We start from the raw sequence: 57,671 nt of genomic DNA, 5'->3' as shown, positions 1-57,671 counted from the left end.
ACTTTATTTATGATCCTTGCGCCGCGTAAGCTTGTAGTCTCGTTCCAAAAACTGTCCGGAGTATTGATTAGAATAAACCGGGTTGATGAGGGTGAGTCTTAGAAAGAGTAAACTCGCCCTTTTTCATCAATATAAACTGAGCGGTCTTGCGTAGTGCGAGGATCTGATCTGGTGATGCGAATCGTCACAATGTTTGTCTGCGAGTCAACGTTATAGTCGTATTTCAAAGTTGCGGTTCCTCCTGTGGTATTAATCGGAATATTGGCAATGTCGCCGGTGCGATTGCTGATACGAACAATGATGTTTTTGCTGGTTCCCACGGGTAAGGATGACAAGCTGGCACCTGATTGACCGTATTCTAGGTTTAATCCAGTTTCATTTAACAGTCTGAGGGTAATGTTGCGAGTATTGTCAACCTGCGCTTGAGGTTGCCAGAATCCTGGTTTTGTCCCGCCGTCAGTTGCAGGTTGAGATAATGCTGGGTGAGGATGCAGACAGCCGAGGGCGGCAAGTATTGCTGCGGTTGCAATAATTTTAGATTTCACGGTTTGTACCTCCGGGTCAAGAATTGGTGATATTTCTATCCTAGCTTTAAAATCGAATGTTAGTGGAAGGAAGTTCGGCAACGGATTATGTAACGGATGTAACGGATGTCAGGAAGAAGCAAGTTCCGCAACGGATTATGTAACGGATGTAACGGATGTCAGGAAGAAGCAAGTTCCGCAACGGATTTGCTCCACGGATGTAACGGATGTCAGGAAGAAGGAAGAAGAAAGAAGGAAGAAGGAAGAATCAATAAAAGGAATAAAAGCAAGGGTTTGAGAAATTAAGAATTTCCTAACCGTCAGGGCGGTTGCTATATCTACTCAGAAACTGGCCTTCTGTAGTTGTTAATATTCCTGGACGCACGGGTTGTCTAGAAATCCGATTTCTGAGCGGGTGGCTGCTTGCCAAAGCTATGATTTAGAGTAGAAACCGGATTTCTGGGGTCAAGTGCGTCCGGGAGTGGTTAATTGTTAATTATCGATCGAGCGAGTTCTAGGAGTAGGCGCTGTTCGGCGCGGACGATCGCCCTGGAAGTCTGTTCTGCAGCATCGACATTGACCGAAATAGACGAAATTCCCCACCGCACGAAGGATTCCACTGTATCGGGATACAATGCGGGAGCGTCGCCGCAGATTGAGCACGGAATGCCGGCGGCCCGGGCCTGTTTGATTAATTGTTCGATCGCCCTCATCACTGCTCGATCGCGCCCGTTGAAAGCACCTGCTACCAGGTCGGAGTTGCGGTTAATTCCTAACAGCAATTGGGTTAAATCGTTAGTGCCGATAGAAATTCCTTGAACTCCAGCTTTTACGTAATCTGGCAATAAAAATAACACTGAAGGAACTTCCGCCATAATCCACAATTGAAATTCGGATGAGCGGTTTTTCCAAATTGTTTCTAAGCGCTGGCGGCAGTAGATAAACTCCTCAACCGAGCGCACGAAAGGCAAAATTAAATTAACATTGGTATGGCCTGACTCGCAGACTTTTTGAAGTACGCAGAGTTCCCAATCAAATAATTCTGGTTCAAAGGTATAACTGAAACTGCCATGGGCGCCTGACTCGCGTAAATCGAGAGAGCGATAAAATATTGGTCGCGGCGAAACGGCCGCAGCAAATAAGCTGAGGCAATCCGCCATGCGATCGACAAATTCCGATTGGCGACCGTCTTGTAGCCAAACTTTGGGGTTTTGACAGTCCAAAGCTTCTAATGCCATTAATTCCGATCGCAGCAATCCGATGCCGTCTATTGGCAGATTTTTGAGGCGGTCGATCGAACTTGTTTGGCTGACATTAACTAGCAGTTGAGTCGCCGTTGGTGGGCCCCAAACATATTGAGTAGACTCAGATTGTCGAGATTTAGACCCGGAATTGGACGATCGATCTGAGGTTGAAGATTGGTGCTTGGCTATTGACATTTTGGCTGCTGTACTGTATAATCCTTCCTTTTTTGCGGTGTCCCGAAGTCGGCTGCTGTCTCCTATCTCGATCGCATCGTGTTGGGCGAGGGCAAAAACTTCTCCGCTATCGCCGTCTACCAACACCGAATCGCCCGAGGCGATCACCCGCGTGGCCCCGGTCACTCCCACAACGGCGGGAATTCCCAATTCTCTCGCTAAAATGGCGCCGTGGCCTGTCATACCTCCTTGTTCCGCAACCACCCCAGCAGCAACCTTCAGCCAAGGTAGCCAATTCGGATCGATTGTCCGGGCTACTAAAATGCCTCCGGCTAAGAATTCCGCGTTTTCTGGGTGGGAATTACTCATAACTTGGGCAATTGCTTCGGCTTTTCCTGATGCTGCTGCCACACCTCTGAGTATGGCAGGAGTTCGGGCTGGGGCGATCGAGTTTGGCTGCGGGAGGGCGATCAAATTTTCCTCTAGTGGCGCGACTTTTTCCCCTTTCACAAGACGAACTTGAGTGAAATAAAACTGCGGTTCGCCACTGTTTGCTGTCTGGTTTAGCGTCCACTCCAAAATTAAATCTGAGTCAAATTCTGCGATCGCTTTTTTACTCAATTCAATGATTTCTTGCAGTTGCCATTCCTCTAAAACGTATTCTGTTTGTGCTTCCTCTCCCAGCGCTAAAACTTGCACGCAACAGTCAGCAAAATCAGGAATTATAAATGGAGAATCGGGAATTTGGAAAGCAGAAAACTTGCCCAGCAGCAGTTTGTTTTTCGGTTCACCATCGCCGACTTTGAGATTGTAGGCTAATGTTTTGTAACCGATACGCTGGAATTTAACCGCCGTTGTTTCTGGCTGCACTTGATAGTAATCAGGGATGGTTTCTCCCCTAGCGAGGGACAATCCCAAACCGCTGGTGGCTTGGATTTCCCACTGTTCACCCGCCTTTGTTTTCACCTCGCCCGCGGCGATCGCTTCTTGAAGTGGCTGCACCAAAACTGCGGGATTGATTTGCTGTACCCCCAGGCCGCACCGCTGCCAGTAAAATAGACTTCGGGCTCTGAACATTTCTGCCCAAGCTCGTTTGAGTCCGGCCCCAATGGCTTCGGGTTCTGCCCGTACTGCCTGAGATTCCAGAATGCCGACTGTTTTCGGGTTCCAGGAAGTCAGGGAAGGGCGAAAAATTAAGGCTGTGGAGTTGAAGTTTGACTGTGAGTTGAGTTGAAAAACAGCAGACTCTAGGGTGGAGAGCAGTGAATCTGGCAGTTTGCCTGCGAGGATTTGGTGGCGGATGCTGCGGGCGATCGATTGCAGTTGTCTGGGTTCATCGACATTCAAGTGCAGGGAAGAGTGTGGCCAGTCAGCAAACAGCGGTTCTAGGCAGTCGATCGACTCTAAAAACTGCCAAAATATTGTAGCCGGTACGACAAAACCCGGTACAACGGGATGATTTTTCTGGAGCAAATAGCTCAAGTAAAATGCTTTTTCTCCTACTGCATCTCGGTCTGAAGGTTGAATTTTGTCTAGCCAGTAGAGGTTTTTCACGCTGCGAGCCTGTCCGTGGAAACAGATTGAATTTGATAGTTTTTCCCATTAATCACTTACCACAATTCTAGGATGAACAAGCGAAAATGGACGGGATTAGTCAAATCTTTTCTCAATCTATTTCTTAAGTCTAACTGTCCTCTTTGTCAGCGACCTGCCGCCACAGAGTTTTGTCCGTACTGTCACAAGCAACTTCAGCGATGTCAGTTAACCGATCCTGGTCGATTTTGGCATTCAGAGCAGCGTGTTTTTGTGTGGGGTGAGTACGGCGGGGCTCTCAAACGGGCGATCGCAGCTTTGAAATATGACGGCAATCCGCAATTAGCCAAACCTCTCGGTGGCTGGCTGGCCGAAGCTTGGTTGAGTTTTCCCGAATTAGCTATAGACAATTTAACAGTTGTACCGATTCCCCTGCACCAAGAAAAGCTCAAGGAGCGCGGTTTTAACCAGGCGGAACTTTTGGCTGAAAGTTTTTGCGAGTTGACTGGTTTGCCTTTGCAGCGGCACGGTTTGCAGCGGGTGAAAAATACTCAGGCTTTATTCGCTCTGACGCCACAGCAGCGACAAGCGGAAATGAAAAATGCTTTAAGTTTGGGGAAAGATTTTCGTCGTCGGCGCCCGCGCGATCGAGTGCTGTTAGTTGATGATATTTACACTAGCGGTACTACGGTTAAGTCGGCCATTAAAATATTGGAAGACTCGGGAATTTCGGTTTATGGAACTGTGGCACTTGCAACTCCTAATAAGATTAATCGGTAAGCTGTGAATGCCTTTAAATTTAAACAGGTTTTTAGTGAGCAATTAAATCCTCGCTAGAAACCTGTAAGAGTTGTTTTACCGGCTCAGATATTTATCAGGATTTGCTAACAAGATTTTTTTGGGAAAACGAACCGCGAAGACGCGAAGGACATGAAGAAAGAGAAGAAAGAGAAGGGAGAGTGTTCAGGATGGATTTAGGATTGTTGGAGGCTCGGCTGCAAGTGGGAATTGGTTGCTGATGTTCCAACGGCTGCCGTCGTGAAGCAGTAAAGTTAACGCGGAAGCGGTAAACTCAAAGTTGAGCGATCGCCCTGCAAATTCCAACCAAGCCGTTTGAAAATTCTCCTTAGTTAAATCGCGAAAGGCTACTGTCATGTGCGGTACAAATGGGCGAGTCTGAGAAACTAGATCGACTATTCCCAAAGTTGCCTCGATATAACTCATCAAATTTTTGTGAATCTCCAGCAATTCGGGCGATTTGACAACATCAGCGTAAATGACGCGGGGCGCGAAAGCAGCAAAACCAGATAGAGTAACGGGAATGGGCAGCCGATTTGCAGAAAACTTCTTCAAACTTTCCTCTAATGTTGGAACATCCTCCGCTAACGAGTGAAAAGGAGGTTGCAGCGTGATGTGCGGCGGCGAATTCAAAGCACCGCGGCTGTTGTAGTGTTCCGCAAAATACAGTTGAATCTCAGTAATGTGCTGTTCAATATCGAGAGGTGGCACTAAGGCAATAAAAAATCGCTGTTTTGACTGGTTCATGGGATAACATCGCAGTTAAGAAAGGATGGTGCAAAATGGAATATAGAGCATTTGCCCTAGATCCCATTGCTGATCACCCATTCCCAATCTAAAATATAAAATCTAAAATCCCAAATAAAAATGCCTTGGTTTGTCAAAATTGAGCAAGGAATTGTCGAAAAGCCTGTCTTTGACCAATACGTGCCAGCTCACAGAGCTTATGTCCGAGAGTTGATTTCTAAAGGACACCGAGCGAAAACTGGCTACTGGGGGCGGCGGGGCGGCGGTATGTTGCTGTTTGAGGCGGGTTCGATGGATGAGGCGAAGGCGATCGTCGCTGAAGACCCGCTGGTGAAGAACGGTTGCGTTATTTATGAAATTTATCACTGGTGTGTGGTTGAAGAATAAATAACTGTGTTATACTCATAAATGAACTGGATCCACGCGATTCCAACGCCCAAATCTTGTCAGGACCGGAAGGTAGCAGCAACACGGGATGCTTGTAATAGGCGTGGTCTCCGGTTCACCCAGTTTTTTGAGGTGTAGCTCCTATGCCTGGTTTCGGAGATATTTTACAGAAAGCAGTTTACCTTGGTGTCGGGCTAGCTTCCTACGCTGGTGAAAAAGCTGGCAGCAAGTTAACTGAATTACGCACTGAAGCCCAAAAGCTGGCAGACGAATTAGTCAAGCGTGGCGAGATGTCAACGGAAGAAGCTCGCCGCTTTGTTGATGACATGGTGCAACAGGCTCAGCAGCAGCCCCCTGTAGAATCGGCTGGCGACAAAAAACCGGCTGAACCTCGACGGATTGAAATTATTTCTGAGGAAGAAGATGTCTCGGCAAAAGATGCTAAAGAGACAGGCGGCGTAGACAAGCTCCGCGAACAGGTGCAGAATTTACAAGAGGAATTGCGGCGGCTGAAGCGAGATTAAACTCAAAAAAGCTCGCTCAGCAAAGCATAAAGGGAACTCAGGATAATACTCTTGAGTTCCCTTTTTGAATATCTTCCCTGTCCGATGTGGACGGATATCAGGCAATAGGTAATAGAATTGAAAGTAGGTGCAAGCACTTCACTTGAGGCTGGCTGCACTTGTCTGTAAAATATTTTGTAATAGCAAGCTGTCAAATTCATGGAAGATTGGTCTAAAGATTTTTTTGGAGTAATGGAAAATGCTGTTTCTGAAGTAGAGCATTTTTTCAGCGACATGGGCGAAGAGTTTGTCGAAATGCTGGACGTTTTGGCAAAAATGTCGGAAGAGTTTACAGAACAAGTACAAAATAATCTGATTAACGACATTGACGGTTATTTTAATGAATTTGATGGTTTATTTAATGAATTTATCGAACCGATAATTGAAATTTGCCGCGACTTCGACCCGGAATTTGATGAGATAGATTTGTCGATGGTGACTTATGTAGACCCTTCGCCGACGCAGCAGCCGGCTTGTCGCGGTTGTCGCAACTATCACGGTCAAGTTTACGGGGGAAATTTGTTGGTTTGTGCGATGCACCCTACGGGTGTGGAATCGGAGAGTTGTGCGGATTGGGAAACAGACGGCGATGCAGATTTTTAATGGCGGAGTTGAGTTGTCGAACAGCTTAATGGCTTATGGTAACGTCAATTCAGTCTCTGTCAAAGATTTCTCTGGAAGAGTTTCTGCTATTGCCAGAGACTAAGCCTGCTAGCGAGTATGTTGACGGTCAAATTTCTCAAAAAGCTATGCCGCAAGGAAAACACAGCAGGCTACAAATCCAATTTTCATCAGCTATTAATCAAGTTGGTCAACCGCAAAAGTTAGCTTTTGCTTTTCCCCAATTGCGCTGTACTTTTGGGGGATGTGCTGTTGTTCCAGATTTAGCAGTATTTGAGTGGTCGCGCATTCCTCTGAATTCTCAGGGAGAAATTGAAAATACGTTTGAAATTGCTCCGGATTGGATAATTGAGGTTTTATCGCCGGATCAAAGTTCAACTCGCGTGATTAAGAAGATTCTGTTTTGCATCAAAAATAAAACTAAACTGGGTTGGTTGATTGACCCGGAAGAAAAATTAGTTCTTGTTTTTAAGCCGCAGCAGCAACCAGAGGCGAAGGAGAATCAGGATATTTTACCTGTGCTCGATGTGCTGTCGGGTTTGCAAATGTCGGCGGCGGATTTGTTTGGGCTGTTAAGTTTCGATCGCCCGTGAGTTACAGTTGAGTATAGGGAATTTTGCATCTAACGGCATTTAAAGGTGAATCGCTCAACGGCTAATAATTCGCAATTTGGGTTTCCGAAAATGCCGCCATCGCTGCAATTGCGACAGTATCAGCGAGTGGCGGTTGCTAATTGGTTTGCGAATCAGGGACGCGGTACGCTGAAGATGGCGACGGGTAGCGGCAAGACGATTACTGCACTGGCGATCGCCACTGAATTATACAATAAAATTAACCTGCAAGTCCTGCTCGTAATTTGCCCTTACTGCCACCTGGTGAATCAGTGGGCGCGGGAATCCGAGAAATTTGGTTTAAAACCTATTTTGGCTTTTGATAGCGCCCGCAGTTGGCAAAATAAGCTGGCTGCTGGTTTGTATGAAGTGCGATCTGGCGAGCGAGCATTCCTCACAATTATCACTACTAATGCTACCTTAATGGGAGATAGCTTGCGATCGCAACTGCGCTATTTCCCAGAAAAAACCCTGATTATTGGAGACGAAGTTCACAACTTAGGCGCGCCCCGTTTAGGAGAAAGTTTGCCGCGCAATATTGGACTGCGACTCGCCCTTTCCGCCACCCCAGAAAGACATTTCGACGAACAGGGAACCGAAGCTATTTTAGATTATTTCGGCCCTGTTTTGCAGCCGGAACTCACCCTGGCTGATGCTATCCGCCAAAAAGCATTAGTACATTATTTATACTATCCGATTTTAGTAGAATTGACCGAAGCCGAAACCCGCAAATATTCCTACTTAACTAAAAAAATTGGCTGGGCGCTTTGGGGCGATGAAAAAGTAGAAGAAAACGATGCTTTAACGACTTTATTAATGCAGCGGGCTCGGTTAATTGGGGCAGCGGCTAATAAATTAGTAGCTTTGCGAGAATTAATGATTCACCGTCTCGACACAAGCCATACTTTATTTTACTGCGGCGACGGTGCGATTGAAGGAGGTGCGCGCCGCAATAACAATCGCCAACTAACAGAAACCGCGAAGTTATTGGGTTCAGAATTAGGCTACCGAGTTAACACTTATACGGCGGCAACTCCTTTAGGAGAAAGAGAACGCTTGCGCCAGCAATTTGAGAGTGGAGAATTGCAAGGTTTAGTCGCGATTCGCTGTTTGGATGAAGGCGTGGATATTCCAGCAATTCGCAATGCTGTAATTTTGGCAAGCAGCAGCAATCCGCGCCAGTTTATTCAGCGCCGGGGACGGATTTTGCGGCCACATCCGGGGAAGGAAAGGGCAACTTTATTTGACATGATAGTTTTGCCTCCAGATTTAGGTCGGGAAACCTTAGAAGTGGAGCGCAATTTGCTGCGAAAAGAGTTGAAGCGGTTCTTGGAATTTGCCGATTTAGCTGACAATGCTGGGGAAGCTAGAGTGAAATTGTTGCAAATTCAAAGACGTTACGGGCTGTTAGACATTTGACATTTACCCGGTTTCGGTTTATGTTTGAGAATATAGAATTATTTTATCCAGGACTTACGCAGAACTTAATTATGTAGGGTGCTTATGGGCGCGCCTTACCGCTATAAGTAGCGCGTCAAACTACTTTTTGCCTAAGTCCTGTTATTGGAGTTTGAGTTGCTAGTTTTTAAGATTGGCCAAAAAAATATGACAGAAAATCTGAATGAAAATTTGATTATGGCTTTTAGATATGAAGATAGCGCGATCGCAGCCGTACAGACAAGCATTTTAGCAGAAAAGCGTTCTTCTTATCAAACTCATCAGGAATTGAGCGACGTACAGGAACCAATTACTAGCGCGCCGACGGAAGTTCGGCAAATTATCGAGCGGGTATTAGAAATTGAAAAAGATAAACTGTACATGAGGGCTCCCCGCTATATTAGCGATGACATTTTGAAAGTTATTAAGGAAGCAATTGTATGAAGCTGATTTCAATTAGTCTGTGCAATTTCCGGCAGTTTTTCGGCCAAACACCCGAAATTAAGCTAGCATGGGGCGCGCAAAATATTACAGTGATTCACGGCAATAACGGTGCTGGAAAAACAGCTTTGATGAATGCATTTACTTGGGGACTTTACGGAAATTTGAGCGCGGGTTTTACGGAAGAACAATCAGTAAATAAACGCGCTATTGCGGAAGCAAAACCGGGCAAACGAGTACCTTGTTGGGTGGAAATCGTGTTTGAACACGACAGCAAGCGCTACCAAGTAAGGCGCAGTTGTCACGCTTACAAAAGTCAAAATAGTGTCGAACACAGCAAAAGCGAATTGTTCATGCAGGTAGCAAAAGATGACGGTCGTTGGATGCTGCCGCCCCAGCATCCTGATGATATTATCGGACGAATTTTGCCGGAAAGTTTGCATCAATATTTCTTTTTTGACGGGGAGCGAATCGAGCAAATTGTCCGCCACGATAAGAAAGCAGAAATTGCTGAAGCTACTAAGGAATTGCTGGGAGTAGAGGTACTGAATCGCTCGATCCGACATTTGGGAGATGCCAGAAAGTCTATAGAAACAGATTTAAGAATGATTGGAAATTCCGAAATTAAGAAACTTTTGAAAGAGAAGCAAAATTTTCAGAAAGAGGTAGAACAATTTTTGCAAAAAAAAGTAGAAATTGAGCAAGAATTGATTCATCAAGGCGAGTTAAGAAAAGCAGTTAACGGTGATTTGCTGCAACTGGGCGGTGCTGCCGAGTTGCAAAATTTGCGAGACGAGTTGGAAAAGCAGCGGAGTTTATTTAAGCAACAAATTGTGCTGGGTTCAGAAGCTATCAAACGAGCAATTTCTGTGCGCGGTTACGCGGTATTTCTGTCGGATGCTGCGGCTGAATTCGACGTAATTGTCGGGGGTTTGCGGGAGAAAGGCGAGTTGCTTTCGGGGATTCAACGGCCGTTTTTGGAAAAGTTATTAGCGCAGCAGCACTGCATCTGCGGTACAGAATTAGTGGAGGGTTCTGAAGCTCGCGAAAATGTTAGCGGTTGGATGGATAAAGCGGGTGTTGGCGATGTGGAAGAAACTACGATTCGGATTAGCGATCGGGTAAATGAAATTGATAGAAAAGTGGCTGATTTCTGGGAGGAAATTGACCGCCAGCAAGGCAATGTCAGCCGATCCAGAGCCGAACTTTCTCGCGTGGAAACACAGTTAGACGATATTCAAAACAAGCTGCGAAACTTTCCAGACGGCGATGTGAGTGGCTTGCAAAAGCGCTTGGATGAAATTGAGGCAAAAATTGGCGATTTGCACCGGGAAACAGGCTCTAACCAGCAGCAGATTGAGAGTTTGAATGCCCAGGTTGTGGCTTTGGACAAGCAAATAGACAAGCAGCAATTGAACGAGCAAAGGCAAGTATTAGCCCAGCGCCGGATTGCTGCAACTCAGGATGCGATCAATCGCCTAACTGAAGTGCGAGCGCGCTTAGAAAAACAGTTTTGTTCTCAGTTAGAAAAACGGGTGCAAGATATTTTTAGTCAAATTTCGTTTACTCCTTACATCCCCAAATTGAGCGACAAATACGAACTGACGCTAGTAGAAAATACGTCGGGAAAAGAATCTTTAGTTGCCGCTTCTACGGGAGAAAATCAAATTCTCAGTTTATCGTTTATTGGCGGGATTATTGAGGGCGTGCGGGAGTGGAGTCAAAAGAATACTTTGATGGGCCCGGATAGTAGTACCTTTCCGATTGTGATGGATTCTCCCTTTGGCAGTTTGGATGAGATTTATCGCAAGCAAATCGCGAATAAGCTGCCCAAATTGGCGAATCAATTGGTAGTTTTGGTGACAAAAACTCAGTGGCGCGGAGAAGTTGCTCAAGAGATGGAAAGCTGCACCGGCAGGGAATACGTGCTGGTGTACAATTCTCCGAAAGCTGATTGTGAAGAAGATGCGATCGAATTGGCTGGGATGCGCTATCCTTTAGTTAAGCGCAGTCCGAATGAATTTGAATATACAGAAATAGTAGAGGTGGATGATGTCTTCTAGTTCGGTAATCACGCAGGTTTTGGAAACGGATATTTGGGTGAAAGCGACGTGGGAAGAGTTTCTAAATTTTGCTGAGGATGTAACTTGGGAAAAGGGCAAATTTTATTATTATCAAGAACAAATAAGGGTAGAAATGTCACCAGTAGGGCCATTGCACGGGCATCAACATTCAATCCTTTCATCTGTAGTCAGTCTGTTTGCTACATTGAAAAATATCCGAGTAGTGCAGTTGATTAATGCCAGTTTTCGGAAAACAGGTATTCATGAGTTTCAACCCGATCTAGCTTACTACATTGGTTCAGATTTAAGACTGCCTCCTAATGACAGCAATTCACCTGTTGATTTAAATGAATATGATTCGCCGAATTTAGTAATTGAAATTGGTGCATCTTCTTTTGATGATGATTTAGGCAGCAAGCGGTTGCTTTATGAAGACGCAGGAATTAGCGAATATTGGGTGGATCGTGCGAATAGGCAGGAGGTTTTTGCCTTTGCGATTAATGGCGGTGGTAGCGGGAGAATTCAAGAGTCCCGGGTTTTACCTGGGCTGGAAATCGCCTTAGTTGAGGAAGCTTTGAATCGCAGTGAAACTCAAGATGATGGGGAAATTACTCGCTGGTTGATTCAAACTTTTAGTCAAGGTTGAAGGGAGTTTGACATGGAAAAAAAGTATCATAAGTTGGTGCGCGATCGCATTCCTGAAATTATTCGCCAAAGCGGGAGTGAATGCGAGTTTGTCATTTTGTCCGATCGCGAATACCGTCAAGCTTTGCGCCAGAAATTGATTGAGGAAGCGGGGGAAGCAGCGGTGGCTGATGAGGATGATTTGGTGGCGGAATTGGCTGATTTGTCTGAGGTGATGGATGCGGTGATGCTGAGTTTTGGCATTTCGGGCGATCGGCTTTTGGCCGAAAAAATCAAGCGCCGGGAAGCTAGAGGAAGTTTTGCCCAAAAAATTATGTTATTACGGACATTCTAAAAACTATCTGCGTTAATCTGTGTTTATCTGCTTGACATCTGCGGTTACTCTATCAATTTAAAAATTACATATTAATCCCAATGGTTGCCAACAGAATTAGAATTGCTAAAGATAAAGCCGAGTTAGTCAAATCCTTAACTTTATCGGATAACAACTCCGCGCCCTTTCAGACTTACGCCGATGTCATCGCCTTCGCCGCCGCCTTGGGAAATCAGCGGAAAAAACGATCGCCCTTGGGTGAAATTTCCAAACGAGAACCGGGTGCGATCGACGTTGATATTTTTGTATCGAGGGGTTACGATATGGCGATTAAGTTAATTGCGATCGCCGAAACCAAAAATCCTCAAATTCTCTCCCATCTCGACGAAAAATTGGAAGCAGAACGCTTGCAAATTTTTGAAGAATATGCTAATGGTGGACTGGAAATATTGCGCGAAGAGTTGCGGGGTGCGGCGGATTATACCGATCGCCTGTTGTTGGTTTTGATTTCAGAAAGAGACAACCAACATCGGTCAAATGAAGAATTCGATTTAAGCAAGTTTTTATTCTAATAGGTTCCCAATGAAGCACATATCAGAAGATATAATAAAGAAAGGGCTGAAGGAATTTGCAAAAATTTTCGCTTACAGTTACTCAGGATTTATTATCTGCTATTTCATTCTCAAACTAATCTTTTGGGATCGAATGTGGATTATTGCCTTAATTAGCACTTTTCTGCCCTTAATTTTATTCCCAACTTTCCTGCTTCCCATTATCGGATTGTCAATTATCAAAAAAAGATGGTTCTCGATAATTTCGGCGATATCCTGCATTCTTTTCATAAGTTGGCTGCACATAAAATACTTTTCCCCCTCACCAATCAACATCACAGATTCCCAACCCCACCTCAAAATCTTATCCCATAACCTCGGCTGGTATACAACACAATCACCAACTTTATTTAAACTAATTGAACGCGAAAAACCCGATATTATCTTTTTACAAGAAATCGTTAAAAAACATACCGAAAGAGCTTTCACATGGTTAAAAATAGACTACCCATATCAAATTGGGATTCCTCCGGTAGGAATTCTCAGTAAATATCCCATTGTCTCCAGCGAAATACTGCACTTAGCCGGTCATGCAGAAACGCAGCAGCGAGCAATTATTAAATTTAACGAACAAGAAGTAGTGATTTATAATATGCAAGCTACCGGGCCGTGGTTTAAGAGATATAACATCTTGCCTTTTCTCAAAATTCCAGTTTACAAATATGGACAACGATCGCCGGAAATTCTAGATTTAGTCCAGCGAGTTGAGCAAGAAACTCTACCGGTAATTGTCGCGGGCGACTTTAACATGACAGACGAAACTCAAGACTACTATAATGTGCAGAAAGTTATGCAAGATTCTTTCCGAAAATCGGGGTTTGGGTTTGGTTTTACTTGGCCTCACGGTTGGGAACTTAAGTTCTTGTTGAAAAGCTCGAATTTGAGATTAAATTATCCCGTTTGTCGGATTGATTATATTTGGTATTCAAAGCATTGGGGTGCTAAATCGAGTTCGGTTTTGGAGGCCACAGAGTCCGATCATTTGCCCGTGGGAGCAGAACTTATTTTGTTAAAATAAAGGAGAGTTTGCGGATGAGCCAAGTTAACTCTAACGCAATGTTGAATGCTGAATTGAAAATGTATTTTCTTAGACATCGAGGAGATAGAGCCGCATTTCAAGCGTACTTAGACAGAATCAATCAGCATCCGCTGAGGATTATTGCAAGTCCCGGCGATCCTGATTTTGATCAGAAAGTTCAAGCCGCAATTCGGCAAAAGTTAGAAGCTGCAAGAAATGGTAGCAGTTAGCTATCTAACAATAGCCTTGAATTGCAAGCAGTTGCATACTATCTTGACATTATCTAGGTAAGAACTGGCGGCAATCCCACCTCTTTCGGATGCACAAACCTGCTATTAAAACTAACAGCTTTATCCTCAAAAGTCCTCGCTTGGGCCACCGCTTGCCGCAAATGAGCCCGATCCATATCATCGTTAATTCCCGCGACCAAATATACAATTAACTTCGCGGCTAAATCCCTTCCAGAAACTAGCATTCGCTTTTTGTTCGGATCGTACAAAATCCCGTACCACGCAGACTCAGGATTGTCCATGTGGCTAAATCCTTCATCCACATCGTACCTGCGGAGTTTGTCGAAAATAGATTTCAGCGAAAATTTCTTTCTAAATACTAGAATTCCCAAAGCATTAGCTAAAGCAATTTGACCGACTGGACGAAACAAAATATTTCCCTCGCCCCCCGGCTTTTCAAAACTAAATCGGCGCAATTCGGCTGTTTCTTCGCCGCTTTCAATTCTTTGATAGCTGGGCAAAGTTGCTAAATGATCGAACAATTTCTGAAACTCTTCAATTCCCTCTTTCAGTTCCTCATCTTCGGGCCGCATGGGAATTAAACCTTTTTTTTCTGGCTTCCAATGGGGGAATTTGTATTCTAAATACCGTTCCGACATATCTTGCAGCGCTTGCAATGTGGTTAACACCGTTGATTTGGCTGCGACTGTCGCACTGTCCCAATTGACGCGGGGATTTCTATCTTCTTGTTCTTTTAATAGGGGATGGGTGACGGCAAGTTTGCGGGCGCAAATCGCAAATCCGTTATCTTCGTTCAATAATGCTAGTTGTCCCTGACTTAGCGTTACCGCCATCAGGTTAACGTGCACAAAGATCGATCGCACGCGCCGTTGTGCTTGCTGTCGCGTTTCCCCCGCTACCGCCGCCGGGATAAACTCAATCCCGATTTTTTCGTGAGCTAATTTATACACTGTTTCGGGGTCGATTTGATACTCCTCTGCTAAATCTTCCAGAGTAATTGCAGCGCCGACAGGTTTTTTATTTTTGTTGTATCTTTGCAGGATTCCGGTTTTAATTAAACTCATTAAACCTTGAACTCCCATCAGCCGATGCTGGCCGTCTAAGGCAAAGATTGAGACTTTTTGAGAGACATTCAAAAGCCCTAAGTTCTCGTTTTTATCAAAGGATGTAAATTCAGCAGCAGATTTAGTTGCTACGCCATTTTTATCCCATTCGTCGGCGTGAGGATTGTCTACCCACGGGGGACTGACGACGACTAAAACTGCGGGGAATTTGTGCGATTTTCGGGCTGCTAAATATTGAGTGAGGGCGGCTTGGCGCGACCAATCTAAGGGACGCTGGATAATTTCGTCAATGGTTTCGTCGTCGCGGACGATGTTGTTGGTTTGGAGGTCGAATTTTTGGCGGAAAAGCGGCATTTGCGAGGCGAAACGGACGCGAGAATCTAACCATTCTAGGGTGACTGAACCGATGTATGCTTCAGTGTTTCCCATCTGGGTTTTTTGTACGAAAATGCGATCGTCCTTTCCTAAATAATTATCTAATAAAAGTGCGATTTCCTGTCTGTCGCTATTTTCTTTTTCTAAAATTTTGCTAGCGAGGTCATCCGCTGGGTTGGTAGTCATTGGCATTTTTTATATAATTAGGCTATCTTTTCAAAAATATCATGAGTTAAACTTTATGTCAACTCTTGTTTTTTAAAAAGTTTTGTGAAATACTTGAGTGATGGAGAACAGTCCCCAGACTGCATACCATATTTATTGCACGATGTCAATGATTTATTTATTTATTTAAACCGCAGATGAACGCAGATAGACGCAGATAAGAGTTATTCCTTTGCGTTTGTCGGCGTGTATTTGCGGTTTCACAAAAAAAATATGTCTACTCCTTCCTTTGAATACATTTTGCCGGTCATCCGGGGAATTCAAGCGGGCCGCGAATATTACGTGTCGATGTGTCCGGTGCGTTTTTTGCCGAAATTGTTTCCCTTTGAATCTGAAGAGTTGCCGCCGTCTATGCGGGCGAAACGCGCGCTTAACAAAGCTAGGATTCCCGAAATTGCTGATTATTTTGTCAAGAATCCTACAAATTATACTTGTGGGGCAATTGCGGCTTCGATTGATGCGGATATTAGTTTTGAAGCTGTGGGAAATGAGGCGGAGGAAAGGAAAATCGGTCGCTTGCGGGTGCCGATGGATGCTAAGTTTACTATTAATGACGGACAGCATCGGCGCGCGGCTTTTGAGATGGCTTTGCAGGAAAATCCGCAGTTGGGATATGAGACGGTGGCGCTGATTTTGTTTCTCGATATTGGGTTGGAAAAATCGCAGCAGATGTTTGCTGATTTGAATAATTTTCAAGTTCCTTTGGAGTCGTCGCTAAGTCTACTTTACAACCACCGGGGCGATCGCGCTTTGGTTGTAAAATCGGTTGTTAAGCAGGTTGAGGTTTTCCGGTGTTTGACTGAGATGGAGAAAGGGAGTTTGAATGGGCGATCGCCCAAATTGTTTACGCTGAGTGCGATCGATCGTGCGATCGTGGCTTTGCTGTCTAATATTCACGGCAGCGAACAGGCAAAACCCTCTCGTTACCGCGCCACAAAACAGGAAAAAGAGGAAGAACTTACTCAGCAAATACAACTAGCGATTAGTTATTGGAATGCGGTTAGCAGTTTTATTCCTGATTGGCAACTAGTTCTGCACAAGCAAGTTGCGGCGGGGGAAATACGCCGGGATTCCGTACACTGTCAAGCTGTTGTACTGGAAAGTTTGGGGAAAGTGGGCGCCGCTTTGCTGTCCGTTTTTCCTGAGAGTTGGGAGGAACATTTGAGCCTTTTGCAGCAGGTTGATTGGTCGATTTCTAATCCTGATTGGGAGGGAGGAATTTGGTTGAAAGGGGGGATTTCGCGATCGAGGGCGAGTGTCAGTTGGATGACTGATTATTTGAACAAGCGGTTGGGCTTGGAAACCGCAGGCGCACCACAGGCGCGACGCCTGTGACACGCTAAAATCTGTGACTTTAATTAAAATAGCGTCGAAACGGTTCTGCAAGAATGCCCAAAATTTGGTCTAGCTGAGTAATGAAATATTCAGTCAAATCAATTTTTAACAACTGATTTTCTAGGATTAGGAATTTCCAGTTTGTACCAGTTGAAACTGCTCCATAAATCGCAGATTGTTCTTGCCCTTTGCGAGCATTAAATATCTGAGCAGCAGCCATCTGAGCCGCACACTGTCCCAATCCTATTCTAATATCGTTGTCTTTTGCTTCAACCAATGTCAAAACTGGAGCAGTCACCAAGGATTGATTGCTCGATGCGCTGAGGAGAAAGTCACAAGCACCTGTTAATCCTTTGCTCTCTTCTACGTTAAATGTGTTGCCGGAAAAGTAGCCAATTTTGTTGTTAAAAGTGCGCCGTATTTCTAGTAAAATGGGGGTAATGATTAATTCCGATCGAGCTTTTTCGGTGCTGATGCTTGAGGCTAAGTCTAAGGTTTCGTCTAGGGTTTGCTTGAGGCGTTCTGAAGGTGCGATCGGGGTGATTTGGCTGAATAAGTGGGGAATGTCTTCAACGGTTAGCTCCAGGGTTGAGACGGCTTGGTCGATCGTTTTGAAGTCGCTGTAGGACATATTTGATTTGGGGGGTGGGAGAGATAATTTTTTAACAGCAGATGCACGCGGACAGTGATATAATTATCTCCTGTCTAGGCTATAAAATTACTTTTTAGTCTGATGACACTGCTTAAATTGTCTAGTTTCTGCATTATGGTTTGGCCTTGTGGCGCTTAACCCTCTGTTGACAATAGTGTAAAATTTCAGGTCTGATTTTATTTAATCCTAGCGGGAGGAGAAAATGACTACAGGAGAAGAGTCCGAAAATAAAAATTTAGCATACTATTGCAATTGTTTTTCTCAGATTAAGGTAGGCAAGAATAAACAAGGAGGCGATGCTCTAAATCAGCCAATACTGCTACTGTCTGTAATTGATTTAATTACACAAGGCTTACTTAATGAGAACAATATTACTGTTTCCGATCAATTAATTAATACCTTCAAAAGATACTGGTCTGTATTGAGTTCTGACCGTTTTGATGAGATTGATTTTGCTATTCCGTTTTTTCATTTAAAAAACAAGAAACCTAAATTTTGGCACGTTGAATTTAGCGAACAATACACGGGAGGACGCCCTCAAACCATCAACTCTTTAAAAAGAGATGTTGAAAGAGCCAAAATAGATGATGAATTATTTGATTTATTGCGAGACTCTAATGCAAAAAAAGAATTAATAGATATACTGATATCTGCCTGGTTTTCCTCAAGCCAAAAACAGATAGAAGATGTTTTAACAATAAATCAGTCTCTCCAAGATTCTACCTGGAATGAATTAGAGAGTATTGAATCTAGTGATACAGATGCACAACCAAAGGTGTATTTACGAAAATCTTTGTTTAGAGAGGCTATTTTCCGTAAATCCGTCGTGCATTTGTATGATTACCGATGTGCTTTTTGTCGATTGAAAGTTACACGTTCGCTTAGTCAAAGTATTGTAGATGGCGCACATATCAAGCCATTCTCTGAGTTTTATGATAATAGACCAGATAATGGGCTCTCACTCTGTAAAAATCATCATTGGGCATTCGATCGCGGATGGTTTGCTGTTGACGATCGTTATCAAATTATAGTTGCTAGCGATCTACAAGAGGACTCACCATACCCTAGATTAATGACAGAGTTTCACGGAGAACAGATTCTTTTGCCAAGTTTAGAGCAATATTATCCGAGAAAAGATGCGCTTCAGTGGCATCGCAAAAATGTGTTTACTTTAAAATCAAAACGGAGTTCTAGAAAATGAATGATTTACAACAAATGTCACTATTTCCGCCCCGCAATATTGGCGATTTAATGGCAGACATAGAAATTTTAAAAAAGGAAATTCAAGAGCTTTATTGTCAAGATGAACTCCCACTTGTAATCGGTTGGAGTGGCGGCAAAGATAGTTCGGCAGTCCTACAGCTTGTATGGTATGCGATTGCAGAGTTGCCAATTGAGAAACGCCACAAAAAAATTCATGTTTTAACAAATGATACACTGGTAGAAAACCCTATAGTAGCTGCTGGAGTACATAATTCTCTAAAACGGATGAAAGTTGCAGCCCAAAAACAAGGAATGCCAATAGAAACTCATTTAACTTATCCAGCCGTTCAAGATACCTTTTGGGCGTGCTTAATAGGTAAAGGATACCCAGCACCTAGAAACCGATTTAGATGGTGTACGGAACGATTAAAAATACAACCAACTGGTTCTTTTATTCGTGAAATAATTAGGACTAGCGGCGAGGTAATTCTTGTTCTAGGTACTCGCAAGGCTGAAAGTGCTAAACGCGCCGCAAATATGGCTAAACATAGGGAGTGGCGGGTAAGCGAACGCCTTAATGCTAATCCCACTCGCCCTAACTCTTATATTTACCTTCCCATTGAAGACTGGCGAACAGATGAAGTGTGGCTTTACTTGATGCAGTGGGATAATCCGTGGGGAAATAACAATAAAGATTTGCTAACTATGTATCGAGGTGCGACAGCAGATAATGAATGTCCTCTAGTTGTTGATACTTCCACCCCTAGTTGTGGAAATTCTCGCTTTGGCTGCTGGGTTTGCACAATGGTAAGCCAAGATAAATCAATGGAGGCAATGATTCAAAACGATGAGGAAAAAGAATGGATGCAGCCTCTACTCGATATTCGCAACGAATTAGACATTCCAGACGATCACCCAAAAAGAGACTTCCGTCGCATCTACGGTAGAGTAGAACTGTTTGAACGCAACATGGGCGACGACACAACCTCCGTCGAACCCATCCCAGGGCCCTACACCAAATTCTGGCGAGAACACTGGCTGAGACGAGTCCTGGAAGCACAAACCCACGTCCGCAAAACCGCCCCCCTAGAAATGCGCGATATCACCTTAATTACCCCAGAAGAACTTAGCGAAATCCGCCGAATTTGGTTGGAAGAAAAGCACGAATTCGACGACAGTTTACCCCGAATTTACGAAGAAGTCACGGGCGAACCTTTTGAAGATTCCCGTCCCGCCGCTGAAAGAAAACTCTTAGGTAGCGATGAATGGACTGCGATCGAAGAGATTTGCAGTGAGGACAAAATGCACCTCGAATTGATGGCAAAACTCCTGGATACAGAACGCCAATACTACACGAAGCCCCGCCGTACAGGCATTTACGCCGATTTGGACAAATGCTTTGAAACCAGTTCGCGATCGAAGGAAGAAGCGATTGGCAACGCCCACTATCAACGCAATTTAAAAAAAGCGGTGGAAGATATTAAAGCAAATCCGACGGAAAACATTCAGCAATTCAAAGATGCGATCGCCCAAACCAACAGTTCCGCAAAAAACGATACGGTTGATATTGCCAAACTTAAAGAAGAACTCGAAAGCAACAGCAATCAAAGCAGACAGCTATCTTGGGCGGATATTAAATTTTCACCGCCTAATTCAGGAGAGGAAAAACCTAGCGATTAGCACGCCCTAGCCTGCGGTTAAACCCAAACTTGTTGACAGCCACTCCGTGCGATCGCATATAATGGTTTTTCAACTAACCGCAGCATTAACAAACCACCATCGTTTAAATTACACAATTTTTACGACCATGCTTGACCCTAATATTCCCCATCAGGATCTTACATACAGCATCATCGGTTGTGCAATGAGAGTACACCGGAGGACACAAAAAGGTTTAAGAGAAAAACATTACCAAAGAGCATTTGATGCAGAAATGCTGAAATCCAGTATTACAACAGAAATGGAATCTCCCCGACAAATTTATGACGGTCAAGTTTGGATGGGAATTCTCTATCTAGACCATTGGGTAAATGAATGTATTGTAGTAGAAGATAAAGCCGTAAATTATCCAATGACCGATAAAGACCAAGCTCAAATCATAGCTTACTTAGCATCGACAGGAGCGAAAGTAGGTTTATTTATCAACTTTGGTCGCAGTAAATTAGAATATCACCGCATTCTCCCACCAAAATCCGTACAAGGTTGGCAACAACACATTCAACCATACTTGTGGCGGCCGAAAACAAATGGCAGAGGTTGGACGAGAGGAAGTGCAGGAACCTATGAAGAAACAGATGACGAACTCCCATTACCTCCCAACATTCAGCCCCAAAACGAAGAGGAAGATTCAACCGATGTAATTGATTGGTAGCAAGGGAGGAGGGCGGTTAGCAGCGGATTTTGTAACGGATGTAACGGATGTAACGGATGATTAGTGGGAGATCACCAAATCTGCCACTAACCGCCCCCCCCACCAACCACCCATCCGCTAAATCCGCGACCAAATCTGCCACTAACCGCCGCCCAACCAACCACCCATCCGCTACAAAATCCGCGACCAAATCTGCCACTAACCGCCGCCCAACCAACCACCCATCCGCTACAAAATCCGCTGCTAACCGCCGCCCAACCAACCACCCATCCGCTAAATCCGCTACAAAATCCGCTGCTAACCGCCCCCCCACCAACCAACAACATCTACATCTACAATGCAATTCCTCGAACTCGTCCTCAAAAACTTCGGCCCATATTCCGGCACCCAAACCATCAATCTCCGCCCCGAAAAAGACGGAAATCCCTGCCCAGTTATCCTATTTGGCGGCATGAATGGTGGCGGCAAAACCACCCTCATGGACGCCATTCGCCTCGCCCTCTACGGTGGCCGCGCCCAATGTTCCACCAGAGGCAATTTAAGCTACAGCGACTTTCTCAATCAATGCGTCAACCGCCATACTCCCCCATTAGAAGATACCCGCGTCGAACTAACATTTGAACAAGTCCAAGATGACAAATTAGCTCAATTCAAAATAGTTAGATACTGGAAAAAATTAGATATCAAAGACAACTTAAGCATTCTCATTTATAGCGAGATTGTCAGCGATTGGTGGTCGGACAAAGCAATTACTAACACTTGGGACGAATACATCGAAACCCTTTTGCCTGTCGGAATATCCAACCTATTTTTGTTTGACGGCGAACAAGTAAAAGAACTCGCCGAACTCGAAACACCGCCAGAGTTTGTCGTCGGGGCGATTAAATCTCTTTTAGGTTTAGAATTAGCAGAACGCCTCGCCGTCGATTTAGAAATATTAGCCGGCCGCAAGCGAAAAGAAATTGCTGGCAAAAAAGACTTGGCTGCTTTAGAGAAAATCGAACAAACTTTTCAGAAAATTTCTGATGAAATAGAGTTAGCTAAGCAAGAACAAGCCAGCTTTAAAAACGAATTAGATAAAGCTCAAAAAAATCAGCAACAAGCATCAGACAAATTTATCTCTGAAGGCGGGAAAATTGCCGCCGATCGCAGTCAGCTAGACAGACAGCTAAACGACTACAGAAATCAGGCAGAAAAAAACCGTCAAGCCATGATGGAAGTAGCCTCAAATACGCTCCCACTAGCCCTAATTTCGCCCTTGCTAACTGAAGCTAAAATTCAAGCAGAAACAGAAGCCAGCCAGCAGCAAGCAAAGATTGCCCAAAATGTTATCAAACAAAGCAGCTATCGCCTTCTCAACTATATCGCGGAAATCTCATTAAACCCCCAACAACTCGATAAAATTCAAGACTTCATCCGCCAAGAAAACCAAGAACTCGAACAGCAAGTGGGAACAGACATTCCGCCCTGGATGAACGCCGACAACAACAGCATCCAGCAACTAGAAAACCTCCTTAGCTACCAAATCAAAGCCCAGCAAATTCTAGCCCGCAACCAAATAGAAGAAATCAAAAGCATCGAAGCAGAAATCGACTTTACAGACAGACAACTCGCAGCCGCAGCTTCCCCCGAAGCCTACGAAAAACTAGAAGAAGAAGTCAGAAAAGCCCAAAAAGCAGTCGCTATCGCATCCGCAGCCTGCGAATCAGCCAACCGCCGCGTCGATGAATTAGAGAGAGAATTAGCCAGAAACCAAAAAGAACTAGAAAACTACAGCAGCGAATACATCACGATCAGAAACAGCCAACACGTCATCGCTTCGATCGCCAAAGCCCAAGCTACCCTCAAACTATTTAAAGAAAAACTCACCCTCAAAAAACTCAACAAACTCGAAATAGAAATTACCGACTGTTTTCGCTACCTCTTGCACAAAACCGACTTGGTGCACAGAGTTGCGATCGACACTCAAACATTTAGCCTCTCCATTTACGATCCAGAAGGCAAACCGGTACCCAAACACCGACTTTCTGCCGGGGAAAAACAGTTGCTAGCGATCGCCTTTTTGTGGGGATTGGCTAGAGTATCCGGGAGACAATTGCCAGTGGCGATCGACACTCCCTTGGGCCGCCTCGACTCCTCCCACAGAAACAACCTAGTGGAACGCTATTTCCCCTCGGCCAGCCACCAAGTCATCCTGCTTTCTACCGACACGGAAATTAGCAAAGTAGAATATGATAAGCTGCAAGAATTGGAGGCGATCGCCCACAGCTACCTCCTCAAATACGACTCCGCCAAACACCAAACCACCGTCGAAAAAGGTTACTTCTGGGAATAAAAACTCGCCCTAAAAAATAGCCGCAACCCCTTGACTTTGCCCGGGAGTTGCGGTAGTATATATAGCATAATGGGATGGTGGCGAAAATTTTATTTTTGCCACCATCCCATTATTAAGGATAAATCCTACTAAAATAAGAATACCAAAAAAAAACGATTTAATCAAGTCGCGTCGTGTAAAAAAATGTTAATTATTTCCAGTTATCTAGAGGCTTGGCTTCCCCAATATTAACACTTTTTACAATATACCAAACAATCTCAAACTCATGGAACCACCAGTCGATCGCATCCGCCTCTCCCAAACCGGCAAAGACCAACTATCAAAACTGAAACGATCGACCAAAATCGATCAGTGGAATATTCTATGCAGGTGGGGATTTTGCCGATCGCTCGCCGAGCCCAGCATCCCATCCCCAGTGCCAATTCCCAGCGACAGCAACGTCGAATTAAGCTGGGATGTCTTCGGCGGCGACATGGCTGATATCTTGATAATGGCCCTCAAGCAGCGCTGTCACCAAGATAATTTGGGCACGGAAAAGGAAACTCTAGCTAAACAATTTCGCCTACACTTGCATCGAGGGATTGGTTATTTAGCCGGCGATCCGAATCTTAAGAAAATAGAAGATTTAGTGGCGATCGCTCTTTCGCCTGAAAAATTAAGAAGTTAAACGAACCGCGAAGACGCAAAGGACGCGAAGGAAGAAGGGAAAAGAAGGGATGAGTTCACAATTTACTTCAGTAAAAGTGGGAAAAAATGACCTACTGGCCCTTGACCTTCCCCAATATCCAAAGCATATTTGAGAGCAGTAGTCACATAATCCTTAGCCAATGTCACCGCCGTAAACAAATCTTTACCCAAAGCCAAATTAGCAGCGATCGCAGCACTCAAAGTACAACCAGTCCCGTGAGTATTCCCAGTATCAACATTTTCAGTCTTCAACACGTCCAACCGCGTACCATCAAACCAAACATCAATCCCCCGCAAATCCCCCTTCATCCCGCCGCCCTTGACCAAAACAGCTTTCGCACCCAAACGATAAATCTGCTGCGCCGCCGATCGCATATCATCCACAGAATCAATCTGCAAACCGCTCAAAATCTGAGCCTCAAACCGATTCGGAGTCACGACAGCAGCCATTGGAATCAAAACATCCTGCAAAAATGCGATCGCCCCATCGTCAATCAGTCGATCGCCCGATCGTGAAACCATCACCGGATCGACAACCAAATTCCCTATTCCCAAAGCTTCCACCTGCGAAGCCACCACCGCCATAATCTCCCGATTCAGCAGCATCCCAGTCTTCACAGCATCCACCCCAATATCCCCAACCACCGCCTCAATTTGAGCCGCCACAGCCTCCGCAGGCATTGCATCCACCCGCATCACCCCCAAAGTATTTTGAGCCGTCACGCAAGTCAGAGCACTCGTACCGTGCACGCAGTGAAACGCAAAAGTCCGCAAATCCGCCTGAATCCCAGCCCCACCGCCACTATCAGATCCAGCCACAGTCAAACCCACAGGAATCTTAGATTTAATCATCTTCTTCCACCCCAGATAAACGCCAACTTGAACCAGACAAATCCCAATCATATCTGTGGCACGGGCGTCCCGCCTGTGCTTCCCGTGGCACGGGCGTCCCGCCTGTGCTTCCCGTGGCACGGGCGTCCCGCCTGTGCTTCCCCGTGGCACGGGCGTCCCGCCTGTGCTTCCGAAGGGGTTAAATTCCCCAAACAAAATTAGCTATGATTAAACCAATTGTAAAGAATTATTGCAAACTATGAAACTCACCCGCATCGACCTCAACTCCTGGATTTTCCACATCGCCGGCCAAACCATCCTCGTCGATCCGTGGCTAATCGATCCCCTGGTATTTTACGGTCAACCCTGGCTGTTCACCGCCTACCACAACACCCCCGTCGCCTTTACGCCCGACACCTTACCGCCGATCGACCTTATCCTAATTTCCCAAGGCTTAGACGACCACTGTCACAGACCAACACTCGAAAAACTAGATCGCACCATTCCCGCGATCGCCTCCCCCACCGCCGCCAAAGTCCTCAGCAGTTTGGGATACACCAATATCACATCTTTAGCCAATTGGCAAGAGTTTAAATTTAAAGAATTATTACAAATAATCGCCGTACCCGGAGCCGAAATTCAGCCCGGACAAGAAGAAAACGGCTATTTGTTAAAAGATTTAAGCAGCGGCGAGACACTTTATTACGAACCGCACTTACCGCCCTTAGAAAAAGTCAAACAGAAAATAGACACGGTAGACGTAGCCATCGCCCCCGTCATCGGTCAAATCTTCCCATTCCTCGGACAAGTCATCATGGGGCCCAAAGAAGCCCTCAAACTCGCCGAAACTCTCAAACCGAAGTTTTTCTTACCTACAACTGCAGGAGATATCCGAGCCACCGGTATTTTACCAATGTTAGCGCGATCGCTCGGCAGCCTCCCCGAATTTCGCGATTTACTAGCAAAATCGGGACTCTCCACCCAACTCCTCGAACCCGAACCAGGCCAAACCCTAGAAATTTTAGATTTTAGATTTTAGATTTTAGATTTTTTTGATTGGAGATTTTTGATTAATTCCAAATCCACAATCTCAATAGATTGTAGATTTTAGATTTTTTTGATTGGAGATTTTAGACTTATTCCAAATCCCCAATCCACAATCCCAAATCTAAAATCTAAAATCTACAATTATCTAGGTGGGCGACGGTTACGCAAAAACTCAGGAATATCTAATCCCAAATCTTGCGGTTTAATTTTCGGATCAGGCGCCTGTTGAGCAGGAGTCACCGGCACAGTTGCAGCCCGCCAAGGAGCATTCACATTTTGAGTGCGCCCCGCAGGAGAAGGTGGAACTTCTCCCGAAAAACCAGTAGCGATCACAGTAATCTTAATTTCGCCCTGAAGCCGCTCGTCAATCACCGCTCCAAAAATAATATTCGCATTCGGATCGACAACCTCGTAAATCGTCTCAGCCGCGGCATTCACCTCGTGCAGAGTCATGTCAGTACCGCCAGTGATGTTAAACACCACACCTCTAGCGCCCTCAATAGACGAAGCTTCCAGCAGCGGGGAAGAAATAGCCTGCATCGCAGCCTCCCGAGCCCGCGACTTGCCAGATCCTACGCCGATGCCCATCAACGCCGAACCCGCATCTGCCATTACAGCCCGCACGTCAGCAAAGTCAACGTTCACCAAACCAGGAATCGTAATAATGTCAGAAATACCCTGAACCCCTTGGCGCAAGATATCGTCAGCAACTCGAAAAGCTTCTTGCACCGGCATTTGTTCCGAAATCACCGATAGCAGCTTGTCGTTAGGAATCACGATCAGCGTATCCACCCGGGTTTGCAAAGCTGCAATCCCTTCCTCGGCTTGGCTGGTGCGCCGCCGTCCCTCAAACGTAAAAGGCCGCGTTACTATGCCCACAGTCAACGCGCCCATTTCTTTGGCTACTTCAGCGACAATCGGAGCCGCACCCGTGCCAGTACCGCCGCCCATGCCGGCTGTGATAAACACCAAATCCGCGTGATTCAAAGCATTAGCAACTTCGTCGCGAGATTCTTCGGCTGCTTTTTGTCCGATCGCCGGATTGCCTCCAGCACCCAAGCCGCGCGTCAACTTTTGTCCGACTTGCAAGCGTTTGGGAGCATTTGACAGCACCAGGGCTTGGGAATCCGTATTCACGCACCAAAACTCGACCCCAGAAATCTCGCTAGCAATCATCCGGTTAACGGCGTTGCCGCCACCCCCGCCGACACCAATTACTTTGATTCTCGCGGCACTGCTGGGCATTATGTCTTTGGGATTCACCATAGGATCGATATCAATACTATCTACATTTACATAACCAGACTTGCGTCTAAACGGATTGGCAGAATCGAGAGCCACCGGAAAATTTTTTACTTCTTCCGAAGGGGGACTGTCTTGATCAGACCCCTGTCTATTATTAAGCTTCATTAGAGTCGGGGATAGTAGATTACAGCTTTTTAACTTAACTAAACGCCAATTCACATCAACTATAGGCTAAAGTTGCCGAAAAACTAACACAGATCGAGGCTGAATGTTAGGAATCTCGGATTTTGTCGGTGTCGATCGCCCGTACCTCGCCCCTGCCCCGTTCAGGCGCTCGTGCCTTCGGCATTTGTAGGGCTTTGCAGAACAACAAAACATCAACACTAGCCGGAGACGCTTCTTTAGGGGAAAAAAAGCAGGATTTTTTTCCCTAAAGGAGCCCTATCAAACAATTGTCCCTATGTCAAGCCCTGCGTATCTATCCAGAGCGGTAAAAATTCTGCCGGATGACGGATACTTCTACCTTTTCTTGACAGAGGATCAATTCTGACCGCGAGTTGGTGGGGGACTTGCACTCTCCAAACTAGGGGGGGGTTCTGGCAAGTGGACGATCGGCGAAGCAGGATTTTTCAAGTCAATGTAGGCTATTTTGCTTGAATCTAGCTGTTTTGGCAATTGTCGCATTCGGTCTAAAACCTTAAGTTGCTCCGCAGTCTTGGAACTGTACGGCCCTAAGTGTACGGTACCGATCTCTGTTTTCAAGATCAAGTTATTCGGGTTTTGCCAATTAATCTCAAACACTTTCACCGTTAAGCCGCTGAGTCCTTGGTAAAACTTCGGCCAAGAGGCGCGATACTGTTCCAAAGGCCCGATGACTTTTAAAGTGGGCAAAGAACGCTGAGGCTGCGTTCCCGGAATGCTGCCGGGCCCGATCGAATTATTCTGCGATCGTACAGCAGTATAACTATCCGACGGCATCCAACCTCCGCGAGCGTCCAGCCACCCCACTTTTTCCTTGTCACTGTTCGATCTCAACACCGCCGTCGGCTGCGCCACGGCCACCGGCAGGCGTTCTGCCACTTCTATAGTCAAACTCGGCGGCAACAAGTTACGAGTCACCTTCGCTTTAGCGATGGGCCCCGTTGACTCCAGCTTTTCGGCCAGGGCCTGCGGTTGAATCCCCCACAGCGACTGCGGGTAAGACAGCGGCACCAAAGACCGCACCGCCTTATCCGACAGCCACTGATTGCCCTCCACCTTCACTTGTTCCGATCGGGCAATTAACCAAGCCGGCTGAGCAATCCACCACAGTAAACCTCCAGCCATTGCACTTGCTGCCAGCATTTGCCACACAACAGCCGCCAATCGAGCGCGCCTCTGCTGCCGCAACTTTTGGCGCCTGCGCCCTAACTCTGTTTGAGAAACCGCTCCAAAACTAGCCATCTACGTCTTGACAATATAGTAATTAAGGATTAGCACAAATTCAAAACTGTTTAATCTCTCTCTTGAACCCTGTTTTCCCCTACCATTTAACCAGATCCCCACAAATTTACCCTGACTCCTGCCAAGATCAGTAATATCACTGAGCCCGCTAGGTAATTCAAAAGTTTTAATTAAGAATTTCCAATTCCAGCGCCGGGAAAACCCCTTACCAGCTCCAGGTTGTTTGGGTATTTAGGGCATTACCCCACAGTGCAAAAGGTTACAAATCAAACTAAACTCAGGCAAAGAAAGTTTAGACTTTCGATTAACTTTTTTAACTTTTAGTCGGCTTCTATTGTGATCGCACTCGAATTAGACAGATTCTATAAAGCCTGCAACCCGAGCAAGACCCTTGTTGCGGGAGACCCAGGAGATTATCAATACTACATTGATTTTGGTTCCGTGCGTGGCGGCAAAATCATTGAATCTTTACAGCGAACCATTACCCGCATCTCCCCCAACGAGCCAACCTGTCAGCTATTTACAGGACATATCGGCTGTGGCAAATCTACCGAATTGTTTCGGCTGAAAGCTGAGTTAGAGCAAGAGGGTTTTTGCGTCGTCTACTTCGAGTCTTCCCAAGACTTAGACATGGGAGATGTAGACATCAGCGATATTTTGCTGAGCATTGCGCGCCAAGTCAGCGAAACTATGGAATCGGCTAAAATCAAACTCAGACCGAGCTATTTTACAAATCTGTTTGCAGAAGTAGCAGAATTTTTGCAGACTCCCATAGATTTGTCAGCGGAAGCCGAGTTATCTGTAGGCATTGCTAGAGTTACTGCTAAAACTAAAGACTCTCCCAAACTGCGATCGCAACTCAGGCAATATCTCGAACCCCGCACCAACAGCATTTTGCAGTCGATCAACGAAGAACTTCTCAACAAAGCTAACGCCGAACTTAAGCACCAAGGCAAAAAAGGGCTCGCAGTCATTGTTGACAACCTTGATCGCCTCGACGCCTCCCTCAAACCCAGCGGACGCACCCAGCCAGAATACTTGTTTTTAGACCGCGGCGAACAGTTGAAAAAACTTAATTGCCATGTTGTCTACACGATTCCCTTGACTTTGATTTTTTCCAACGACTTCGGCCGCCTCGCTAGTCGATTTGGAGTCAAGCCCAAGGTGATGCCGATGGTACCGGTGCAAATGCGATCGGGCGAAGACCACATTGAAGGAATGGCACTGCTGCGGCAGCTAGTATTAGCTAGAGCTTTCCCGAAAGTTGCTCCCCATCAACGCCTTGATTTGATTTCCCAGGTGTTTGACTCTCCCGAAACTTTAGATCGGCTGTGTCGGATTAGTGGCGGTCACGTTCGCAATTTACTGATGCTTTTGTATAGCTGTTTGCAGCACGAAGACCCTCCCTTCTCTCGCGAATGCCTCGAAAGCGTCATTCAAGAATATCGCGATGACCTTTTGGGAGCCATCAATGACCTGGAATGGGAATTGCTGTTTCAAGTCGTCAACCGACAAAGTGTAACCGGCGAAGAAGAGTCTCAAATCTTGTTGCGAAGTATGTTTGTCTTTGAATACCGCGATCAAGAAGGTCGTTGGTTTGGGATTAATCCAGCCCTAGCAGAAACCCGAAAATATAAGGAGTGGCTGCAGCGCACTGAAGCAAAATAGTTGGGATTTTTGAGATAGCTTCGTGACTCTAAGAACCCTTAACCACGAGGGACTTAGAAAGTATTTAACTGAAAATTCATCGCTCACAACTCCGAAATCTTACAATCCAATACAGAAATCAGTCAGCGGTTTTTGCCACTGGCTGATTTCTGGTGAATGCTGGCTATAGGCGGTGAATGTTATTGTCGTGTAAAACTTTGCCACCACTAAGGACTTTGCCCACTCTCAACTCTCATATCTGCAATGTCAGACCCCCTATGTCTGTTTTTATCTGTTGCTCTTAATTTCAACTAATCCCATCCCGGACGACAGTTTTTTTTTGCGGTTGTGTTAAATGCCTGCTACAGATATATCAGAGTTGTTTACTAATAGCTAGTCGTCGGTATGATCATGAACTTAGCGGTTGGCTATTTATGATCGGTAGTTTTTTATATATAGCTGAATTGAAAAATCTAAGATGACCTTAAATTTTTATTGGGAAGTCTAGCATTCTCTGAGATTGAGAGGTATGATATCTTTACATTGGCTATAATAACTATGTAAGTATTGATAGGACAAGTACGAAAAACTACGTATTTATACAGAGATAAAGCGTCAGACAGAGACGGCTATGTCTAAGTAGATACGCTTTCAGTCACGATTGGCGAGCGTTAGGTAATTGATTAATGCAAAAGAGGTGCACGCATGACCGATCTAATTAAGGTACAAGAAACTGCCAACTACAACGAGCGCTCGCTCAAAACTCTGGTCAGGTCAATCACAATGTCTCAACACCAATTCTCGCTAATTTTGGTGCGCTGCAACTACGAGCAGTTGCGGCAGCAAATAGCGCAGCGGCTGCGAGAAGTGTCCCCAGTTCCAATTCAAGATATCGTCCTGCCAGCTTCAGTCAAAACCCTTTACACTACTCTGCAGGCAAGCACTTTCCAGGAGGGGTACTCGCCTGTCGGTGCCGCCTCGGCTTTGATGGTATTCGGTTTAGAAACAGTAGTAGCGATCGACGAACTGATGGCCTCTACCAATCAAGTGCGAGACGAATTTCGCAAGAATTTTTCCTGCCCAGTGATTTTGTGGGTAACAGATGACATCGTGACCAAAATGATTCGTCTGGCCCCGGATTTCAAAAGTTGGGCCGCCGCCACAATTAAATTTGAAATGGGCGTTGACGAATTAATTAATTTCCTCGCTAGGCGGGCCGATACTATATTTAAAATAGGCGAACTCAATCAAGAACTCGCTAGCAGCAACTTCAGCACCATCGCTAATGGTGAGACCTGCGAAACCCCGTGCGAAAAACGCGACCTAGAGCGCGAAATCAGCCCTGGAGAACGCTTTCTAACTGTTAACTCAGGGCCCCAAAACCGACGACTATCAGATGTCCACTCCTATTCGCCCTTGAGTCCGGGCAATACCTTCGATTTGGCGATCGGCTCTTTGCCACGCCGAGAACTAGAATTAGCTTTAAGAGATTTACAAAATCGCGGTCAAGAATTAGAACCCGCCCTCAAAGCCAGCCTGCAATTCGTTCTCGGTCGAGATTACTATGTCAGCGACCAAACCGAAACAGCCTTAATTCACTACCAAGAAAGCTTAATATTTTGGCAGCAGAAAACGGGCAACTGGGAACTGGCAAACTTGGAACATTCCGAAAACCCAGAAACCTTCTCCTCCTTGTCGAATCCTGTCCCCAAAATTTTATTTTTAGAGAGAGAAGGCATAGTGCTGTTTCACATAGCCCTGTGTCACCGCTTGCAAGCAGCCAGAAACCCGGTAGCCAACCGCCAACACTGGGAACAAGCTTGGATTAGCCTGGAACAATCTAGAAACGCTTTCTCCCTTGCCTCACGCCCGGAATTGGTAGCTGAGGTGACAGCACACCTGGGACAAGTGCTGCAGCGCTTGAAAGCTTGGGGAGAGTTGCAAGCATTAGCTGAAAATTCTTTGCAGTTGCACTTCACTTACGGTACTCCCAGCCAACTAGCTCAAGATTACGGCTTTTTGGCTGAAGTTGCCCTGCAACAGTCGAGGTGGAGTCAAGCCCGCCAGCTAGCCGAGTTGGCTTTGGCGATTTTGGATCAAACGCCTAATGATTTGAGATTGCTGATTGAAGATTTGAGATTGGGGTTTGAAGGAAATTACCCAGAATTTGTAGGTACTAACGAGTCAAGTAACGATCCCAAATCTAAAATCCAACATCCCAAATCCGACAGGAGTTCGTATCTTTTACTTTTAGCCCGAAGTTTGCGACAGCTAGGGCAGTGGGAAGCAGCGGTTCATTCTTTGGAGTTGGCTCAATCTCAAAGCGAGCCGAAGTACGACCCCCGACTTTACATCGATATTTTGACGGAATTGCAAGCGGTTTATTTCGAGCAGGGAGAGTATCTTAAAGCATTTCGGATTAAAAAAACCCAGCGTTCGATCGAATATCAATACGGATTTAGGGCTTTTATCGGAGCCAGCCAATTGCAGCAGCAGCGACAAGCCGTCAATCCTTCGGGCCCCTCAGCTCAAAATCAAGCCGCCATCGCAGCGTCCATGACAGCTTACTCGCGCCAAACAGACATCAATAACTTGCTAGAAAGAATTAGCAGGGACGACCATAAATTAACTATTATTCACGGGCCCAGCGGTGTCGGGAAAAGTTCTCTAGTCAATGCCGGCTTAGTACCAGCTTTGAAAAATATTACTCCGGGCGCGCGCGATACATTGCCCGTAGTAGTCAAAGTTTACACCGACTGGTTGGTGGAGTTAGAAAATGCTTTGAACGGCGCGCTGTACGACAAACAAGCCGAAGAGGAAAGGAAATTAATCTCCAAAGGAGTACAGGGAATTCACAAAAAAAGTTGCTCGGTTATCCCCGCTCGCAGCTCGGAAATCTCCTCTTTTATTATAGAGCAGTTGCGCGAAAATGCCACAAATAATTTGTTGACTGTGCTGATTTTCGATCAATTTGAAGAGTTTTTCTTTGTTTCGACTTCGGTGGCACAAAGACAACTTTTTTATAACTTTTTGCGCTTGTTTTTGAACCTGCCTTACGTCAAGATAATTCTGTGCTTGCGCGAAGATTATTTACACTACTTACTGGATTGCGATCGCTTCCCAAATCTTGACGCTATTAACAATAATATTCTCGACAAAAGCATCCGCTACCAACTGCGGAGTTTTTCTATCAAAGACGCGCGGGCTGTCATCGGACACTTAACAGAACGGGCGGAATTTTATTTAGAGCCGGCACTGATCGATGCCTTCGTAGAAGATTTAGCAGACGAACTGCAAGAAGTGCGACCAATCGAATTGCAGGTAGTGGGAGCGCAACTGCAAGAAGAAGGTATTACCAGTCTAGCACAATACCAGCAATTGGGGGACAATCCCAAAGCGGAATTAGTGAAAAGATCGCTCGAAGGAGTCATCTCTGACTGCGGTCTGGTTAACGAAGATGCAGCGTGGAAAATCTTGTTTTCCCTGACAGATGAAAGAGGCGTTCGCCTGATAAAAACAAAACACGAACTCTCGTTAGTGACAGGCCAACAGCCAGCAGATGCGGGCGAAAAAGAATTATTGGCGATCGGCAGAAACCGAATTTCCCTACAGCGACAGTTCGCAAAAGACCCAGAAAGCCGACAAAAGAAAACCGACAACCTCGACTTAATTTTAGACATTTTAGTCGGTCACGGTTTGCTATTTCTGCTGCGGGAAGCCCCAGAAGACCGCTATCAATTGGTACACGACTATTTAGTGCGACCGATCCGCCAAAGATTCGGCTTAGAAGCCAGACTACACAAAGCAGAAGCGGACAAAAAAATGAGTCAAGCACAGCTCTACCGAGCCAATACTTTTCTCAAGCAACTGCTGGGATTAGCAGTGATCGGCGTCATGCTGCTAACCAGTTCCACCATCGCCGCCGTAAATTTTTGGTGGCGGGCTGTGGGTCAAAAACAGCTAGCTGTCGCTCAAACTCAGCGAGCCGAAATCAGTACCCTGACTGCAGCTTCGGAAGCACTTTATTTCTCAAACAACAAATTTGACGCCATGATGGAAAGTTTGAGAGCTGGTAAAAAGTGGAAACAGATCGAACACTCCCAACAAATGTACACTCTCAAAGACACCGAAATTCTGATTTCTGCTGCCCTCCAGCAGGCAGTTTATGGAGTCAAAGAACGCAACCGCTTGGAAGGACACGGCGATGTAGTTTGGGGTCTTAGCTTCAGTCCAGACGGCGAAACAATAGCTTCTTCCAGTGTAGATAAAACCGTCAAACTTTGGCAGCGCGACGGCAGTTTGTTGGCAACTTTCAAGGGTCACACTAACAGCGTCTCCTCTGTCGCGTTCAGTCCCGCCAACAAAATCATAGCCTCGGCAAGTTTAGATAAAACTGTCAAAATTTGGCAAACAGATGGCAGTTTGCTGGCAACTTTCAACGGGCATACTAATAGTGTTACCAGCGTTGCTTTTAGCCCTGACGGTCAAACGATCGCCAGTGGATCTACAGACAAAACTATCAAACTTTGGAAAACCGACGGCACGCTGCTGCGAACGATCGAACAATTTGCTCCCGTAAATTGGCTCAGCTTCAGCCGCGACGGCCAAATAGTCGCTGTGGCGAGCGATGACGGTACTGTGAAACTGTGGAGTTCTGACGGCCGGTTAATCGCTAATTTATGGCATAGCGAAAACAGACAACCCTCGAAAATTTACACCGTCAGTTTCTCCCCCGATGGTGAAACGATCGCCAGTGCGGGTGAAGACAAAACGGTGAAAATCTGGAGCATCGCTGCACTAAAACACCCAGCAACAGAAAATTCAACACAAGCAAATAAGGGCGAACTGCTAACAACTTTGCGGGGACACAGCAAATGGGTATTTGGTGTCAGTTTCTCCCCCGACGGTCAAACACTTGCTTCTGGAAGTGCAGACGGGACTGTCAAACTCTGGAGTCTTGCTGGTGTTGGCGACAAACGCCCAACCGATGCTAGCAACATTAAACCAGAAAGTCGCTTACTGAGAACTTTTGAGGGACACGCCGATCGAGTTACTCAGGTGAGTTTTAGCCCGGAAGGCAAAACCTTGGCTTCGGCAAGTTTTGACAAAACTGTCAGGCTGTGGCGGCTCGATGACGTGCCGCTCAAAACCCTCGACGGACACCAAAACCGGGTGCAAAGCGTTACTTTCAGCCCCGACGGCCAAAGGCTGGCTTCTGCTTCTACGGACAAAACTATCAAACTCTGGAGCCGCACGGGGGTTTTGCTGGAAACCTTGGAAGGACACACTCAGAGAGTCGCCAGCGTCAGTTTCAGCCCCGACGGCCAGCTACTTGCTTCTGGGAGTTACGACAAAACGGTGAAAGTCTGGAGTCTGAAAGAGGAGGGGATGAGTAATATTCTTCCTTGTCCTTCGGCTCCGCTGTTTCCGTGTTCGCCTTCTGTGCTGTTCACTCTCGACGGCCACGCCGACAGCGTGATGAGCGTGAGTTTTAGCCCCGACAGCGAAGTTCTGGCTTCGGCGAGCAAGGATAAGACTGTGAAACTCTGGACTAGAAACGGCAGGCTGATTAAGACTTTGACGGGACACACAGGCTGGGTGACTGGGGTGACTTTCAGTCCCGACGGCTCGATGCTGGCTTCTGCAAGTGATGATGGTACTCTCAAACTCTGGAATCGGGATGGTCGTTTGCTAAGAACTTTTGAAGGAGCTCACAACAGTTTTGTGTTGGGGGTTGCTTTTAGCCCTGATGGCAAAATGCTGGCTTCGGCTGGTTACGACAATTCGGTGAAATTGTGGAAGGTAGACGGGACTTTGGTGGCGACGCTGCTGAAGGGTTCTAGCGACAGCGTGACTAGCGTGGGTTTTAGCCCGGATGGTTTGTTGGTTGCTTCGGGCAGTTATGACCATAAGGTGAAGCTGTGGAGTCGCAGCGGGACTTTGCTGAAAACTTTGACGGGTCACAAGGATAGTGTGATGAGTGTGAGTTTTAGCCCGGATGGGAAGGTTCTGGCTTCTGCGGGCCGGGATAATCGGGTGATTTTGTGGAATTTGGATCTTGACGATTTGCTGGTGAGGGGCTGTGACTGGGTGGGAGATTATCTGAGAACTAATCCTAATGTGAGTGATCGCGATCGGCGTCTCTGTGAGGGGGTTGGGGCAAAATCTCAATTTTAGTCATTTGACTGTTGACGGTTGACTGTTGACGGTTGACTGTTCAAAACTTTCCTTGCTTGAACTCTTCCCCTTGCTCTCGGCTTCCTGTAAAGTAAATAATTGTAAAGAAATATGAGTTTTCTCTTATCCTCTGGTTAAGACCGCCAGCTAGCATTCACAATTAAGACCCGGATTATAAGTTCCTATGTCACAGCTTTTCCCGCGAAAATTTCTAGCCTCTGTTGCCGCATTTTTTCTGGCTTTGTCTGTGTGGACGATCGCACCTGCGGCCCACGCTTTCAATAATCCCGATTTGTTGCCTTCAACTCAGACGCCGATCATTGACTTAGCTAAAGCCCTTACGGATATTGAAGAACAAAATTTGGCAAAAAATTTAAAGGCATTTGAAGCCGAAACCGGCTGGAAACTGCGAGTGCTGACTCAGTACGATCGCACGCCCGGTTTGGCTGTCAAAAGTTATTGGGGGCTAGATAACAAGAGTGTGTTGCTAGTTGCTGACCCCCGAGGAGGCAATTTGCTCAATTTTAATGTGGGCGACTCGCTGTATCCGCTGCTGCCACGCACTTTTTGGGTGGAACTGCAAACCCGCTACGGTAATCAATTTTTTGTGCGGGACAATGGGGAAGATCGAGCGATTATTGAATCTTTGGAGTCGATAGAAGGCTGTTTGCGTCAGGGCGGATGCCGCGTGGTTCCCGGTTTGCCCAGGGAACAGTGGATTCTGACGTTAATTACGTCGGTGGTTGGCGGCGTCATCTGCGGGTTTGCGGCTCAGCCTCGGAAGCCGGGACAGGTTGTGGCTTGGCAGTGGGCGCTGATTTTTTCGCCGCTGTGGGGCATTCTGTTTTTCGCTTTCGGACTGGGGCCGGTGGTGACTCGGACTTCTGACTGGTTGCCTGTGGTTCGGAATGTGGCCGGTTTTGCGATCGGAGCTTTGGTGGCATTCCTGACTCCGGTGTTGGGCAAATCTTCTTCGTCGTCGGAAACTTAGTTGTCATATCAATTCCGGTTGCACTCATACATGATTGTTGACTGTTGACTGTTGACTGTTGACTGTTGACTGTTGACTGTTGACCCTTCGACTTCGCGAGCGGGCATCGCTGTTGACTGTAGAAGGAGGGATCGAAAAACTGAATGGTTGAGTGTTAACTGTTGACTCGATTTTATTATTCCGATGCAACCGGAAACGATATCAGTTGGCAGTTGGCAGGAAAGCAGATTTTACTCAACAGTCAACGAATGACTAAAAGCTGGTAAGCTGATACCTGACAACTCACAGGCGACAGCTATCCAACAAATGGAATGGCACGTAAGCGATGCCCAGAGTCTGGGATTAATCGATAACGAAATTGGCGACCACGGTTTTTCAGCGGCGGAGTACGAAATAGTCCGCCGCGTGATTTATGCGACTGCTGATTTTGAGTACAAGTCTTTAATTAGTTTTTCCGATCAGGCTTTGCAGGCTGGGGCGGCAGCTTTGGCTGCTCGGACTACGATCGTGGTAGATGTGCCGATGGTGCAGGTGGGCATTACGCCCCTAATCCAAAGTACCTTTGCGAATCCGGTTTACTGTTCGATGGAGGCTTTGACGCGCCCTCAAAAGGAAAGGACGCGGGCGGCTTGGGGGATTGAAACTTTGGCAAAACGCTATCCTGAAGGGATTTTTGTTGTGGGCCAGGCTCAAACTGCTTTGTCGGCGATCGTAGATTTGATTGAATCTGAGGAAATTCGGCCGGCTTTGGTAATTGGGACTCCTTCTGGGTTTGTGGGGGTTGACGTGGCTAAGTCGCGGCTGCACGATTCGATGATTCCTCACATTCGGATTGAGGGCCGCAAGGGCTCTGCGGTGGTGGCTGTGGCTATTGTTAACGGTTTGGTGGATTTGGCTTGGCAGGCTTATGGCCAAGAGGGGAACAGTTGATGCGGTTTGTTATAGCAGTTGACAGTTGACAGTTGACAGTTGACAGTTGCATAACGGGAATCAAATCATTGATGCAGTACGGCTATCGGCTCTATTCATGAAGTTATTTATGTCCTCACCGATGTGGCGGTTGCTATACATGAATCGGGGCGGGCATTTTTGGCACGGCCCCTACAGGAATTGGTTTTTTTGTAATTTATAGTGCGATCGGCAATTGCAGCAGATTTGCGTTTTAAGCAGGGTGGATTAATTGTCGAGAGGCGAAATCAAGGCTATGAAGGCTATTGACCAACTTTATGCGAGGCATTTAACAGGTTTATCTTGACCAGATAAATCAAAAAGCAACTCACTCAAATCTTCTATTTGATTAGCCATTAATCTTAAAGCTTCAGGAAAAGTATGAGTACCTTTCATTCGAGCCAATGACACTAAAAATTGCCTGACCATTGCCCAATTAGCAGGTGCATTGCCACCGCGACGAATATCGTTATCCTCGTTTAACGTCACATCTTTAACCCAATGCAGTCGATTCTCAATTAACCAGTGCCACGAATAGCCTCGGCAAATTGACTCGCAGACCAATCCCGACTACTTAAATAATAGTGTACTTCATCGAAATTAATCAGGTGACGACGACTTTTTTTTCCCTCCCATCTGGTTCCAGATCTCCTGACCACAATTATGTGTTTTGCACTCCTCCAAAGGGGTAATAATTGAGGTGGAATTGGATCAATCTTGGTGTGGCGAGTTGTGGTTCGCCCATGTACACATTCAGAGACTTCGTATTCGTCAGTCGCCACGGCAGAACTCACTAATTTCTTAGCCGCTTTAAACAGATTTAATTGATTCTTTTTGAGCGTAACTATATAGTCATTGCCACAATTAATAATTAACGCTAGCGTTTTTTTTTGACAATGTAGTGCATCGAGGGTAATTACTACTTTATTACCGGAGAGTTCTTGAACGATATCCTGTACGACTTCGACTTCACTTTTCTGTTTGTTTTCCATAACTTGATGTCTCACTACCCATCCATGATGATGACTATAAACGGAAACCATAGTGACAAAGTTTTGGTAAGAGCTGTTGCCACCTGTTAAGGTACTTTTAATGCCTTTTCCGTCCATTGCCATCCATTCTCCTTCGTCTATTGACAATGTTTGTTTACACCACACATTAAAAAGAACTGCTAAAATCTCAAAATCTCATGCTTGAATTATATTTCTAAACGTTGAATCTGATGGAAAGCGAATATCAGGCGGGAGAGCCAATAATTTTATGAGGGTTTTTTCGATGATTTTTTGTAAATTCTACCAAGGGCTTATACCCCCAATATCCCGTGCAACTACCCAACAAAATTATTGTGAGCATCAGCCAGAGTGGATGTCTAATTCCTCGGTTTTTTCGATGGTCTGGAACTAATTTAATCGCTTCTAATAAATTCATTAATTCTTTGTCCTATAGTGATAGTCTTACCCGATGGTAATATCTGATTGCCTCTTCTATGATACATTATTGCGTTGACAATTAATCCACCCTGCTTCTTAAGGGGGATTTAGGGGAATCTGGCCTCGGCTATCAGCGAGAGAGACTACAGGTTTTCGGAGTAAAAACCCGGTTTATGGGTGGGTTTCTGGGGATGGAGAAATTGTTGTTTAATAATCGGCGGTTCGTCTTTTTACATCTCTGCTTTGATTGTTTGTATCCCGCCCTTTTTTCTGTCTACCTTTTTTGATTTGCTGGCTCATTTCTACAAACAAATCTCTGCGTAAATAAGGATAATCGCTTACCCACACGTCGCGGCTGGGAATGTAAATGTCGGAAACTTTGGCGATTCTGCCTAAGTCTTCTATATCTGACATGATTAACATTAATGCTGCTTGGCCGGGGACAATTCCCTGGTGATCTTTTCGCAGGGGTGCTCGCAATGTGGTAGTAAATCCGGTTTTGTCGCCTATTTCTAGGTTGATGCGCGGTTCTAGGTTGTCTACTATTACGAGTTGTCCTTTTTGATTGACTGTTTCTTCTTGACTGGTGATTTCATCTGTGATATAAATATCCAAAACTCGCCCTTGCCAAAAACCACAATATTTATGTTTGCGGCATTCTGCATTCCGCAAACTTGCCCACAAAATTGGCCCCCACAGCCAGTACAAACCAGCTATCAATCCGGTGATTAAAACTAGCGGCCCGACATCGGAACCGACGAAGTTGTAAACTACCAGGAGGAAAACTACGCTGACTGCAGAGATTAACATTCGCCTCAAAAAATCGGGCGGTTTTCCCCAGATATATTTGTATTGCGCTCCCGTGGCGACGGCGGGAATTAGTTCTTTGAAGGTTTCTTGGGTTAGGGGAATTAGCATAGGAGGAAGGAAGAAGGAAGAGGGAAGTTCGGCAACGGATGTAACGGATGTAACGGATGTAACGGATGTAACGGATGTAACGGATGTAACGGATGGAAGTCGGAAGAGGGAAGAAGGAAGAAGGAAGAGGGAAGTTCGGCAACGGATTATGTAACGGATGTAACGGATGTAACGGATGGAAGTCCGATGGAAGTCGGAAGAGGGAAGAAGGAAGAAGGAAGAGGGAAGAAGCTAATCAACCGTAGGGTGCGTCAGGGGGAAAGTTGTTAGTCTGTTGTCAAAACATTCTGCCCTGACGCACCCTACAATAACTCGATCCCCCTAAATCCCCCTTAAGAATGGGGGGACAAGATTCTGATCAAAGTCCCCCTTCTTAAGGGGGATTTAGGGGGATCTAGACTTGGCAATCAGCGAGATTAATCAAAGGTTTAAGGCGATTGTTGAAACTAATAACAACTATCAACTGACAACTGTCAACTGATCGCTAATTACAGGATTTTTTCTAATCCGTAAACGAGCGATCGCAATTCTATGACTTTTCGCACTGATAACAAAACTCCGGGCATATAACAAGCCCGATCGCTCGTATCGTGTCGTAAAGTATAAACTTGACCGGCGCCGCCAAAAATTACCTCTTGGTGGGCAATTAAACCGGGTAAACGGATGCTGTGAATGCGAATCCCTTCATCCGCCACAGATCCCCGCGCTCCGGCTAATTTTTCGCTTTCCTCAACTTCTGGCAGATTGAAAGTTTTTCCCATTTCTGCTAACATTTGGGCAGTTTGAATCGCCGTGCCGCTGGGAGCGTCGGCTTTTTGATTGTGGTGCAGCTCGATAATTTCTACGTGTTCAAAATACTGAGATGCCGTGACGGCGGCTTGTTGGAGCAAAACCATGCCGATCGAGAAATTGGGTATGATCAAACAGCCGATGCTGGCTTTGTCAGCAAATTCAGCTAAGTTTTCAATTTGCTTGCTGCTCAAGCCAGTAGTGCCGACTACCGGGCGAATGCCGTAAGCTATAGCCGATCGCACGTTTTCATAAACTGACGAAGGGTGCGTAAAATCTACCATCACCCCTAACTGCTTTTCCTGAGCTGCTAATACCAGCATTCCTTGCAAGTCGTCAGTGATGGGAACTTCTAACGGGCCGCATCCGGCTAATTCCCCGGCATCGGCGTTGAGGCACTCAGGAGAGCGGTCTACAGCCCCAAATAAGGTCATGTCACTAGCATGGGCGATCGCCTTAATTACTTCGCGGCCCATTTTGCCTGCAGCACCGTTAACAATCACCGGAATCGGAAGTTGATTCGCCATAATCTCAAAAATATCCTGAAAGTTCGATCGACTAAATTTTAACGCTTGTGCGAATTTGGGGAAACAAGGAATGAAAGACAGGATTTGTCGGCAAATCTTCAAAAACCCGGTTCCCATTCGAGAAATACTTTGCCAAATCGAGTAATTAGCTTAAAGAAACTCGGTTGTGGCACAAGTTCTGAAAAAATTACATTCAATCTCATATTAAGCTCAATTCTGTAAGAACAGACTTGTGCAAAGCTAATTTGCACCGACATATTTTTTCTGTGACTGCCAAATTCTCTCGAAATCTTCGATATGTCATGTCTGTGGCAACTGGCCTCAACCTGAGTTCTCAAAACCGACGGGTCAGGATTTTGCCTGCAATGCTTGTGGGCGCGACTGTAACGCTGCTGAATATGGGAGTTCGGCAGTTGGGAGGCCTGCAAAGCTGGGAGTTGGGGAGTTTTGACTCGTTAGTGCGCTTGCAGCCAGATTCCGGCCCCGATCCGCGGCTGCTGGTAGTGGAAATTTCTGAAGCCGATATTCAAGCTTTGGGGAGATTTCCGATTTCCGACAAGACGATCGCTCAAACCTTGGCAAAACTGCAAAAGTATCAGCCAAAAGTCATCGGTTTGGATTTGTACCGGGATTTGCCTCAAGCGCCGGGACACGAAGAATTGCTGGCCGGGCTGAAAGCACCGAATGTGGTGGCGATTTATAAATTGAGGGATTCAGAAAGTGAGGGAGTGCCTGCGCCTCCGGGGATACCGCCCGATCGGGTCGGTTTTAACGACTTCGTGCTCGATCCTGATGGCGTTGTACGCCGCAATTTGCTCTCAGTCTCGCAAGCACAGAAGAATACTGCTTTCTCGTTTTCTGTGCAAGTGGCTTTGTTGTATCTCAAAGACAGAGTGCAGCCGGAAAATAGCCCTGTTCATCCCCACCAAATCAACTGGGGAAAGGCAGAATTTGTGCCTTTAACTTCTAACAGTGGCGGCTATGCAAATCTCGATGCCAAAGGCTACCAAATTCTGCTCAAATACCGTTCTGGTAAGGATGTGGCGCGACAAGTCAGTATCAGGCAGGTATTGAAGGGGGAAATTGAACCAAGCTGGGTTAAGGACAAGATTGTGTTGATCGGGACGACGGCACCGAGTACCAGAGATTTGTTTTTGACGCCTTACAGCCCGGTTAAAAAGCAAAGTCCGAAAATGCCGGGGGTGTTGCTGCACGCGCAAATGCTCAGCCAAATATTGAGTGCGGTTTTGGATGGGCGATCGCTGTTTTGGGTGTGGCCGGAATGGGCGGAAATTTTGTGGAACGGTGCTTGGGCGGTGATTGGCGGGGTTTTGGCTTGGCGTATTGTGCACCCTGTGAGGGCGGGATTGGCTGGGGGTGCTGCATTGATGGGGCTGTTGGGGATTAGTTATGGGATTTTTACTGGGGGTGGGTGGGTACCGTTAGTGTCGCCGACTTTGGGTTTGGTGGTGACTGGTGTGGGTGTCAGTGCTTACAGGAAGCTTTACGATGCTTTTCACGATTCTCTGACGGGTTTGCCCAACCGGGATTTGTTCGTGGATTGCCTGGGGCGGGCGATCGCCAATACTAGGGGCCGCCGCAGCTATCTGTTTGCGGTGCTGTTTCTGGATTTAGACAGGTTTAAGGTGATTAATGATTCTTTGGGTCATTTGGTGGGGGATGAACTGCTGATGTCGGTGGTGCTGCGGTTGAGGGCGATTATTGGCCCCGGGGATACTGTGGCGCGGGTGGGGGGCGACGATTTTGCGATTTTGGTGAGGAATATTGATGTTGACAGTGCTGTGGATTTGGCCGCTCGCATTCACCAAGCTTTAATTGTGCCTTTTGAGTTGAAGGGGCAGGAGGTGTTTGTGACTGCGAGCATCGGGATTGCCCTGGGGGGCGAACCCGCTGCTACTGTCAGGGAACAGCCGGAACACTTGCTACGGGATGCCCACACGGCGATGTACCGGGCGAAGGCTTTGGGAACGGGAAGGTATCAGGTGTTTAATGCTTCGATGCACGCTTTGGCGGTGGAGAGGTTGCAGTTGGAAACTGATTTGCGGATGGCCCTCAAGCGTCAGGAGTTTTTGCTGCACTATCAGCCGTTTGTATCTTTGGCAAGCGGTAGGATTATTGGCTTTGAGGCTTTGGTGCGTTGGCAACACCCGCTGCGGGGTTTGATTGGGCCCATGAAGTTTATTCCGGTGGCTGAGGAAACGGGGGCAATTGTGCCGCTGGGTGAGTGGGTGTTGGAGGAGGCTTGCCGGCAGTTGGGGCTTTGGGAGGGAATGTTTGATTTCGATCGACCTTTGATTATGAGTGTAAATTTATCTGGGAAGCAGTTTGCTCAGCCGGATTTGGTCGATCGCCTGAAGGTGATTTTGGAAACAACGGGTTTGAGTGCCGAGAGTTTGAAGTTGGAGATTACTGAGAGTGTGGTGATGGAGGATGTGGAGTCGGCGATCGGGGTTTTGAAGCAGATGAAAGCGTTAAATGTCAAGTTGGGAATTGATGATTTTGGCACTGGTTATTCGTCGTTGAGTTATTTGAGTCGGTTTCCTACGGATACTTTGAAGGTTGATAAGTCGTTTGTGGGGCGGATGGAGATCGAAAGCGAGGGGGAGAATGTGGCGATCGTGCGGACGATTGTGGCGCTGGCTCACGCTTTGGGTATGGATGTGATTGCTGAGGGTGTGGAGACGGCGGCACAATTAGCTAGGTTGAGGGCGATCGGCTGCGAATACGGTCAAGGTTATTTTTTTGCTAAGCCTTTACCGAGCGAGGCTGCTACTGCTTTGATGGCTTCTGAGCCGCAGTGGTAGTTGTGGGTTATTAGTTATTGGTTATTGGTTGTTGGTTGTTGGTTGTTGGTTGTTGGTTATTGGTTATTGGTCAATACCGTCGCCCGCAAGCATTTTTTTCGCAGACGATCGCACTTTTGAGGTGAACCGTCATCGATCTATCAGGTGCGATCGGCTAGTTTTGTGCGAAACGCGGCTTAATTATCATAAAACTTTACGAAATCATGTAGTGTTGGGAGCGATCGAAAGAGGGCGATCGACTTTAGTTGAGAAAAAGGACTAAAGGGATCTCGCACTTTGTGACTAATTCCAAAAGGGATCTCGACTGTCATTGTGTCATTAGCTCGGCTATAATAGTCCTCGTATCATTATTTAAAGAACCTTTATGCCAGAAGTTGCACGATTTTAGGGAATAATCATCAAAATTTTCTTTGGGGATCATCCACCTCCTCATTTTCACGCAGTTTACGGTGAGTACAATGCTTTAATCGGTATTGAGTATGCCAGAGATTATTGAAGGAGACTTACCGAATCGGGTTCAAAAGCTGGTAATAGAATGGGCTACATTGTACCAGAAAGAACTGCTGGATATGTGGAACAGCCAAGAATTTAGTAAACTTCCACCATTAAAATAACTGGGATTTTTTTTATGAAATCTGAGCGCATTGTTTCTGCTCAAGCTATTGACGGTCGCACCTTGATAGTTAAGTTTACAAATCTAGAAGTGAAAAAATACGACATTTCTAAGTTATTAGAAAATCCGATGTTTGCGACCTTACGCAATCCTGGGTTTTTCAGGAATTTTAGAATTGAACCGGGTGGTTATGGACTGGTTTGGAATGAAGATATCGATATTAGTGAATATGAACTTTGGCAGAATGGCATTAGTTGCACGGATGAGGAAATCGAGCGATATATTGAATCTATTCATCATGTTGCTCGCTGAGAAATAATGCCCGATTCTTCTGAGCGATCGCACTTTGTGACTAATTCCACTCATGGCGATCGACCTTGTTTGACAAAGATGAGTTAAGGGCGATCGCACTTTTTGACTGATTCCAAAAGGGATCTCGACCTTTGTTGAGAAAAAGGGGTAAAGGGCGATCGCACTTTGTGACTCATTCCACTCATGGCGATCGACCGTCGCACTCAAAAACCAACCGTGACTTATCTATCTGGAAGAAGGCGCTAGTTTTATACAGAACGCGGCCTAATCTTCAGAAAACTTTACAAAGATCGGATTTGAGTCTGGAAAAGTTGACTCAGGAAGGGCGATCGCTATCTATACCACCTTGGTTGTTGTTAAAATAGGAACTAATTCCGCATTGTGCGATAAAAAATCATGACTCAGATGCCTATGCCATCGGTAATCCAAGAACATATTGAAATTACTCCGGGTATTTGTGGCGGTAAACCACGTATAGCCGGACATCGAATTAGGGTTCAAGATGTTGTAATTTGGCACGAAAAGATGGGAATGTCTCCTGATGAAATTGTGTCGCGGTATCCCACAATTAATTTAGCAGATGTATACGCAGCCTTGACTTATTACCACGACCATCTTGACGAAATTCGACAACAGATTCGAGATAGTGATGCTTTTGTGCGGGAATTGCAAGCTAAAACTCCTTCCAAGGTGCAGCAGAAATTGAGAGGGCAGAATCTTGGAAAAGATCCGATTTCATTGTGATGAACAAGTCGAACGGGCGATCGCAGAAGCTTTGAGAAGGCGCGGTATTGATGTTACGACTACACCGGAAGCAGGACTTTTAGGTGCTGCTGATGAAGAACAATTAGCTTTTGCAATTTCTCAAGAACGAGTAATCTTTACCCAGGATGACGATTTTTTGGCAATTCATCAGCGGGGTTTAGAGCATTGCGGTATTGTTTACTGTCACCAAAACAGCCGTTCACTTGGTGAAATTGTGCGCGGTTTGATTCTGATTTGGGAGGTACTTGAACCGTCGGATATGCAGAACCATATAGAGTTTATTTGAAAAGGTCGATCGCACTCACAACCCTAATGAGCGATCGCCATTTCCATATCCCCAAAAGAGCGATCGCACTTTTTGACTTATTCCAAAAGAGCGATCGACCTTCGCCCGTGAAAAAGCAGTTAAGGGCGATCGCACGTTTTGACTTATTCCACTCATGGCGAGCGACCTTGGTTGAGAAAGATGAGTTAAGGTCGATCACACTTTTTGACTAATTCCAAAAGAGCGATCGATCTTTCTTGAGAAAAAGGGGTAAAGGGCGATCGCCGAGTTTACAGCACTATCGTGCATCTGCGAGTTTTCGAGGAGAAACTCTGGATCAGTTTTGATTGAAAACAGTCTGCAAATTACGATAACCACTAATTACTCGCAAAATTTCAATACCTTCTCCAACAATTTGGTAAAAAATGATGTATTCCATCAACGGTATGCCTCGCAAACCAGGAGCAAACTGATCGTAGGATCGGCCCAAATACGGAAACTCGGCGAGATACTGACATTTTTTGCCAAAACCTTCGACAAAGCGATCGCCTGCATCTATGCTTTGCTCTAGAAAATAATCAGAAATTTCCGATAAATCTCGACTCGCATCAATCGTAATAACCAAACGTTTCATACTGCTGCTTCTTTGGCGCTTTGCACTTTCGCTCTCAGTTGAGCTAGCACCACGTTTGCTTCTAACACTTCGCCACGCTGTGCTTGTTCCCGTGCGATGTCAATTTTTTTGCGCGTTGCTTCGGCCCAGACTAAGTATTCTGGGCTACGATCGGCATCGGGTAGCGCAACATCATCAATCAGTAACAGTAAGGCGGTGTTTATCGCTTCTTCTAAAGAGGGGTATTGCCCTTGTTTGACGAGGGTTTCGAGAACTTGGGTTTGGGCTTGGCTAAGGGTGATTTGCACGATCGTATTCGACCTTTTGTTGCAGGATAGTTCTACTTTATCGTAGCAAATCGGCAAGCGATCATTTTTTGGGGAATAGCGATCGCCCATCAGCACTCCCAAGCATCGCACTTTGTGACTGATTCCAAAAGGGCGATCGACCTTTGTTGAGAAAGATGAGTTAAGTGCGATCGCACTTTGTGACTAATTCCAAAAGGGCGATCGACCTTGGTTGAGAAAAAGGAGTTAAGGGCGATCGACCTTTTGACTGATTCCAAAAGAGCGACCTTGGTTGAGAAAGATGAGTAAAGGGCGATCGCACTTTGTGACTGATTCCAAAAGAGCGATCAGACGTTTGATTCTTCTAAAAAACTGCAATTGCATCTGGCAGGTTAGGATTAAAATTGTAAGAACCACCGTTCGGGTAGTAATAGGTCCAGTTCGGGATGAAAGCCTTCAATTGATTTAGATCCATTTCTACAGGCTTGCTATACAAAGGATCGCCCACAATGTACTTTCCATCGTTGGTCTTACCCAAAATTGCAATAAAATGCGGAACATAAGAGCCAGGATGACCTCCGGGAAACTGTGCAGCCCAGGTCGGACTTGACAAGCCAAACATTACTAAAGGATGCCCCTTACTCAAATGAGAATCAAAGTCCCCCCAATTGCGAAATTCTGTCGATGATTTGCCTAGATTCGTAATTCCACCGCGAATTTCCTCAAAGTTAGTCCAAGGACTGTTGTTTAGTTCTGGCATCTTGGCTCGGACACCAGAGACATCTGAAGGCGTAACTCCCAATACTGAAAGTGTCATTGCGAGACTTGATGGACCGCAGTCTGCGCTGTTAGGTGGCTGCTTTCGGAAGTGAATAGATGCAGTGGCTGCACTCTTAGGTAAGCCAGTAGCTTGAGGCGTAGGAGACGGGGAAGTTGGCGAAGATGTCGAGCCTTTTGTCTGAGTAACAACCACTTGCTGACCATTCCAAACCATAATCGCCCGTTCAAACTCCTGACGGAAAACACCACCCCCCTGAGCCTGCACACCAGTAATAGCAGCCCCCACTTGCGGATACTGGCTAGCAGCATACAAAAATTTCTGAGCTATCTCTTGTTCGGGGCTCGATTGAGTCTGAGGTAACTCTCCTAAACGGTAAGCTTTTGCTCGCTGTCCATCCCAATAAATATAGCCACCTTCAAAGTCGGTACGTTTGCCACCATTCCAGTCATATTCGCGCTTAGTGGGGAAGCCTAACCAACTACCAGAACCTCCAAGGTCGTGATATTCCCGTTGCAAATCGTGCCAAAGCGCCACCGCACCATACTGAGGTGTCCAGTGAATTGTGCCATGTTCATAATCTCGAACTTTGCCAGTTGTGCCAAACTGTGAAGTTGTGGCATTGTTGTAACCGCCAGTGGGATTGCCAAGCAACCACCTAGTTTGCTGATATTCGTTATCAATCGCCGTCTGCCAATTTGGAACAGAAACTCCAGGAGGCAATTCACTCAGACGATAAGCTTTTGCTCGCTGTCCATCCCAATAAATATAGCCACCTTCAAAGTCGGTACGTTTGCCACCATTCCAGTCATATTCGCGCTTAGTGGGGAAGCCTAACCAACTACCAGAACCTCCAAGGTCGTGATATTCCCGTTGCAAATCGTGCCAAAGCGCCACCGCACCATACTGAGGTGTCCAGTGAATTGTGCCATGTTCATAATCCCGGCCTTTCCCAGTTGTATTGTAGGGAGATGTCGTGGCATCCCAATACCCGCTGGTGGGATTGCCAACCAACCCGCTAGTTAGCTGATATTCGTTATCAATCGCCGTCTGCCAGTTGCCATTATTTCCAGACTGTGGTGGCGGTTGCACTTGCTGTTGCTGCAAAGGCGGCTTACTTCCAGGGTAGCCACCAGTCCAAGCACTCGGCACCCAATAAGTACCGCCGTTATATCGGAAGCGATACCACAAAGCATCCGGTTTTCCTGTGGTTAAATCGCTAAGCTGTTCGCCGTAAGTCCAACCGTCAAAAGTTAGAGTAGCACCAGTCTGGACAACCAAATTACTTCGATCGCTCGTATTCGGACTATTACGAAGAGTAATTCCATTTGATGACACCACCCAAGCAGTAAAGTTTTCATTAACAATATTGACAGCCCGTTCTACAGGCGTTACTTTCCCTTCACCACCCCAAGTCGTAGGTTTCAAGAAAGCTGTGGGCTGATAAACTTCCCCTATCGTCACACCAGCCAAAGCCAAAGCCGCCGCCATATTCAACAACCCTGCACCCGTCTCCCCATCCCAATTAGGCTCCTTCAAATCAGTCGCCGTAGACTTGAGAATATCAATCACTTGGCGATAACTCAAACTTGGATTCGCCGCCCAAACTTGAGAAACAGCACCAGTAACTTTCGCCGTCGCTACCGATGTTCCCGCCATCGTCCCAACGCCATCTCCGACTGTGGATAACTCTGGATACTGAACACTGCCTCCAGGTGCTAAAATATCTAAACCTCGACCGTAACTGGAATAATCCGCCCGATCGTAAGCTTTAGAAAGTGCAATTTCATCATTAATTCGTTCCGCCGCACCGACAGTAATAATGTTGTCAAATTCCTGCGAAGCTTGACCCAAAACTGACATCACACCGCCATCGTTACCAGCCGCAACTACCAGCAATACGTTATGCTGGCGCGCATATTCGATCGCACTTCTTTCCTCCGGCGTAAATTCATAGCGAGTAGTAACGCTACCGTCGGGATTAACTTGAGTTAAATCTACACTCAGGTTGACAACAGCATTCGGTTGCTTCGACTCAACAGCAGTATTGACAAATTCAACCAAAGATTCTGCCCATTTTCCAGAACCGATCGCCCTTCCAGCCCAAATCGGCGCTTTTTCATTAATACCGTTAATCCCAATACCGTTGTTTTGAGTAGCGGCAATAATTCCTAACACATGAGTACCGTGTTCGTTGCCTTTCCCAGGCTCGATTCTGGGGTCAGCATCGCCATCAACCCTGTCTTGTCCCCAGGTAATTCGCGAGTAGTCAATATCGGGATTATTGCCCGCAAATCCCGTGTCAATGACTCCGATTATCGGCTGATTCTCAGCAGGGAAATCAAACTGTGACGCATCAATTGACTGCAACGGCGGCTGGATGGGGGGTTGAATTAGTCGATCGACCGTTTCTTCTAACCGCGAAACTAAAGTCACTGTATTATCCGAAACAGGCGTTGATTCATTAAAACTCATCAACCTTTGAACCACGCTTTCCAAACGCGCAATCAAAGTCTCGTTGCTGCTATTCCCACCCGGATCGTCGGCACTTCCCAAGTTATTCAAACTTTGTTTCATGCTTTCCAATCGCGCTATCAAATTGGCAGAAAGAGAATAATCTACTTCAGAACTAGCAGGAAAACTATCAACAAATGGCTGGGAATTTTCAGCAGTAGTAGAATCATCCTCAGTTGATTCTTCAACTATCGGCAAAGTCGGCAACGACTCTTTGGGAATCACCACATCACTAACAGCCGCAGTCTCAGAAAATATATCCTTCGTCTGCAGCTCTTCACCTTTGTTAGTAGTCGTCACTGGCATAATTTCCAGATTTGTCTCTTTCGCCGGCAAAAATGGCTTAACTTCAGCAGTCTCTTTAGTCTCAATCGCCGCTTTTGGCTGACTTTCCTTCGCCAACTCTACAGGATTTGTGGCTACAACAACTTTAGTAGTTTCAGTTTTCTCTACCTCAGTTACTAACGCTGGCTGCGATTCCTCTTTCGCCTTAATTTCCGCTGGCAAAACTCCCGGCTGCGATTCCTCTTTTACCTTGATTTCCGCTGGTAAAACTTCCGGCTGCGATTCCTCTTTTACCTTGATTTCCGCTGGCAAAACTTCCGGCGCTGTTTCTACTTTCTCAGTTGATATCGTTGCAGCAACTTCCGTATCAGCAGTAGATGTATCTGGCAAAGTTGTCGCCGGCGGCGCTTCAGTAACTTTGTCTTCTACCTCAGTTGCCGCAGTCGGAACAGGCGTTTTTTCAACTGGTAAATTTTCAGTCGAATCCGTCGCAGTTTCCTTGTCAGCAGTTGGTAAAGTTGTCGTCCCTGACAGCTTTGTATCTAGCTTATCGCTGGTCTCAACTTGAGTCGAATCCCCAGAATTATTCTCAGTATCTTTGACTTCTTCCTCAGTCGTTACCGCTGGAACAGTAGGCTTGGTATCTACTTTGTCGGTTGTTTCAACTTTGGTTGCATCGGTAGTATCTTTGTCGGTATTTGTGGCAGGCGCTTGGTTGTTTTCAGTCTCTTTATCTGAAGTTGATGGCAGCAGAACTTCCTTTTCCAAATCATCAAGCAAATCCGATAGTTCAGCATCTACATTTGGTTTTGGTTCCGGGGTAATGTAAGGTTTCGCATAAGCAATAACTGCCTTGCCTAAATCTGTTGTCCGCCAATCTTTATCCGGGTTAATCACACTATCCAACAAAGCAGTTTTTGCCGTCGCACCCCGCACTTGAAAAATGATATCATTGTAATCCCTGTCACTCCCTCCATCTAACCGCATATCCTCCATCACAAACGTATTGCCTTCCCCCGTCACATCGGCAATTTGACCAAAGTGAAATCCCGCCACAGGATTCGCCATTGCCATAGAAAACAAAGGACGCCCGGCACCGCCAGCAGTCGGATTGTCGAACACAGACTTGACACTACCGTTAGGTACCAACATCACCCCATATTTGCCCCCAGAAGTTACCGCAAAACTCTTGACTCCTAAGTAAACTCCTTCATTGGCATTAGCTTCTCCTAACTCACCAGCAAAACGCGCACCTTCTGTAGCATCATTAATTACTACATGACCTTTCACAGAGTTACTTAAAGAACGTGCAGCTACTTCTTTGATGAATGCTTCCGAACCCGGTTCAAATTTCTCTAAATCGTCCAGACTGAAAAAAGCCAACTCACCTTGGAAAGACCCACCATCAAAGGTGTAGTCTACACTGATTCGACCAGTTGCATCGGCAGTAAATACCCCCGATGTAAAGGGAGAAATTAATTTTTTATCCTCAGTAGGTTCTAGTTCCTTTGTAGTTTCAGCAGTCGCAAGTGAAGTATTTTCATTGTCTGTTTTGGTATCGTCACCGTTGGTTTCAGTATTTTTTTCGTCCTCTGGCTTGCTGGCATCTGTGGAACCAGTAACGGGTTTTTCGGGAGTTTCTGATGTTGCTTCCGCCGCAGTTTCAGTAGCTGCAGCAGGTTTTTCTGGTTCGGATGTTAAAGCTGTTTCTGAGGTTGTGGCAACGGGTTTTTCGGGAGTTTCTGATGTTGCTTCAACCGCGGGTTCAGAATCTGCGACAGGTTTTTCTGGTTCGGATGTTAAAGCTGTTTCTGAGGTTGTGGCAACGGGTTTTTCGGGAGTTTCTGATGTTGCTTCAACCGCGGGTTCAGAATCTGCGACAGGTTTTTCTGGTTCGGATGTTAAAGCTGTTTCTGAGGTTGTGGCTACAGGTTTTTCGGAAGTTTTTGATGTTGTTTCAACCGCAGGTTCAGAATCTGCGACAGGTTTTTCTGGTTCGGATGTTAAAGCTGTTTCTGAGGTTGTGGTAACTGGTTTTTCGGGAGTTTTTGATGTTGTTTCCGCCGCAGGTTCAGTCACTGCTACAGGTTTTTCTGGTTCGGATGTTAAAGCTGTTTCTGAGGTTGTGGCTACAGGTTTTTCAGGAGTTCCTGATGTTGTTTCAACCGCAGGTTCAGAATCTGCTGCAGGTTTTTCTGGTTCGGATGTTAAAGCTGTTAGTGAAGTTGTGGCAACGGGTTTTTCGGGAGTTTCTGATGTTGCTTCTGCCGCAGGTTCAGTAGCTGTGGCAGGTTTTTCTGGTTCGGATGTTAAAGCTGTTGGTGAAGTTGTGGCAACGGGTTTTTCGGGAGTTTCTGATGTTGCTTCTGCGGTGACATTATTGTCATCAGCAGCATCTCCTGTAATGACATCTTTATTAGCAGTCCGTTTTTCCGAAATGGCGGCGCTGTTTGAGGAAAGTGGATCGTCTGATTTTGCACCGGTGAGAGTGTCTTCGGATGATTTTTGAGTGTTAGTTGATACTAAATTCAGCGTGTATTTGATGTCGCCGGTGACTTGTAAAACTTTGAGTGGATCGTCTCCGGCTACTAAGCTGTCAGCGCTAATTGTTTGTGCCGCATTTCCCGCGTTGGTGGAACTGTAAAGTGTTGCGCCGCTATCGTTTAATAAAACGATGTCGGCATTCGCGCTTAAATTGTCGATCGCAAATTTGAAGCTTCCCGGACTGTTAATGTTAAATTTGTAAAGGTCGTAGATATTTGTAGTGTCAACGCTACCTGTGTAGCTGTTGCTGTCAGTCAATGCCCCGATGTTAAGTTCAGCCATTGGTACCCCTGAAAAATAGTTGGTTGAATTCGCCCTTAGAGATATATCTGGAGGAAGTTGAGGGTTTTATGCAAAATCCGGGAAATCGTTACATAAGTTTATATTTGGGGTCGATCGCCCAAAGTTAAGTTCAGTCAAACTACCCCGGAAAAATAGTTGGCTGAATTCGCCCTCAAAGATATATCTGGGGAAAGTTGAGGGTTTTATGCAAAATCCGGGAAATCGTTACATAAGTTTATATTTGGGGCCGATCGCCCAAAGTTAAGTTCAGTCAAACTAGCCCGGAAAAATAGTTGGCTGAATTCGCCCTTAGAGATATATCTGGGGAAAGTTGAGGGTTTTATGCAAAATCCGGGAAATCGTTACATAAGTTTATATTTGGAGCCGATCGCCCTTGCTTTCTCGCATAAATACCAAAGAAACCGGGTTTTTGGCGGTTTCTGCTGTCTGTAACGAAGTATTTGCCAAAACCCGGTTGCTGAGAAAGGAGAGCGTCTGGGGCTGTAAAATTGAAAGTCGTTCCGAGGTAAGTGCGATCGTGCCAGAATTATTTGATGCAGTCGAATTATTAGTGATATCGTTTCCGGTTGCATCGGAATGATTTAACCACAGAGAGCGCAGAGAACACAGAGGAAGACAAGAGAGAGAGATGAATACAGAACGATGAAGCGCGGATTTGATCTGACTCGATTTTGTAATTCCGATGCTACCGGATTTGATATGAAATTGCCGGAAACAAATTTGCAAGCAGGTATTAGAGGGGCAATTGTTGATTGTTATTGTGATGGAACTTACGAGGTAGAATTTAGCGATTGCTCCGGCGAAATGATAGCTTTGTGTACTCTATCGCCAGAGCAATCTTTAGTTGTTTGGAAGGCGAAAGAAAGGCATTAGTTGTCTGTATCTGAGCTATTAGCTGCGACGGTTGAACGTTTTTCAAATGAACGCCAGCAACAGGTTTTAGAGTTGGCGCGTTCTCGAACTCAGAAATAGTCGATCGACTAATGTACCCCTGTATGTCACAATAGAGGACTGTCATTAGAGTAAAGAATTTATTGTGAGTCCTACTGCCGAAGTCAGCAATACCGTAAATGCGGGCGCTCTGCCAACCGTTACCGCAGCCCGCCGCGCTGTTTTTCCCTTCACTGCAATTGTCGGCCAGGAGGAGATGAAACTGGCGCTGCTGTTGAATGTCATCGATCCGAAAATTGGCGGAGTGATGATTATGGGCGATCGCGGTACGGGCAAATCTACCACAATCCGCGCCCTCGCTGACTTGCTGCCAGAAATTGAGGTGGTGGCTGACGATCCTTTTAACAGTCATCCCACCGATCCGGATTTTATGAGCGATGAGGTGCGCGATCGCACTTTGCATCACGGTACAATGCCGATCGCCCGCAAAAAAGTCCAAATGGTAGACTTGCCGCTCGGCGCTACCGAAGACCGAGTTTGCGGTACGATCGACATCGAGAAAGCTTTGGCCGAAGGAGTTAAAGCTTTTGAACCAGGCCTGTTAGCTAAAGCTAACCGCGGCATTCTTTACGTCGATGAAGTCAATTTGCTCGACGATCACTTAGTCGATGTTTTGCTAGACTCCGCCGCCAGCGGTTGGAATACTGTTGAAAGAGAAGGCATCTCGATCCGCCACCCGGCTAAGTTTATTCTCATCGGTTCCGGGAATCCAGAAGAAGGAGAATTGCGGCCGCAGTTGCTCGACAGATTCGGGATGCACGCGGAAATTCGGACTGTGAAAGACCCGAATTTAAGAGTAGAAATTGTCGAACAGCGATCGAGTTTTGACCAAAATCCCTCAGAGTTTCTCGGCAAATATCAGCACGAACAAGATGATATGCAGGAGAAATTGGTGGAAGCTCAGGAAAGGCTAAAATCCGTAACTATCGATCGCGATTTGCGAGTAAAAATCTCCCAAGTCTGCGCGGAATTGGACGTAGACGGACTGCGGGGCGATTTAGTCACAAATCGGGCCGCCAAAGCTTTCACCGCCCTAGAATGTCGCACAGAGGTAACAGTGGACGATATTCGCCGGGTGATGACCCTGTGTTTGCGGCACCGATTGCGGAAAGACCCGCTAGAATCGATCGATTCGGGTTCTAAAGTGACCAAAGTGTTCGATCGAGTATTCGGCCTAGAAACAACCGAGGGGTAATTAATAATTGGTAATTGGTAATGGGTGGTGAGGAAACATTTCCCAAATTTTTAATGCCTCCTTCCCCAGTTCCAATTACTAATTCTCGCAATGGAAAAACGAATTTTAGGATTAGATCCGGGCTTAGCAAATCTTGGCTACGGGGCAATTTCTTGTCAAATTGTACCGGGGAAACAAGATGAAAACAGCGTTTCCATGATTGATTGCGGCGTGATAAAAACAACGCCAAAACAGGAAATGGGACAGCGGTTGAAAACAATTTACGACGATTTGCACGAGGTAATTGAACAGATTAAACCTGATATTGCAATTGCCGAAAAACTGTTCTTTTACAAGATGGGAAATACCATACTTGTAGCCCAAGCGCGTGGCGTTTTGACGCTAGTATTGGCGCAGTGTGGAGTTCCGCTATTCGAGTTTACGCCGGCTCAAATTAAGCAAGCTTTGACAGGTCGCGGTAATGCGGATAAGTCCGAAGTGCAAGAGGCCGTGGCGCGGGAGTTAGAGTTGGCTTATATTCCGAAACCGGACGATGCGGCGGATGCTTTGGCGGTGGCTTTGACGGGTTGGTACGATGATGATATTTGTCCGAAGAAAATACACTTGGAAACAGAAAAAGTTTGATGCAATATCAAATCATCGGCAAATTAAGCACAAATCCGGGCAAGACATCTTCTCCCAATAAACTTACAGGAAATTGTACAATCTCTACTTCGCGAGAAGGGCGATAAATCTCCACTTTTTCGTCTAGAGGATTAATCAGCCAACCCAAGCGTAAACCACTGTTTAGATACTCCTGCATTTTCTCCTGAAGCGGCCGCAGCGGGTCTGGGCGCGAACGCAATTCTATGACAAAATCAGGACAAATTGGCGGAAATTTCTCTTGTTCTTCTGCTGTTAAAGCAGAGCATCTTTCTAAGCTAACCCAAGCGGCATCAGGGGCTCGATAGCCATTATTAGGCAAGCGAAAAATTGTAGATGAACTAAACACTCTGCCTAGCTGCGTTTTACGGTTCCACAAGCCCAAATCTGTAATTAAATAGGCTTCTCGATTGCCGTTAACTTCGCCTACGGGTGACATAATAATGATTTGTCCTTTAGGTGTCCGTTCAAATTGCCAATCGGGAGCATCCCATTAAGGAAGTAAGTATTTATACTTAGTTTAGAAACAGGTAAAATGTTAAAAAATCACACCTCAAG

At 46.0% G+C, this 57,671-nt stretch carries 57 protein-coding genes, 1 other RNA gene and 1 pseudogene; 39 read left to right on the top strand and 20 right to left on the bottom strand.

Translation table 11 applies throughout. The features are described from left to right. Window positions 1-98: 98 nt before the first annotated feature. Complete coding sequence (locus QUA58_RS21215) at window positions 99-545, bottom strand: hypothetical protein (protein WP_333249850.1); 447 nt, start codon at window positions 543-545, stop codon at window positions 99-101. 105 nt (window positions 546-650) lie between these two features. Here QUA58_RS21215 and QUA58_RS21210 point away from each other — a divergent pair, with 105 nt between their 5' ends. Next, on the top strand, window positions 651-830 hold the full coding sequence (locus tag QUA58_RS21210) for a hypothetical protein (protein ID WP_333395775.1): 180 nt from the start codon (window positions 651-653) through the stop codon (window positions 828-830). Between the two features lie 179 nt (window positions 831-1,009). Here the strand turns inward: QUA58_RS21210 and QUA58_RS21205 are convergent, their stop codons facing one another. After that, window positions 1,010-3,496 (bottom strand): putative PEP-binding protein, encoded by a 2,487-nt coding sequence (locus QUA58_RS21205; RefSeq protein WP_333395774.1) that lies wholly within the window; start codon window positions 3,494-3,496, stop codon window positions 1,010-1,012. A gap of 72 nt (window positions 3,497-3,568) precedes the next feature. Between QUA58_RS21205 and QUA58_RS21200 the strand changes: the two genes are divergently transcribed. Then, complete coding sequence (locus tag QUA58_RS21200) at window positions 3,569-4,255, top strand: ComF family protein (protein ID WP_333249845.1); 687 nt, start codon at window positions 3,569-3,571, stop codon at window positions 4,253-4,255. A 183-nt stretch (window positions 4,256-4,438) separates the two neighbouring features. On the opposite strand, the gene QUA58_RS21195 is transcribed toward QUA58_RS21200, so the two are convergent. Beyond that, window positions 4,439-5,020, bottom strand: a complete 582-nt coding sequence (locus QUA58_RS21195; RefSeq protein WP_333395771.1) for a 2'-5' RNA ligase family protein — start codon at window positions 5,018-5,020, stop codon at window positions 4,439-4,441. 120 nt (window positions 5,021-5,140) lie between these two features. Between QUA58_RS21195 and QUA58_RS21190 the strand changes: the two genes are divergently transcribed. The 13 genes from QUA58_RS21190 (at window position 5,141) to QUA58_RS21130 (ending at window position 13,960) form a co-directional block, all read left to right on the top strand. Then, window positions 5,141-5,407 (top strand): YciI family protein, encoded by a 267-nt coding sequence (locus QUA58_RS21190; RefSeq protein WP_006632991.1) that lies wholly within the window; start codon window positions 5,141-5,143, stop codon window positions 5,405-5,407. 23 nt (window positions 5,408-5,430) lie between these two features. Continuing rightward, window positions 5,431-5,527, top strand: an RNA gene (gene ffs / locus QUA58_RS21185) — signal recognition particle sRNA small type. Between the two features lie 23 nt (window positions 5,528-5,550). Further along, a complete protein-coding gene (locus QUA58_RS21180) occupies window positions 5,551-5,931 on the top strand; it encodes a phasin-related domain-containing protein (RefSeq protein ID WP_333249841.1) in 381 nt (126 codons plus the stop codon). A 198-nt stretch (window positions 5,932-6,129) separates the two neighbouring features. Then, a complete protein-coding gene (locus QUA58_RS21175) occupies window positions 6,130-6,573 on the top strand; it encodes a hypothetical protein (protein WP_333249839.1) in 444 nt (147 codons plus the stop codon). 35 nt (window positions 6,574-6,608) lie between these two features. Continuing rightward, window positions 6,609-7,184: a Uma2 family endonuclease gene (locus QUA58_RS21170; protein WP_333249837.1), complete on the top strand. Its 576-nt coding sequence runs from the start codon at window positions 6,609-6,611 to the stop codon at window positions 7,182-7,184. Between the two features lie 90 nt (window positions 7,185-7,274). Further along, on the top strand, window positions 7,275-8,621 hold the full coding sequence (locus tag QUA58_RS21165) for a DNA phosphorothioation system restriction enzyme (protein WP_333249869.1): 1,347 nt from the start codon (window positions 7,275-7,277) through the stop codon (window positions 8,619-8,621). Between the two features lie 186 nt (window positions 8,622-8,807). Further along, entirely contained in the window at window positions 8,808-9,083 is a 276-nt protein-coding gene (locus QUA58_RS21160) for a hypothetical protein (protein WP_333249835.1), read from the top strand. Beyond that, window positions 9,080-11,143, top strand: a complete 2,064-nt coding sequence (locus QUA58_RS21155) for an AAA family ATPase (RefSeq protein WP_333395769.1) — start codon at window positions 9,080-9,082, stop codon at window positions 11,141-11,143. Before QUA58_RS21160 ends, QUA58_RS21155 begins: the two co-directional genes overlap by 4 nt. Further along, entirely contained in the window at window positions 11,130-11,789 is a 660-nt protein-coding gene (locus tag QUA58_RS21150; protein ID WP_333395768.1) for a Uma2 family endonuclease, read from the top strand. Before QUA58_RS21155 ends, QUA58_RS21150 begins: the two co-directional genes overlap by 14 nt. Window positions 11,790-11,801: 12 nt before the next feature. Next, complete coding sequence (locus QUA58_RS21145; protein WP_333249830.1) at window positions 11,802-12,122, top strand: nucleoside triphosphate pyrophosphohydrolase; 321 nt, start codon at window positions 11,802-11,804, stop codon at window positions 12,120-12,122. Between the two features lie 80 nt (window positions 12,123-12,202). Continuing rightward, entirely contained in the window at window positions 12,203-12,673 is a 471-nt protein-coding gene (locus QUA58_RS21140) for a DNA phosphorothioation-associated protein 4 (protein WP_333249828.1), read from the top strand. Between the two features lie 133 nt (window positions 12,674-12,806). Next, window positions 12,807-13,730, top strand: coding sequence for an endonuclease/exonuclease/phosphatase family protein (locus tag QUA58_RS21135; protein WP_333395766.1), 924 nt, complete (start codon window positions 12,807-12,809; stop codon window positions 13,728-13,730). 14 nt (window positions 13,731-13,744) lie between these two features. Beyond that, window positions 13,745-13,960 (top strand): DUF6887 family protein, encoded by a 216-nt coding sequence (locus QUA58_RS21130; RefSeq protein ID WP_332972632.1) that lies wholly within the window; start codon window positions 13,745-13,747, stop codon window positions 13,958-13,960. 53 nt (window positions 13,961-14,013) lie between these two features. On the opposite strand, the gene QUA58_RS21125 is transcribed toward QUA58_RS21130, so the two are convergent. After that, the gene (locus QUA58_RS21125; protein WP_333249824.1) at window positions 14,014-15,606 is read right to left on the bottom strand and encodes a DGQHR domain-containing protein; all 1,593 of its coding nucleotides are present in this window, start codon (window positions 15,604-15,606) and stop codon (window positions 14,014-14,016) included. Window positions 15,607-15,858: 252 nt separating this feature from the next. Between QUA58_RS21125 and dndB the strand changes: the two genes are divergently transcribed. Beyond that, window positions 15,859-16,980, top strand: coding sequence for a DNA sulfur modification protein DndB (gene dndB / locus QUA58_RS21120; protein ID WP_333395764.1), 1,122 nt, complete (start codon window positions 15,859-15,861; stop codon window positions 16,978-16,980). Between the two features lie 19 nt (window positions 16,981-16,999). On the opposite strand, the gene QUA58_RS21115 is transcribed toward dndB, so the two are convergent. Further along, window positions 17,000-17,611, bottom strand: a complete 612-nt coding sequence (locus QUA58_RS21115; protein ID WP_333249820.1) for a hypothetical protein — start codon at window positions 17,609-17,611, stop codon at window positions 17,000-17,002. Between the two features lie 223 nt (window positions 17,612-17,834). Between QUA58_RS21115 and QUA58_RS21110 the strand changes: the two genes are divergently transcribed. From QUA58_RS21110 to QUA58_RS21100, 3 genes are all read left to right on the top strand, one after another. Beyond that, window positions 17,835-18,833, top strand: coding sequence for an HNH endonuclease (locus QUA58_RS21110; protein ID WP_333395762.1), 999 nt, complete (start codon window positions 17,835-17,837; stop codon window positions 18,831-18,833). Then, entirely contained in the window at window positions 18,830-20,515 is a 1,686-nt protein-coding gene (dndC, locus tag QUA58_RS21105) for a DNA phosphorothioation system sulfurtransferase DndC (protein ID WP_333395760.1), read from the top strand. Before QUA58_RS21110 ends, dndC begins: the two co-directional genes overlap by 4 nt. A 127-nt stretch (window positions 20,516-20,642) precedes the next feature. After that, window positions 20,643-21,206, top strand: coding sequence for a GxxExxY protein (locus QUA58_RS21100; protein WP_333249814.1), 564 nt, complete (start codon window positions 20,643-20,645; stop codon window positions 21,204-21,206). Between the two features lie 16 nt (window positions 21,207-21,222). Here the strand turns inward: QUA58_RS21100 and QUA58_RS21095 are convergent, their stop codons facing one another. Next, window positions 21,223-21,519: a hypothetical protein gene (locus tag QUA58_RS21095; protein WP_333395758.1), complete on the bottom strand. Its 297-nt coding sequence runs from the start codon at window positions 21,517-21,519 to the stop codon at window positions 21,223-21,225. A 24-nt stretch (window positions 21,520-21,543) separates the two neighbouring features. On the opposite strand from QUA58_RS21095, the gene dndD reads away from it, so the two are divergent. Beyond that, the gene (gene dndD, locus QUA58_RS21090) at window positions 21,544-23,541 is read left to right on the top strand and encodes a DNA sulfur modification protein DndD (protein ID WP_333395757.1); all 1,998 of its coding nucleotides are present in this window, start codon (window positions 21,544-21,546) and stop codon (window positions 23,539-23,541) included. Between the two features lie 265 nt (window positions 23,542-23,806). Beyond that, the gene (gene dndE / locus QUA58_RS21085) at window positions 23,807-24,208 is read left to right on the top strand and encodes a DNA sulfur modification protein DndE (protein ID WP_333249810.1); all 402 of its coding nucleotides are present in this window, start codon (window positions 23,807-23,809) and stop codon (window positions 24,206-24,208) included. Between the two features lie 62 nt (window positions 24,209-24,270). On the opposite strand, the gene thiD is transcribed toward dndE, so the two are convergent. Continuing rightward, window positions 24,271-25,080, bottom strand: coding sequence for a bifunctional hydroxymethylpyrimidine kinase/phosphomethylpyrimidine kinase (gene thiD, locus QUA58_RS21080; protein WP_333395785.1), 810 nt, complete (start codon window positions 25,078-25,080; stop codon window positions 24,271-24,273). A gap of 238 nt (window positions 25,081-25,318) precedes the next feature. Here thiD and QUA58_RS21075 point away from each other — a divergent pair, with 238 nt between their 5' ends. Then, window positions 25,319-26,098 (top strand): MBL fold metallo-hydrolase, encoded by a 780-nt coding sequence (locus QUA58_RS21075; protein WP_333249806.1) that lies wholly within the window; start codon window positions 25,319-25,321, stop codon window positions 26,096-26,098. Window positions 26,099-26,247: 149 nt separating this feature from the next. Here the strand turns inward: QUA58_RS21075 and ftsZ are convergent, their stop codons facing one another. Together ftsZ and QUA58_RS21065 are read right to left on the bottom strand one after the other, a co-directional pair. Continuing rightward, on the bottom strand, window positions 26,248-27,516 hold the full coding sequence (gene ftsZ, locus QUA58_RS21070; RefSeq protein WP_333249804.1) for a cell division protein FtsZ: 1,269 nt from the start codon (window positions 27,514-27,516) through the stop codon (window positions 26,248-26,250). 375 nt (window positions 27,517-27,891) lie between these two features. Then, on the bottom strand, window positions 27,892-28,794 hold the full coding sequence (locus QUA58_RS21065) for an FtsQ-type POTRA domain-containing protein (RefSeq protein WP_333395755.1): 903 nt from the start codon (window positions 28,792-28,794) through the stop codon (window positions 27,892-27,894). A 336-nt stretch (window positions 28,795-29,130) separates the two neighbouring features. Between QUA58_RS21065 and QUA58_RS21060 the strand changes: the two genes are divergently transcribed. The 4 genes from QUA58_RS21060 to QUA58_RS21045 all read left to right on the top strand — a co-directional run bounded on the left by QUA58_RS21060 (window position 29,131) and on the right by QUA58_RS21045 (window position 38,539). Beyond that, entirely contained in the window at window positions 29,131-30,462 is a 1,332-nt protein-coding gene (locus QUA58_RS21060) for an ATP-binding protein (protein ID WP_333395753.1), read from the top strand. A 684-nt stretch (window positions 30,463-31,146) separates the two neighbouring features. Continuing rightward, window positions 31,147-36,618 carry a WD40 domain-containing protein gene (locus tag QUA58_RS21055; protein WP_333249798.1) on the top strand — a complete coding sequence of 1,824 codons (5,472 nt, stop codon included), beginning with the start codon at window positions 31,147-31,149 and terminating at the stop codon, window positions 36,616-36,618. 184 nt (window positions 36,619-36,802) lie between these two features. Further along, complete coding sequence (locus QUA58_RS21050) at window positions 36,803-37,609, top strand: TPM domain-containing protein (RefSeq protein ID WP_333249795.1); 807 nt, start codon at window positions 36,803-36,805, stop codon at window positions 37,607-37,609. A 306-nt stretch (window positions 37,610-37,915) separates the two neighbouring features. Beyond that, a complete protein-coding gene (locus tag QUA58_RS21045; RefSeq protein WP_333122874.1) occupies window positions 37,916-38,539 on the top strand; it encodes a precorrin-8X methylmutase in 624 nt (207 codons plus the stop codon). A 294-nt stretch (window positions 38,540-38,833) separates the two neighbouring features. On the opposite strand, the gene QUA58_RS21040 is transcribed toward QUA58_RS21045, so the two are convergent. The 4 genes from QUA58_RS21040 to QUA58_RS21030 all read right to left on the bottom strand — a co-directional run bounded on the left by QUA58_RS21040 (window position 38,834) and on the right by QUA58_RS21030 (window position 40,905). Next, window positions 38,834-39,046, bottom strand: coding sequence for a hypothetical protein (locus tag QUA58_RS21040; RefSeq protein WP_333249794.1), 213 nt, complete (start codon window positions 39,044-39,046; stop codon window positions 38,834-38,836). Between the two features lie 29 nt (window positions 39,047-39,075). Then, window positions 39,076-39,735 (bottom strand): ISAs1 family transposase, encoded by a 660-nt coding sequence (locus tag QUA58_RS21035; protein ID WP_333395783.1) that lies wholly within the window; start codon window positions 39,733-39,735, stop codon window positions 39,076-39,078. 58 nt (window positions 39,736-39,793) lie between these two features. Further along, window positions 39,794-39,985 carry a transposase family protein gene (locus QUA58_RS31610; protein WP_445243647.1) on the bottom strand — a complete coding sequence of 64 codons (192 nt, stop codon included), beginning with the start codon at window positions 39,983-39,985 and terminating at the stop codon, window positions 39,794-39,796. A 209-nt stretch (window positions 39,986-40,194) separates the two neighbouring features. Further along, the gene (locus QUA58_RS21030) at window positions 40,195-40,905 is read right to left on the bottom strand and encodes a phosphate ABC transporter permease (RefSeq protein ID WP_333249792.1); all 711 of its coding nucleotides are present in this window, start codon (window positions 40,903-40,905) and stop codon (window positions 40,195-40,197) included. Between QUA58_RS21030 and QUA58_RS21025 the strand changes: the two genes are divergently transcribed. Beyond that, the gene (locus tag QUA58_RS21025; protein ID WP_333395787.1) at window positions 40,835-41,059 is read left to right on the top strand and encodes a hypothetical protein; all 225 of its coding nucleotides are present in this window, start codon (window positions 40,835-40,837) and stop codon (window positions 41,057-41,059) included. The genes QUA58_RS21030 and QUA58_RS21025 overlap by 71 nt on opposite strands. Window positions 41,060-41,393: 334 nt before the next feature. Here the strand turns inward: QUA58_RS21025 and dapB are convergent, their stop codons facing one another. Next, window positions 41,394-42,221 (bottom strand): 4-hydroxy-tetrahydrodipicolinate reductase, encoded by an 828-nt coding sequence (gene dapB / locus QUA58_RS21020; protein ID WP_333395751.1) that lies wholly within the window; start codon window positions 42,219-42,221, stop codon window positions 41,394-41,396. A gap of 302 nt (window positions 42,222-42,523) precedes the next feature. Here dapB and QUA58_RS21015 point away from each other — a divergent pair, with 302 nt between their 5' ends. From QUA58_RS21015 to QUA58_RS20990, 8 genes are all read left to right on the top strand, one after another. Further along, the gene (locus QUA58_RS21015; RefSeq protein WP_333395750.1) at window positions 42,524-45,046 is read left to right on the top strand and encodes an EAL domain-containing protein; all 2,523 of its coding nucleotides are present in this window, start codon (window positions 42,524-42,526) and stop codon (window positions 45,044-45,046) included. Further along, window positions 45,030-45,308, top strand: a complete 279-nt coding sequence (locus QUA58_RS31605; protein ID WP_445243650.1) for a hypothetical protein — start codon at window positions 45,030-45,032, stop codon at window positions 45,306-45,308. The genes QUA58_RS21015 and QUA58_RS31605 overlap by 17 nt, the downstream gene beginning before the upstream one ends. Window positions 45,309-45,437: 129 nt before the next feature. Further along, window positions 45,438-45,542 (top strand): DUF4160 domain-containing protein, encoded by a 105-nt coding sequence (locus tag QUA58_RS31600; protein ID WP_445243649.1) that lies wholly within the window; start codon window positions 45,438-45,440, stop codon window positions 45,540-45,542. Then, window positions 45,526-45,660, top strand: a complete 135-nt coding sequence (locus QUA58_RS21010; RefSeq protein ID WP_333249786.1) for a DUF4160 domain-containing protein — start codon at window positions 45,526-45,528, stop codon at window positions 45,658-45,660. The genes QUA58_RS31600 and QUA58_RS21010 overlap by 17 nt, the downstream gene beginning before the upstream one ends. A gap of 14 nt (window positions 45,661-45,674) precedes the next feature. Next, window positions 45,675-45,971, top strand: a complete 297-nt coding sequence (locus QUA58_RS21005) for a DUF2442 domain-containing protein (RefSeq protein ID WP_333249784.1) — start codon at window positions 45,675-45,677, stop codon at window positions 45,969-45,971. Window positions 45,972-46,138: 167 nt separating this feature from the next. Continuing rightward, window positions 46,139-46,336 (top strand): hypothetical protein, encoded by a 198-nt coding sequence (locus QUA58_RS21000; RefSeq protein WP_333309625.1) that lies wholly within the window; start codon window positions 46,139-46,141, stop codon window positions 46,334-46,336. A 31-nt stretch (window positions 46,337-46,367) separates the two neighbouring features. Continuing rightward, a complete protein-coding gene (locus QUA58_RS20995; protein WP_333249779.1) occupies window positions 46,368-46,715 on the top strand; it encodes a DUF433 domain-containing protein in 348 nt (115 codons plus the stop codon). Next, the gene (locus QUA58_RS20990; RefSeq protein ID WP_228056686.1) at window positions 46,690-47,022 is read left to right on the top strand and encodes a DUF5615 family PIN-like protein; all 333 of its coding nucleotides are present in this window, start codon (window positions 46,690-46,692) and stop codon (window positions 47,020-47,022) included. The genes QUA58_RS20995 and QUA58_RS20990 overlap by 26 nt, the downstream gene beginning before the upstream one ends. Before the next feature lie 15 nt (window positions 47,023-47,037). Here the strand turns inward: QUA58_RS20990 and QUA58_RS20985 are convergent, their stop codons facing one another. From QUA58_RS20985 to QUA58_RS20965, 5 genes are all read right to left on the bottom strand, one after another. After that, on the bottom strand, window positions 47,038-47,178 hold the full coding sequence (locus tag QUA58_RS20985; RefSeq protein WP_333395746.1) for a hypothetical protein: 141 nt from the start codon (window positions 47,176-47,178) through the stop codon (window positions 47,038-47,040). 160 nt (window positions 47,179-47,338) lie between these two features. After that, window positions 47,339-47,635, bottom strand: coding sequence for a type II toxin-antitoxin system RelE/ParE family toxin (locus tag QUA58_RS20980; RefSeq protein WP_333395744.1), 297 nt, complete (start codon window positions 47,633-47,635; stop codon window positions 47,339-47,341). Continuing rightward, window positions 47,632-48,033, bottom strand: a complete 402-nt coding sequence (locus tag QUA58_RS20975; RefSeq protein ID WP_333395742.1) for a hypothetical protein — start codon at window positions 48,031-48,033, stop codon at window positions 47,632-47,634. Before QUA58_RS20975 ends, QUA58_RS20980 begins: the two co-directional genes overlap by 4 nt. Beyond that, complete coding sequence (locus QUA58_RS20970; protein WP_333395739.1) at window positions 48,012-48,179, bottom strand: hypothetical protein; 168 nt, start codon at window positions 48,177-48,179, stop codon at window positions 48,012-48,014. Before QUA58_RS20970 ends, QUA58_RS20975 begins: the two co-directional genes overlap by 22 nt. Before the next feature lie 86 nt (window positions 48,180-48,265). Then, entirely contained in the window at window positions 48,266-54,304 is a 6,039-nt protein-coding gene (locus QUA58_RS20965) for a S8 family serine peptidase (RefSeq protein ID WP_333395738.1), read from the bottom strand. A gap of 394 nt (window positions 54,305-54,698) precedes the next feature. Between QUA58_RS20965 and QUA58_RS20960 the strand changes: the two genes are divergently transcribed. The 4 genes from QUA58_RS20960 (at window position 54,699) to ruvC (ending at window position 57,095) form a co-directional block, all read left to right on the top strand. Beyond that, entirely contained in the window at window positions 54,699-54,905 is a 207-nt protein-coding gene (locus tag QUA58_RS20960) for a hypothetical protein (RefSeq protein WP_333395736.1), read from the top strand. Between the two features lie 62 nt (window positions 54,906-54,967). Then, the gene (locus QUA58_RS20955) at window positions 54,968-55,198 is read left to right on the top strand and encodes a DUF4926 domain-containing protein (RefSeq protein ID WP_333395734.1); all 231 of its coding nucleotides are present in this window, start codon (window positions 54,968-54,970) and stop codon (window positions 55,196-55,198) included. 163 nt (window positions 55,199-55,361) lie between these two features. Then, a complete protein-coding gene (bchI, locus tag QUA58_RS20950) occupies window positions 55,362-56,471 on the top strand; it encodes a magnesium chelatase ATPase subunit I (RefSeq protein WP_445301891.1) in 1,110 nt (369 codons plus the stop codon). Window positions 56,472-56,561: 90 nt separating this feature from the next. Next, window positions 56,562-57,095 (top strand): crossover junction endodeoxyribonuclease RuvC, encoded by a 534-nt coding sequence (ruvC, locus tag QUA58_RS20945; RefSeq protein ID WP_333395731.1) that lies wholly within the window; start codon window positions 56,562-56,564, stop codon window positions 57,093-57,095. A 7-nt stretch (window positions 57,096-57,102) separates the two neighbouring features. On the opposite strand, the pseudogene QUA58_RS20940 reads toward ruvC, so the two are convergent. Continuing rightward, window positions 57,103-57,594, bottom strand: a pseudogene (locus tag QUA58_RS20940) (Uma2 family endonuclease); the annotation flags it as partial. Window positions 57,595-57,671 lie beyond the last annotated feature (77 nt).

Origin of the sequence: Microcoleus sp. N9_A1, from assembly GCF_036701795.1 — a bacterium.
Lineage (GTDB): Bacteria > Cyanobacteriota > Cyanobacteriia > Cyanobacteriales > Microcoleaceae > Microcoleus.
The sequence above is the reverse complement of the archived record's forward strand: the minus strand, read 5'-3'. Positions and strand labels throughout refer to the sequence as shown.

Bases quoted from the DNA above. Each gene is read 5' to 3' on its own strand.
- QUA58_RS21210 (WP_333395775.1), top strand. From the start codon at position 651: ATGTCAGGAAGAAGCAAGTTCCGCAACGGATTATGTAACGGATGTAAC.
- QUA58_RS21200 (WP_333249845.1), top strand. From the start codon at position 3,569: ATGAACAAGCGAAAATGGACGGGATTAGTCAAATCTTTTCTCAATCTA.
- QUA58_RS21195 (WP_333395771.1), bottom strand. From the start codon at position 5,020: ATGAACCAGTCAAAACAGCGATTTTTTATTGCCTTAGTGCCACCTCTC.
- QUA58_RS21190 (WP_006632991.1), top strand. From the start codon at position 5,141: ATGCCTTGGTTTGTCAAAATTGAGCAAGGAATTGTCGAAAAGCCTGTC.
- QUA58_RS21180 (WP_333249841.1), top strand. From the start codon at position 5,551: ATGCCTGGTTTCGGAGATATTTTACAGAAAGCAGTTTACCTTGGTGTC.
- QUA58_RS21175 (WP_333249839.1), top strand. From the start codon at position 6,130: ATGGAAGATTGGTCTAAAGATTTTTTTGGAGTAATGGAAAATGCTGTT.
- QUA58_RS21170 (WP_333249837.1), top strand. From the start codon at position 6,609: ATGGTAACGTCAATTCAGTCTCTGTCAAAGATTTCTCTGGAAGAGTTT.
- QUA58_RS21165 (WP_333249869.1), top strand. From the start codon at position 7,275: ATGCCGCCATCGCTGCAATTGCGACAGTATCAGCGAGTGGCGGTTGCT.
- QUA58_RS21160 (WP_333249835.1), top strand. From the start codon at position 8,808: ATGACAGAAAATCTGAATGAAAATTTGATTATGGCTTTTAGATATGAA.
- QUA58_RS21155 (WP_333395769.1), top strand. From the start codon at position 9,080: ATGAAGCTGATTTCAATTAGTCTGTGCAATTTCCGGCAGTTTTTCGGC.
- QUA58_RS21150 (WP_333395768.1), top strand. From the start codon at position 11,130: ATGATGTCTTCTAGTTCGGTAATCACGCAGGTTTTGGAAACGGATATT.
- QUA58_RS21145 (WP_333249830.1), top strand. From the start codon at position 11,802: ATGGAAAAAAAGTATCATAAGTTGGTGCGCGATCGCATTCCTGAAATT.
- QUA58_RS21140 (WP_333249828.1), top strand. From the start codon at position 12,203: ATGGTTGCCAACAGAATTAGAATTGCTAAAGATAAAGCCGAGTTAGTC.
- QUA58_RS21135 (WP_333395766.1), top strand. From the start codon at position 12,807: ATGTGGATTATTGCCTTAATTAGCACTTTTCTGCCCTTAATTTTATTC.
- QUA58_RS21130 (WP_332972632.1), top strand. From the start codon at position 13,745: ATGAGCCAAGTTAACTCTAACGCAATGTTGAATGCTGAATTGAAAATG.
- QUA58_RS21125 (WP_333249824.1), bottom strand. From the start codon at position 15,606: ATGACTACCAACCCAGCGGATGACCTCGCTAGCAAAATTTTAGAAAAA.
- dndB (WP_333395764.1), top strand. From the start codon at position 15,859: ATGTCTACTCCTTCCTTTGAATACATTTTGCCGGTCATCCGGGGAATT.
- QUA58_RS21115 (WP_333249820.1), bottom strand. From the start codon at position 17,611: ATGTCCTACAGCGACTTCAAAACGATCGACCAAGCCGTCTCAACCCTG.
- QUA58_RS21110 (WP_333395762.1), top strand. From the start codon at position 17,835: ATGACTACAGGAGAAGAGTCCGAAAATAAAAATTTAGCATACTATTGC.
- dndC (WP_333395760.1), top strand. From the start codon at position 18,830: ATGAATGATTTACAACAAATGTCACTATTTCCGCCCCGCAATATTGGC.
- QUA58_RS21100 (WP_333249814.1), top strand. From the start codon at position 20,643: ATGCTTGACCCTAATATTCCCCATCAGGATCTTACATACAGCATCATC.
- dndD (WP_333395757.1), top strand. From the start codon at position 21,544: ATGCAATTCCTCGAACTCGTCCTCAAAAACTTCGGCCCATATTCCGGC.
- dndE (WP_333249810.1), top strand. From the start codon at position 23,807: ATGGAACCACCAGTCGATCGCATCCGCCTCTCCCAAACCGGCAAAGAC.
- thiD (WP_333395785.1), bottom strand. From the start codon at position 25,080: ATGATTAAATCTAAGATTCCTGTGGGTTTGACTGTGGCTGGATCTGAT.
- QUA58_RS21075 (WP_333249806.1), top strand. From the start codon at position 25,319: ATGAAACTCACCCGCATCGACCTCAACTCCTGGATTTTCCACATCGCC.
- ftsZ (WP_333249804.1), bottom strand. From the start codon at position 27,516: ATGAAGCTTAATAATAGACAGGGGTCTGATCAAGACAGTCCCCCTTCG.
- QUA58_RS21065 (WP_333395755.1), bottom strand. From the start codon at position 28,794: ATGGCTAGTTTTGGAGCGGTTTCTCAAACAGAGTTAGGGCGCAGGCGC.
- QUA58_RS21055 (WP_333249798.1), top strand. From the start codon at position 31,147: ATGACCGATCTAATTAAGGTACAAGAAACTGCCAACTACAACGAGCGC.
- QUA58_RS21050 (WP_333249795.1), top strand. From the start codon at position 36,803: ATGTCACAGCTTTTCCCGCGAAAATTTCTAGCCTCTGTTGCCGCATTT.
- QUA58_RS21045 (WP_333122874.1), top strand. From the start codon at position 37,916: ATGGAATGGCACGTAAGCGATGCCCAGAGTCTGGGATTAATCGATAAC.
- QUA58_RS31610 (WP_445243647.1), bottom strand. From the start codon at position 39,985: ATGAATTTATTAGAAGCGATTAAATTAGTTCCAGACCATCGAAAAAAC.
- QUA58_RS21030 (WP_333249792.1), bottom strand. From the start codon at position 40,905: ATGCTAATTCCCCTAACCCAAGAAACCTTCAAAGAACTAATTCCCGCC.
- dapB (WP_333395751.1), bottom strand. From the start codon at position 42,221: ATGGCGAATCAACTTCCGATTCCGGTGATTGTTAACGGTGCTGCAGGC.
- QUA58_RS21015 (WP_333395750.1), top strand. From the start codon at position 42,524: ATGTCTGTGGCAACTGGCCTCAACCTGAGTTCTCAAAACCGACGGGTC.
- QUA58_RS21010 (WP_333249786.1), top strand. From the start codon at position 45,526: ATGCCAGAGATTATTGAAGGAGACTTACCGAATCGGGTTCAAAAGCTG.
- QUA58_RS21005 (WP_333249784.1), top strand. From the start codon at position 45,675: ATGAAATCTGAGCGCATTGTTTCTGCTCAAGCTATTGACGGTCGCACC.
- QUA58_RS20995 (WP_333249779.1), top strand. From the start codon at position 46,368: ATGACTCAGATGCCTATGCCATCGGTAATCCAAGAACATATTGAAATT.
- QUA58_RS20985 (WP_333395746.1), bottom strand. From the start codon at position 47,178: ATGAGTGGAATAAGTCAAAACGTGCGATCGCCCTTAACTGCTTTTTCA.
- QUA58_RS20980 (WP_333395744.1), bottom strand. From the start codon at position 47,635: ATGAAACGTTTGGTTATTACGATTGATGCGAGTCGAGATTTATCGGAA.
- QUA58_RS20965 (WP_333395738.1), bottom strand. From the start codon at position 54,304: ATGGCTGAACTTAACATCGGGGCATTGACTGACAGCAACAGCTACACA.
- QUA58_RS20955 (WP_333395734.1), top strand. From the start codon at position 54,968: ATGAAGCGCGGATTTGATCTGACTCGATTTTGTAATTCCGATGCTACC.
- ruvC (WP_333395731.1), top strand. From the start codon at position 56,562: ATGGAAAAACGAATTTTAGGATTAGATCCGGGCTTAGCAAATCTTGGC.